Origin of the sequence: Ferdinandcohnia sp. QZ13, assembly GCF_031324165.1 — a bacterium.
GTDB lineage: Bacteria > Bacillota > Bacilli > Bacillales > Bacillaceae_L > Ferdinandcohnia.
In genome coordinates, this window is the sequence record NZ_JAVIVW010000001.1 from 1 (window position 1) to 57,671 (window position 57,671).

Consider the following 57,671-nt stretch of genomic DNA (forward strand, 5'->3'; position numbering starts at 1 on the left):
TTCAGCGCCGATGGTAGTTGGGACTTTGTCCCTGTGAGAGTAGGACGTCGCTAGGCACACACGAGATCAGCCGATATGGTTGGTCTTTTTTTGTATTGTTTTTTGAGCGGAATTGTTTGGTGATTATGGTTTGTAGAACGTTTTCCGTTAATAAAATGACAATCAAAAAAAAGCTTGTGTATGAGTTAACGTACCACCCAATCGAAAAACGAATAATGATATACCGCAAACAGCATCATTTGTGCATGTTGTATTAAATCTAACAACCTAAGCCACTTCCTTAAAGAACTTCCATTTATTAAACGAGCAAATACTCTCATTTGGCTTTAATATTTTCCATTTTTTATAAAAAAAACATCCTGCCTATACAACAGGATGATTGAATTTAAGGTAAAGTATATCGTTTATTTGAAAAAACCTTCTTGAATTTCGAACCCAGTGTCAAGAAAATAATGCAGGTTCCTCTTTTAAGATATGAGTGAGCAATTCTGTCATTTTTACAGTATCACAAACTCTTACAGTAGCATCGCCAAAATGGCCTTTGTACATCACCTGATTATTTAGAAAAACGTCGTCTACTCGTTCGTATTTTTCAGAGGTGTGACCAATATGCCTTCTTTGAGGTATGGCAATTTCAGTATTATCCGGTAATACGGTGTAAAGTTGTTCATGATGATTGGTCAAACGATCGGGTATATCAAGCCATTCCTCAACTCCATGAATATATGTACATCTTCGTAAATCAACCCCGATTAATAAAATCCTGGCCTTTTTATCGAGTAATTTTCCCCAGCTCGATTCCCTTGCACAAGGCGTGTCAAATTTTTCATTTCCCTCAACAAATTCACGAGCACCTTTACCCAATGCTGCTACAGAATGAGTAGGATGCCATGAGCGAACAACACCGGGACGTTTGCGGAATAGTTCTGTTAATAGACCAACACAAGAAGGGGACTCATCTACATAAAACCGAGGATTCTCAGCATTTATATATGACCAAGTATGGGTTGGAAAAACTAAAAGGCCATTTTTCATGTATTCCGACAAAGCATCAAGGACGGTATCTGCGCCACCCTCAACTTGACCAATACTCTTCATCGATGAATGAACAAGTAAGGTTCCATTTTCATCAATATTTAATTTTCTCAGATGATCTAATAAGTCTTGTTTTGTGTACATCACATTCTACCTTTCTATCATTATAGCAATAGAATACCACATATACTTGGTAAGTCTAATGAAAGGGTAGGCACGATTGTAATTTATAATTTCTCCAATTTTTAAAGGACCACAACGTACCAGTAGTAACGGAAAGTATGGACAGTTTCAATGATCCAATTGGGTCAATGAAACTGTCCCCTTGCCTTAGACTCCTGGAAACCAGCCAGGTGTGTGAATGATTGCGTTCCATAGTGGGTCTGGAATCACTAACTCTATTTGTTTGGTTTTGTCAATTTTTGTGACGATTTCGTTTTCTTTGCCTTCTGCTACTTTTTGTACCCAATCTGGGTCAATGATTAATTCTCTACCTAATGCAAGTAAAGGGACACCGGTTTTAAAGGCATTCCGAGCATCTTCTGCTGTATAAATAGATCCAACTCCAATTAATGGAACACGGTTATCAATTGTTTCGAGCAAGTACTCAATACGAGTTTTGGTAGTATCCTCAACACCTCTTCTGGCAGTTGAAAAGAAATCTGCTAAAGACACATGAAGATAATCTAGACCTTTATCAGCTAGAGTATCAACCAGTTTGAGTGTATCACCCATTGTAATTCCAGGTGTTTCAGGTTCTTCTGGTGAAAACCGGTATCCAACAATAAACTCAGGAGTCGCATGTTCTTTTACAACTCTTTGCACTTCATCCACAATTGCGAGAGGGAAGGTCATGCGTTTTTCTAGACTACCCCCGAACCGATTCTCACGACGGTTTGAGTGTGGGGAGAAGAATTGTTGAATTAAATAGCCGTTTGCCCCATGTATTTCAACTCCATCATAACCTGCTTCAATTGCACGACGAGTGGTTTCGCCAAATGCTTTTATGATTTCTTCGACTTCATGTTCTGTTAATGCTCTTGGTTTTACATCAGGCTCCTCTGTTGATCTACCGCCTCTTTCTGCAGGCACATCACTAGCGCTGACGATTTCTCCATTTGGAACTAATTCAGGAGGGCACATTCTTCCACCATGAAAGATTTGTAAGATTGCTTTTGCCCCATTTTCTTTAATGGCTGCTGCTAATCGCGTTAAGCTTGGTATCATCTCATCTTTGTCACCAGCAAATTCACCGTGGAATCCTTTTCCATTTGGAGTAACATAGGTACAAGCTGTGATCACCATACTTACACCACTAGCACGGCGTGCATAGTAGCTCACCTCAGCATCTGAAACGGTTCCATCTGGGTTAGAAGAGAAGTTTGTCATAGGTGCCATGACGAGTCTGTTTTTTAATTCAACCCTGTTAGGGAGATTAAAAGGTGTTAACATTAATTGATTGTCTGAATTCATTGTTTGTAACCTCCATAAACGTTTGATTTTTATATGAAAAAACCAGTACCATTTTATACTTAGAAAATCAGTGGTACATTATTAGCGTGCAAAAATAATGATACTTGGAATCAGAAACGATAGGAAGTATTCTGCTTATTCATGGGTGGAAGCAGAAGGAGCGAACTTTGGGTGTGGATATGTGTTCAGAAGATTCTATAAAAAAGCGAGTTGACCCAAAAAGTCAACTCGCTTTATAAATGCCCCTGCCAAGGAATTTTATTTTACCACAAAATGCGGTGCAGTGTGTATGGGGAACATTGTCACAAACGTACCTTATTTAAAAATCTTATCAATCGCCTGAATTTCATCTGGTGTTAAAGCTACATCTAATGTTTTTAAGTTGTCTAAAACTTGTTCAGCTCGCTTTGCACCTGGGATGACAGCATCAATCTCATCTCGTGTTAAATACCAAGCTAATACGAGGTGGGCGACTTCCACTTGTTTGTCATTTGCAATGTCTCGAAGCTGTTCCACTTTTTCTAAGTTTTGATGGAATGCTTCGCCTTGTAAATGAGGCATCCTAGTTCGCAGGTCATTGAAGGTGGTGTTTTTATTGTATTTTCCGGCTAACAAACCAGATGCAAGAGGGAAGTAAGGAACAAATGAAATCTTATGTTCAGCAACATACGGTAACATTGCTTCTTCTGCGGAACGATCAATCAAGTTATAACCACCTTGGTAGACATCCACATACCCATCTTTATTGGCTTCTTTTATTTGATCCACAGAAAAATTAGATATACCAATTGCACGAATGATACCTTCTTCTTTTAAACGTTGTAATGCACCAACCGCTTCATCTTTTGGTGTTTTTTCGTCAGGAAAATGGATATAGAATAAATCGATATAATCTGTTTGAAGTCGTTTCAAGCTTTCTTCAACAGCTTGGCGTAAGAATGTAGGTGAATTATCAAGTACAGTTTCACCACCATTTTCTCGATGTGCAGCTTTTGTAGCAAGAATGACATCGCCACGCTTTCCAGATTCTTTAACGACTTCGCCAATTAATTCCTCAGAACGACCATTTCCATATCGATAAGCAGAGTCGATGAAGTTAATTCCGTTATTAATGGCAACACGAACTAACTCTTTTCCTGCTTCTTCATCTAGATTAGGGTATAGATTATGTCCTCCAACTGCATTTGTACCAAGACCAATTGGGTTTATGTATAGTTCTGTTTTACCAAGTTGTACCTTTTGAGTCATTTACAATTCCTCCTTTATTTGTTTTTTATTTTACCATTTCCTTTATAAAATTCTGAATGATTTGTCTTGCGCTGAATAGATTAGGCATTTCTAACTAGTGAAACTCTACATTAGCGTAAACAGGGATTGAAAGATAATTGTTGGATAATTTACCATCAAAAGATACTATACTATTTTTTATGGTATATCCCACCGAATTTACTTGCTTCTAGTCAAATGGGGCATCTTTTTTATGTAAAATTAGGTTATCAAGATGTAACAAAAAATGTGAATGTTTAAGAAGCATCTCAAGTGTTAAAGGATTAGAGTATAAATTTCTGGCTTTACAAACCCACATCTTAACGGGAGGTAGAAAAATGGGATCAAGAAGAGTTGTTTTAGATTTAGCAGTTAGTTTAGATGGATTTATTGAGGGACCAAGAGGGGAGGTTGACTGGTGTGTAATGGACTCAGATATGGGGTTTTTAGATTTCTTAAATAATATCGATACTATTTTTTACGGAAGAAAAAGTTACGATTTATGGGGTCAATATACTCCTAAAACGGAAGACCCAGATACGGAAAAGGAAATGTGGACTACTGTCCATAGTAAAGAAAAATATGTGTTTTCTAGAACGCAAAAAGGTACTGATCATCATGTGAAATACATAAACGATGATATTTACGAAGAAGTAAATAAATTAAAGAAAAAGCCCGGTAAAGACATATGGCTGTACGGAGGAGCGAGTCTGATCACCACTTTTATAAATGTAGGACTTGTTGATGAATATAGATTGTCTGTTCATCCTGTTGTATTGGGAGAAGGAAAACCTTTATTTAGCGACATAAAGCAGAGGATGAATTTGAAATTGGTTCAAACAAATAGATTTTCATCCGGCGTTGTTCAATTGATCTATCATTTAAACTAGTTACATTGACCGTTGGGACAATGAACCTGTCCCTCTATCCCAGTATCTGTTTCCTCTCGTAATCTTATATGATAAGATGTACAAGCCGCTACATAAAGTACGTAATTAATAAAAAAGGAGATGAAGATGAGTGAAACAAGAATTTATTGAAGTTGTTAATGGTAGAGAGAACAATTTGAAGAATGTGCATGTACAGGTTCCAAAGGGGAAAATCACGATTTTCACAGGGGTCTCTGGTTCAGGTAAGTCATCGATTGTTTTTGATACGATTGCACAGGAAGCAGGTCGCCAGTTGAATGAGACTTTCAGTAGTTTTGCTCGGCAGTTTTTGCCGAAATACAGCCGGCCTGAAGCTGATGAAATTAATAACTTATCTACTGCGATCATTGTTGATCAAAAACGACTTGGTGGAAACGCGAGATCCACACTCGGTACGGTTACTGATATTCATCCGCTGTTCAGACTGCTCTTTTCACGCTTTGCCCAACCAAGTATTGGTTGGAGTAATGCCTATTCCTTTAATGATCCGATCGGGATGTGCTCCCAATGTGAAGGGATTGGAAGAACGATTACGTTAAATCTTGATGCTGCACTAGATAAAGAGAAGTCTTTAAATGAAGGAGCGATTTTACTTCCAGGGTTTGGGCCGGGTACATGGCAATGGAAAGCATATGCTGAATCAGGTTTCTTCGACAAGGATAAAAAGATCAAGGATTATACAAAAGAAGAATTTGATAAGTTCGTGTATGCCGAAGAGGAAAAAGTCGCAATTAGTTATATGAATGGTGAAATCAATACAACTTATGTTGGTCTGGCTGTAAGATTTATGCGTCAAAATGTGAATCGTGACAAAGATACATCGAAAGCTGCCGAAAAGAAGCTCAAGGAATTTGCCACAACTGGTACATGTCCTAGCTGTCATGGAACTCGTTACAATGAGAAGGTTATGTCTTCTAAAATCAAGGGCTATTCCATTTATGACCTGACATCTATGCAATTGGATGAGTTAATTGAGGTTCTACCACAGTTTGACGAACCAAGTGCGAAGCCAATGGTGGATGGAATTTTAGAGCGGGTTAAGAATCTTTGTGATATTGGATTAAGCTATTTAACCTTAACACGTGAAACGCCGACCTTATCTGGCGGTGAGTCTCAACGGGTTAAAATGGTGAAATACTTATATAGTAACTTAACAGGATTAATGTACATATTTGATGAACCAAGCACTGGACTTCATCCTCGTGATGTCTATCGATTAAATGATTTACTTGTCAAATTACGTGATAAAGGAAATACCGTATTAGTCGTGGAGCATGACCCGGACGTTATACAGATTGCAGACCATGTCATCGATGTGGGTCCAAATGCTGGTACTAACGGTGGCAACATTATGTATAGTGGAAGTTACAAGGGATTATTGTCTTCTGATACACTTACTGCTCAGTACTTAAACGAGAAGATGGAAATCAAAGAAAACCCAAAACCAGTTAATGAATTTTTAGAAAGTAAAGAAAGTAGCCTTCATAATTTAAAAAACGTCAGCCTTCGTGTCCCTGTTGGTGTATTTACAGCTGTTACTGGTGTAGCGGGTTCTGGGAAAAGTACACTTGTAAACGAGGTGTTTGCAAAAGATTTTCCAGAGTCCATCCGTATTGACCAAAGCCAGGTCCATGGTAACATCCGTTCTAATCCGGCAACCTTTTCAGGTATTATGAATTCGATTCGAAAAACTTTTTCTGAAGCGAATAATGTGGAGAGTGGGTTATTTAGCTATAACTCTAAAGGTGCCTGCGAAACATGTGGTGGAACTGGAACGGTAGAGCTTAATCTTTCTTTCATGGATAAAATGGAAATGGAATGCAGCGAATGCCATGGTGATCGTTACAAACAGGAAGTCCTTCAATATATCTATAAAGGAAAAAATATTGTAGACGTTATGGAGATGACTGTCGCGGAGGCCGTAGAATTTTTTGATGCAAAAGACATCCAGCGACAGCTAAAAAGCATGGAAACAGTTGGACTAGGCTATCTCTCATTAGGACAACCCTTAAACACATTGTCCGGTGGTGAGAGTCAACGATTGAAACTTGCAAAAGAGCTAAATAAGAAGGGCAACATCTATATTCTAGATGAACCAACAACCGGGTTACACCTATCAGACGTTTCAAATATTCTACGGATTATTGAAAAATTAGTTGAAAAGGGCAATACAGTGATTGTGATTGAACATAACCTGGACGTCATTCGAAATAGTGATTGGATTATAGACCTAGGTCCTGATGGCGGGACCGGTGGTGGAGAAATACTATACGAAGGTCCACCAGCAGGACTTAAGAATTGTGAGCGGTCGATAACTGCGAAATACATTTAAAAGTATAGGTGACTGTTCTGGTGTGTGAAAGTACTTCCCGGCAAAGAGATTGTTTTCGATAGTAGCCCTAGTTAATTAGGGCTACTTTTTGTGTTCGCCCAGCATGGGCGAACTCTAACGGGTGAAAGTCCCGAGTGCGACCTTGTAGCGGTAAGCACATAGCTAAAAGCAAGGGTGTCCATGGAGACGTGGAATCTGAAGGAAGCTCGCGGCAAACCTCCGGTCTGACGAACAGAAACCATATAGGAGGCAACGTATGAGGATAAGACTGCACAAGAAGTTAAAGTCCAATAGCTACAGTAATCATACGGTGTAAATATGGCAGATAGATGGAGGGAAAGAGTTCGTACCTTAACTGGGGAGGTCTCACTAAGCTATACCAAAATCTTATAGAGATATAAGACTGGATGGTGAGAAGTCAGCAGAAGCCGTAGTAGTGAAGATGTCTAATGAAAGTTAGAAGGAGCGAAGGGCTGAACAATTTTATCGTTATAGAAATCTCAATTGGAAGAGGAAATAGACCACTGGCACATCGCGACAAAGTGGATACCGCCTTCACGAGACAGAAAGGAAATAACAAGCATGTATGAAGGAAAACTACTTGATAAAATCCTAAACAGGGATAATCTTAACCTGGCATTCAAGCAGGTGGAAAAGAATAAGGGTGCAGCTGGTATAGATGGAATGACTGTAGATGAATTGGGGGCATATATGGCATTAAATAAGGATGAAATCATCTTACAAATTCGCCAAAGAAAATATCAACCCTCTCCCGTATTAAGAGTGGAGATTCCTAAACCAAATGGCGGAGTTAGACTTTTAGGAATACCAACGGTCAAAGACAGGGTCATTCAACAAGCAATTGCACAAGTACTTACACCTATATTTGATAGGCAATTTAGTGAATATAGTTATGGATTCAGACCAAGACGGTATGCAGAGATGGCTATATTACAAGCTCTAGAATTTCTAAATGAGGGTCATGATTGGATTGTAGATATTGACCTAGAACGTTTCTTCGACACGGTCAATCACGATAGACTAATGAATCTTGTATCAAAAACAGTAGATGATGGTGACGTCATTTCTCTCATTCGTAAGTTTTTAGTGAGTGGGGTACAAATAGATGAAGATTATGAAGAAACAGTTATAGGAACTCCGCAAGGAGGAAACTTATCACCCTTACTCAGCAATATCATGCTTAATGAATTGGATATGGAACTTGAAAGACGAGGTCTCCGTTTCGTCAGATATGCGGACGACTGCATTATTATGGTCAAAAGCGAGATGGCTGCGAGACGAGTGATGAGGTCAGTGACAAGGTTTATAGAAGAGAAGCTAGGCTTGATTGTTAATGCCAGTAAAACGAAAGTAACAAGGCCAAATGACCCCTCCATGAAATTTCTAGGATTCGGTTTCTTCAAAGATTATCAAATGGATTTGTACAAAGCAAAACCACATCAAAAGTCAGTAGAAAACTTCAAGTTTAAGTTGAAACAATTAACACGGAAAAACTGGAGTGTTGATACGAAGTATCAGGTTGAAAGAGTCAACCAAGTAATACGAGGATGGATAAACTATTTCAAAATTGGTTATATGAAAAAGCTGTTGGGAACAATAGATTCCCACACAAGAGTTAGACTACGGATGTGTATTTGGAAGAAATGGAAAACAGCCAAAAACCGTAGAAAGAATTTAATTAAACTGGGAATGAACAAATATAATGCTTATAAATATAGCCACACCAGTAAAGGAATAGTACGTATCGCTTACTCATGGGTACTTACCACAACAATAACGAATAAGAGATTAGCCCAATTTGGACTAATCTCATGCGTGGAACATTATAACAAAGTACATGCTTAGTATAAAATTGAACCGCCGTATACGGAACCGTACGTACGGTGGTGTGAGAGGACGGCACGAAAGTGCCTCCTACTAGATCATTTCATATAAAAATGCGAAACTAAATCTAGCTTCAATCGTAAATAAATGTAAGTAAAAAATGTGATCAAATATACATGATATTTGTTGAACGGAAGTGCAGTTGAGCAATTTAAATCAACATAATTGCTTACTCATCAAAAATTAGATCGAATAACTTATATAAAATATAACTATCCGGCATTTTATGATTTCTAATTATCTTAAAGGGGGTGCTACGTTGGGAAAACACGCAGATGAATTATTAGCCACTATAAAAAAGTTCAAGAGCGGCGTTAGCAAAGAAAGTTGTAAAAAACTTAATTTAAATAAATGTGAACGAGTGGTTCAAAGGCTTGCTTCGTTTTCTGAAGACTGTGCGGATTGTCAGCGATATTTGCTTGAAATGAAGAATCATTTTATTCAACTAGAAGCGAATATAGACCGGATTGATATGATTCTAAACCATCATAAAAAACTGATTAATGACATTGTGTCTCATCTTCAGAAGAAGCATAAGTTGGTACCTGAGGGGATGTACTTAACATTATATATGTCAATAGGGATGAGTTTGGGTATTGTGTTTGGATTAACGATATTTGAAAATATTGGGTTAGGAATACCGATTGGAATGAGTCTAGGCATCGCAATAGGTGCTGGTTTGGATGCAGATGCTAAGAAAAAGGGAAATACCATTTAGTCTTATGGGTATCTCGCGGTTATGTTTATAACATGGTGAACAGGAAGGGTAAAAAAGGAGAGACCAGTCAATCTCTCCTTTTTTTGTTTACTTATTTGAACCTTTTGCCAACGATTTTCTATCAATTGCTTCTGGTTGTTTTTCTAACCATCCGTGTTTCACCATGATATTGTAAGAAAATGCACCTGCCTCCATGGCATGGGTAAAGACTTTAGAATAGTTAAGGATGATATCCGACCTAAAGCTGGAGCCTAATGATGCCCCGTAGTAAGAAAGAGCGGCATTGACTAAAAAGCCTGCGTGAAACATAATCAATTTGTCAGAAAATGGACTGATTGTTGAGTCGGTAACCTCAGCATCCCATTTCTCAGGGATTGGTAAGTGATCCTGTTGCAAGATTAGATCAAAACTTTCGGCATCTTTTCCTGCTAATTTAACGTTTTTCACCATAAACGCTCGTACTTCCTCTGACTTAGCTACCTGACTAAAAGCTAAACTTAATGATTTGATAAATCCAGTTTTCGTTGAATTAAAGAAAAGGGTGCTAATTTCCGAACTATTAAGTGGCCGTTTGTCACCAATTAAATTTGAAACAAATCCTGGTGATTCGAAAAACTCGGTCTTTTTTGGTGAAGGAATGGTTGGAACACTTGTGAATTTTGGCTCGTTCTTAGCTAATTCCACTATATTTTGAAACAGTTCCTTAGAAGATTCCGTGCACTCAAAGAAGTGATTTTGAATGTCTTCTCGTTCCGTGTTTGTGATCGCCAAACTATAAGCGGTTAATCCATGGATCGTCATAATATAGGAATAAAATAGTAAAAATTGATCTGAGAACAGTCGAGGTGCGTTAACATTTACGTCACTCTTAGTAAATCCAATTGGAAGTTTGAAATTAGCACTTTTTAAGAATTTGCTGATTTTCGTAATATGGCTTTCAGCTAACTGTAAGGAACGTTCTAAAATAGGTTTAATCTCTTTGTTATCAACAATGTTAAGAAAATATTTGTATACACATATAGCCATACTATCACCCATATACTGAAGCCACAGTGCGGATACTTCGGCAGCGGTTAAACTGTTGGTCTTGTTTTTACTTTCCTTAAAGATACCCAAAAAATATACCTCCGATTTTATCAATTAATATACTTGTGTTATTTTATGGAATGTAGCTAGGAATTAAACACTGATAACCGAATTACTATTTTAAGAAGGTTTAAACTCAAGTATAAAGAGAGTGATGTTATGAATAGAGATAACCCGAAAAAAGTGGAGAACAATCAAACGGTGGATTCTACATACATTCAGCAGCATCTTGCGAATGAACGAACATTTTTAGCATGGGTAAGAACGGCAATTGCGATTATTGGGGTTGGCTTCCTTGTAACGAATTTGCATTTTACAATGAAAACCAACCTTTCTCCATTGAGGGATCTATTAGCTAATGTTATTGGTCTATTTTCAGTGGGGATCGGCATTCTGACAATTATTATGGCTATGATTGCCTATATGAGAAAAATTAATGCGATTAATAACCAGACATTCCGTACACCCAAAACCACGGTGCTTACCCTTGGGATTTTTGTCATAACGATTGCAGTCGTCTTTGGAATTTACTTTGTGATTTTGTAAGGACTAACTAGGTATAACAAACTTTTCTAAAGTACCTCTGTTCTCGGTCTCTATGCTATAATTTGGAGGGAAATCATAATTAGGAGTGACCATTCTTGGCAATACATGTTGTACTTTATCAACCAGATATTCCGGCTAATACCGGAAATATTGCACGTACTTGTGCGGCAACGGATACAGCCTTACATTTAATCCGACCACTTGGCTTTTCAACAGATGAAGAAATGATAAAACGAGCGGGATTCGATTTCTGGCATTCTGTAAATATCACGTACTATGATTCATTAGATGACTTTTTTTCGAGAAATCAAGGTGAGTTTTACTATATTGAAACGTTTGGCGAAAAAACACATTCAGCCTTTGATTTCAGCGATGTTTCAAAAGAACATTATTTTATGTTTGGAAAAGAAACCACTGGATTACCAAAAGATTTACTAGAAAAACATAAAAATCACTTTTTGAGAATTCCTATGAATCAACATGTTCGATCCCTTAACCTTTCAAATACAGCTGCGATATTGGTATATGAGGCATTAAGACAACAAGGATATCCGAATTTGAAATAAGAAATCTTCCGTCTAGGAGTATTTTTTGTTTGCTTGCACATAGAAAGGCTGGTAATCTTTCAAGCATTTGCTTATTTTCACTGGCTATGTTTAACTAATAGATAGTAACTTAATAATCTAACAATTCGACTAGGGGAGCATGTATTTGCTGAGAGATAGAAATATCGACCCTTTGAACCTGATCTAGGTAACACTAGCGTAGGGAAGTGGAGTTGGTATTTGTCGTGTTTACGATGATATATTGCCGAACCCATTCCTAGTCACTAGTGATGGGTTTTGTTTTTTTATCTCCCCTAATGTCAAAAGTAGAGAGGGGAAATGAAAATGAGTCATTTATTTACAGATCGTTTATGGAATCGAGTAGAACCGATATGGAATTCGTATTTGGAACATCCTTTTGTCAAAGGGATAGGCGAGGGCTGGTTGGAAAAGGAAAAATTTAAGCATTATATGAAACAAGATTATGTGTATTTAATTGAGTATAGCCGTCTATTTGCGATAGGAAGTGCAAAAGCTCCCGATTTAAAAACAATGTCCATTTTTGCAAATCTTTTACATGGTACGCTTGAGGTGGAGATGGATCTTCATCGTCAATATGCTGCGAAATTTGGTATCTCTCATGAAGAACTTGAGGACACCAAGCCCGCAGCAACTACCACTTCCTACACAAGCTACATGCTGAACGTCGCCCATCTTGGGGGTGTTGAAAATGTTGTCGCAGCGGTCCTTACTTGTGCATGGAGTTATAATTTTATCGGAAAAGAGCTCGTAAAATGGCCAGGAGCCATCGAACATGAATTTTATGGAGAATGGGTTAAAATGTATGCATCCGATGAATTTACGAAGTTATCCGATGATTGTAAAACCCTTCTCAATGAAATGGCTAGTGAAAAATCTGAACGAGAACTAGCAACACTTGAAGAAATTGTGGTCAAAACAAGCATGTACGAATACATGTTTTGGGATATGGCGGAAGATTTAGAGGAGTGGCCTATTAATCTATAAGTGTTAAATCTTGAAACTCGATAGAGAGATATGTTTTCGAAATAATCCAATATTTCTGTTGACAAGCTTTTGTCCATTCATGTAAGGTAGTAAATAATAAATTCCTAACTTAAATACGATTTTCTCTTATCAAGAGTCGGGGGAGGAACCTGGTCCGTTGATCCCGCAGCAACCGTTACGATTTGTATCAAGGTGCTAATTCCAGCAAGCAAATGCTTGAAAGATGAGTGTGGACGTACAAAAAGCCTCTTCCTCATCGGAAGAGGCTTTTTTGAATTTTATATGTTTCACTTAACGAACATTAGGTATCCACATTATACAAAACTAAGTAAGTTGATGTGAAAAATCGTATTTTAATTGTGGAAAATACCCAATACCCAAGGGAGAGATGCAAAATGACAGTAACAAAATCAGATAGCTTGTACAAAAAGGAATACTTCGGAAGACTTCCAGAATTGAAACAATATGCTCCAGAGATCTTTCAATCTTTCATCAAATTTGATAGCCAAGCTTTAGCAGCGGGTCGACTTTCAGTGAAACAAAAAGAACTGATAGCCGTGGCGGTCGCACATATCACAGGTTGTCCATATTGCATTGAGTTACATGTTGGTAATGCCAAAAAGAATGACTCAACGAAAGAGGAAGTGGCAGAAGCTATTTTTGTTGCGACTGCATTAAAGGCTGGTTCATCTTTAGCCCATGGAGTGAATGCACTCAACGCTTATGATGGAAATGGCGATGAAGAGCTGTATAAGGCATCCTATTTTGCTAGACTGAAAGAATTTGCGGCCTTGAGTGGAGAGGCATTTAAAGCATTTATAGATTTTGACAGTAAGTCGCTCAAAGCGCAAAACTTAACAGAAAAGGACAAAGAGTTGATTGCAGTTGCTTGTGCACATACGACAGGTTGTCCTTACTGCATCGACCTTCATACGAAGAATGCTAAAAAAGCAGGAGCCGATTTGGAAGAAATTTCAGAAGCCATCTTCGTTGCCATTGCATTAAAAGCAGGATCTGCGCTGGCGCACAGTGTGAACGCACTTAACGCGTATGACGAGAAGTAATTAAGAGAAAAATAATAAGTGAAAAAAACGATTGACAAAAAAATAAAATAAATTTACACTTAAAACAACTATTTTGTATAACAAGATAGTTGTTTTTTATAACTACTATCTTGTTAAACCAACTACCAAAGAATAACTTTATTTTTTTGTTCACTACCTTGTATAACAAACTAGAGGAGGGAGTAAGATGAAATGTCAATAAGAAGCCAATTGTTAAAGGGAGTATTGGATGGATGTGTGTTGGCTGTCATTGAAAAAGAGACAGTCTACGGGTATGAGCTTTCACAAAAACTGTTGAATATTGGGTTAGCTGATGTAAGTGAAGGAACCATTTATCCCATTTTATTGAGACTCCAGAAGAATGGACTTATCCGGGGAGAAATGCGCCCTTCCGAATCAGGACCAAATCGGAAATATTATTTTTTGACAGAAAAGGGGCATGAGGCTTTAGAAGTTATTATCGAAGAATGGGAGCAAATTACAAAACCAGTAAACCATTTACTGAAAGGGAGGTAAGGATATGCTATCAACAAAAAGTGAGGCATTTATCGACAATCTCAGAATGTACTTAATGATGTCAGGAAAAAACGATCAAGAAATAAATGAATTAATTGAAGAATTAAAGGATCATCTTATTGAAGTCGAAAAGAGTGGCAGAAGCTTAAATGATATTATTGATCAAACACCAGAACAATATATGGCTTCATTAAAACAAGAAATGAAGACAGATTATAAAAGTCTATTAAAATTCCTTCCACTCTTTTTTCTCGGGGTTATTGCTTATTTCCTTATAGGACCCGCGATAAGAGGAGAATTCGCACTAAACATTGTACAAGTCATTGGGATGCCCATATTAGCTGTGTTAATGCTAGCGGTTTACGTTTATTTTTTACAGAATGCTGGTCGGAAGCAATACTCCAAGAAGAAGTTTTTTATTGGGAGCGTAATTGCCAGTATGATTGTCACAACCTTAGCAATTCTCTTAATCGTGGTGAGTACTCTATTTGTGGATCCTTTTTTTGTAGGCAGTACAACTGCAGATATAGTTGTGATCGTGATTTGCAGTAGTATTTTTGTAGGAACAGCGATTTGGAGTAAGATGTGGTTTCCCATTTGGATACCAGCTTTTCTGATTATTCCTGATATTTTCACCCGTTTTACAGACTGGAGTGTTGAAACAATCCTTATAATTAGCATGGCATCATTTGTATTGATGTTTGCGGTTATCATTTTGAATATCTTGATTCAAGAAAAAAGGAAAAAAAGGTTTGTCTGATCAAGTATAGAAATGAAACGAATATATTAGCCTATGGAAATTTTATGACAAGATGATATTTTACGTTATTTTAATGCGCGTAACATAAATCCATTATAAATGCTATATTTCTTAAAGCGATTTTAACAGCCCCTTAATATTCACTTACTACAATGGTAAAAAGGAAAGTGAATAGTAAGGGGCTTTACATGTTTCCTTGTGATTGAGATGAGATCTTATTATGGCAAACAAAAGGTGAAATGCTAAAAAGGAGGAGACCAATTTGGATACTGCTACGCATGTTATGACAGGAGTGGGTTTAGCGGGTTTGTCCTTTTTAGACCCAACTATGGCTAATCATCCAGAACTACTTTCATCTATGTTGTTTTGTACAATTGTAGGCTCTAATGCTCCTGATATAGATATCATTCATAAGTGGAAAGGGAATGACATTTATGTTCAAAAGCATCGAGGCTTTAGTCATTCGATCCCTGCTCAAGCGATGCTGATTTTTTGTATCGCAGGTAGTGCCACCATGGTCAATGGTGGATTATACTTTTCTACCTTTTTGCTTTGGACCTGTTTAGCAGTACTTCTCCATGTGATATCGGACATTTTTAACATTTATGGAACACAAGCACTTCGACCTTTATGTAATACCTGGATTGCCTTAAATATCCTGCCAATCTTTGATCCGTTTATTATGTCACTGCATCTACTTGGTACTTTTTTATGGTTAAGTGGTTTATCACCCGGCATTGTATTTTCTTATATGTATATTCTTATTCTTATCTATGTTTTGCTCCGATATGTCATACAACGCATGATAAAAAGAAAGCTGCTATCCAAACGAGATTCAGGAGTAACCTACACGTTAATCCCAATGTTCCGCATCGATCACTGGGGAATTATTGCCAGTTTAAATGATCGATATAAACTTGGAAAATATGAAAATGGTCGAATCTCTTGGTCAAAAGACATAATGAAAGCAGATGAAAAAAGCAACATTATCCGAGCTTCAAAGAAAAATACCTTTGTGCATTTTATAAAAAAACAATCGGATTGCATACATGCCAAGATCATCGAAAAAATGGACGGTTATGAGGTGCATTGGTATGATCTTCGCTATCAATCTAGAATCGATGAACCGTATGTGGCCATTATTAAATTAGATCAAAAGCTTAATTTTGTTCATAGTGAAATAAAACGTGGTTTCATTAAACCCACAGAAAGTGCGGAACAAGGAATGAAGTGACTACAGTTCACTCTTCACATCTATGAATATACTTTTCAATGCACCGCAATATGTGGTGCTTTTGTATATAAAAATCCCGAGCAATATTTTGTGTTTATGCAAATAATTTTATTTCCCTGAATGTCTTATTCCTTTTTTATATTCGTCAAATTCTCCCCAAGACAAATAGCATAATCCAGCTAATAAAGAGAGTAAACTCAAGGTACTGATGGTGTTTCCAACTGGTGCACCGCCAATCGCTTTGCTTAAATACTTAACTGCAATTAAAATCGTTGAAATCGCGATAAATGATATGCCCACGCTTCTTTTAATCAAACTAATTCCCCCAGTGAAATGGTTTTAAACGATCTAATTGATTGTTCATTATTTTATCCATATTTTAACATATACAACCAGAAAATACTGTAGAATTCAAATTGCATTTTATGGTTGTCCTAAAGATGTGTATACAACCAGACAAATTTGGAGTTCCACACGGATGTCGAGTGATTGGGAGCATACGTACATCTAAACGAGGATGTTTGCCTATCCTCCAAGTCAGCAGCCCAGAACATACATAATCCCAAAATATCCTGAAATATCCAAAAATATGAGATTTGAGCAATTATTCTAAAAAGATATACAATTTTATTATGTCTTTTGTCTTTTCGTTTAGAGTTCAAAAAAGCATCAACAATTAGTAAGTTTGCTAGTTTAAAAAACTTATGGGGGTATGTAAATTAATGAAGAAACGATTATCCATTTTATTTTTAGTACTAGTCTTGGGAATCATGACAGCTTGTGGCACAGGAGAGGGAACGGGTGGTACGACTAAGGGGGCCACATCAGGAGGATCTAGTCTAGATGAGTTGAAAGAAAAAGGTACCGTTACGATTGGCTTTGCGAATGAAGCGCCATATGCCTATCAAGATCCTAAAACAGGTGAATTAAAAGGGGCAGCCGTGGAGATTGCGACAAAGGTTTTTCAAAATATGGGAATTGAAAATGTAGAAGGCCAAATTGCCGAGTGGAATCAGTTGATTCCAGGGGTAAAAGCGGGCAAATTCGATGTCATTACAGCAGGAATGGCGATTTTACCAGAACGTGCTGAACAAGTGGCATTTGGTGAACCGGAAATTCAATATGGTGAAGGATTAATTGTTGAAAAAGGAAATCCCTTAGATCTTCACAGCTACACAGATATTGCAGACAATCCGGATGTGATAGTAGCTGTCATGTCTGGTGCAACAGAGATCGAGTTCTTGAAAGAAATGGGTGTGAGCGAAGACCAAATCCTTGAAGTTGCTGATATTCCAGCGACATTCTCTGCTGTCCAATCAGGTCGAGCTCAAGCAACAACTGGTACTGAAATGACAGTGAAAATGGCTTTAGAATCTTCTGATCAAAATGCACTAGAATTTGTTGACGATTTTGAGCAACCAGATATCAAAGGTGTACCAAGCTATGGTGCAGCAGCATTTGCGAAAGGAAACGAAGAATTGAGGGAAGCGTATAACGCAGAACTTCAGAAACTTAAAGATAATGGAGAGATTCTTGATCTCATTACCCCATCTGGATTTGGTGAAGGAAACCTTGTTCCAAATGATTTAACGACGGAACAAGTAGTGGAAAGTTTAAAATAACACGGGGAAAAGATGGATAGGTCTCCCAGTTTGGGAGACCATTTTTCATAACAAATGAGGTGAGTCCAATTAGTCAAATAGGTGAAATCTTTTCAATATTACTTCAAGGTCTTAATATTACGATTCTAATTTTAGTTACGTCTGCATTTTTCTCTTTTTTAATTGCTTTTTTAGCTGGATTTGGTCGCTTGTCAAAGAATTTTTTTATTCGAAAATTCACAGGGTTTTTCGTAGAAATTTTTCGCGGAACCTCGTTAATCATTCAGTTGTTTTGGTTCTTCTACGCACTTCCGATTTTGTTTGGAATTGATTTGGGCTCCGAATTTTGGGCATGTGTGATTGCGATTTCCATGAATTATGGAGCCTATATGTCGGAAACGGTTCGTGGTTCAATCCTCTCTGTTTCACACGGACAAACGGAAGCAGCCATTGCTCTCAATATGTCACGCTTTCAACGCATGAAAATTGTTATTTTGCCACAGGCAGTGCGGATGATGCTACCGGAATTCGGCAATTATCTTATTCAAATGTTGAAGGCAACCTCACTCATATCACTCGTGGGCTTGGCTGATATTGTGTATAAAGGTCAACTTTATACAAATACCAATCTTTCTTCGACGCCTACTGTATACTTATTTATTCTTATCTTTTACTTTATCATCGCCTTACCGTTAATCGGTTTAACAAAGTGGGCGGAAAAACAATCATCGAAGGGAGTGGCTAGCGAATAATGTGGGATTGGAATATGTTTTTTGGATCACTTCCGATGATTTTCAAAGGGATGTGGGTGACCCTCGGGGTGACCATTGCTTGCTATCTTTTTGCGATGGTATTTGGTTTTGTTTGGGTAATAGTAAAACGGATTCCATTTAAACCTTTTCAGTGGTTGGTTTCATTTGTTCTTGAGTTTATTCGATCGACACCACCACTCGTCCAATTATTTTTCTTGTTTTTTGGGTTGCCAATGGTTCCATATATTGGAGTGAGCTTAAGTCCATTCACGGTTGCTGTACTGGGGCTTGGTGTTCACTTTAGCACATATATATCTGAAATATATCGTTCAGGAATTGAATCAGTAGATAAAGGACAATGGGAAGCCTCTATTGCATTGAACATGTCTATTAAAGATAGATGGACAAAAATAATCCTTCCCCAAGCGATTCCTCCGACGATCCCAATGCTTGGGAATTATTTGATCATCATGTTCAAGGAAGTACCTTTGACGTCAACAGTTGGTGTTGCAGGTATGCTCCTCATGGCTGATAAATTTGGTGCGAGAAATTGGGCTTATTTAGAACCATATACATTAGTGGCTCTTTTCTTCCTCCTATTAAGTTATCCATCAGCCGTTTTAATTAAAAAGTTAGAAAATAAACTGAATCGACGTTTTGATAAGAAAGATCCAACGGGAACGAAAAGTATAAAGAAGGGAGTGGCAATCGATGGCTGAGCCAATTGTAACCTATAAAAATGTGACAAAGTCTTTCGGTGAAGTGGATGTCTTAAAAGGGATTAACTTAGATATCGCACCTGCTGAAAAGATTGCGTTGATCGGACCAAGTGGGTCTGGGAAAACGACGATTATTCGTTTATTAATGACATTGGAGGAACCTACTTCAGGGGTCATCGAGGTGGATGGTCAAAATCTTTGGCAGATGGAGAAAAAAGGGGAATTAGTAAGAGCCAATGAAAAGCATTTGAGGCAAATAAGAGGGGATATCGGGATGGTTTTCCAACACTTTAATTTGTTCCCACATATGACCATTCTAGAAAACTGTATGACAGGTCCAATTCATGTGAAAGGTCATTCCAAGGAAGAGGCCAGGGAAAATGCAATTGAAATACTAGAAAAGGTTGGGCTGGGTGATAAATTAGATAACTATCCCAATCAGCTTTCCGGTGGTCAAAAGCAACGGGTAGCGATGGCACGTGCTCTCGTGATGCGTCCGAAAGTAATGCTGTTTGATGAGGTAACCTCTGCCCTTGATCCAGAGCTTGTTGGTGAAGTTTTAGAGGTCATCCGTGAAATTGCCAAAGAAGGGGAAATGGCGATGGTCCTTGTGACACATGAAATGGACTTTGCACGAGATGTCGCTGATCGGGTCATCTTCTTGGAGAATGGTGTTATTGCTGAACAAGGCACACCTGAAGAGGTATTAGAAAATACGGAAAGCGAACGACTGCAGCAGTTTCTTAGTCGTTTTCGGTCTTGAAAATCTGGGGAAAACCAAATACCAATTAAATCATTTGTGGAAAAGGTGAGACATCGTAAGGTCTCACCTTCTCTTTTGGACTACAAGAATTTAAAGGATAAACGAAAAAACCGTTCTGTGATCTGAACGGTGAAAGTGTATAAGGTTTATATTCCAGTTTTAACGCCAAAACCTATTAAGATGATGCCAGTTGATTTTTGGAAAACTTTTTGGAATTTGGAGTTATTTAACCATTTTTTTGCGAAATCAATTACATAAACAAGGGTAAGAAACCATAATACAGCGAGAAAGGTAAGGATGAATGCTAACAAAAACAATTGCTGGTTTACATTTCCGCTCAAATCAATAAATTGAGGCATGATTGTGATATAAACCAAAACAGTCTTTGGATTAAGAACATTACTAAGTAAAGCTTGCATAAAGGACTCTTTATTATGCAGGAGTTTAGAATTGCTTGGAGCATTTGCTTGTTCTTGAATTTCTTTTAAAGAAAACACACTTTTAGTGAAAAAACTTTTTATGCCCAAATAAATTAAGTATGCAGCTCCTAAATATTTGATTGTACTGAAAAGAATGACAGACTTTGCAATGACAACTGATAATCCAAGAATAGCAATAAGCGTCCAAAAAGAAAGTCCTGTTGCCATTCCGAGAACGGTATAACGTCCAGCTTTTGATCCATAGCTGAGTGTATTCTTTACTAAGAGCATTGTATCTGCACCGGGAATAACAACCATCATTGCAGCAATTGATATGTATGTTAGTAAACTATCCATCTAGTTTCTCCTTCCAATTACAATAGTGACTACGTAGGTAACTACTTAAAAAGTATATCAGATGGACTTGGAAATAATCAACAGAATTTGTTAGTATATTAGTTACAATGGTAGCGACTAAGGTTGTGTTGGAGGGTTTATGAAAGAAAACATTTTAGAAACGTTAAAAAACCTAAATTTTACTGAATATGAAGCGAAAGCATATCTTACCTTATTGGAAGACTCACCCTTAACTGGCTATGCAGTAGCAAAAAACTCTGGTGTTCCACGTTCAAAAATCTATGAAGTTTTGGATAGTCTCACTTTAAGAGGGGATATCCTGATTAGTCCTGGAAATACAGCACAGTATATTCCTGTTCCTGCAAAGGAGCTAATAAAAAACCGCCGAATCAAAGCAGAAGAGAATTTTGAAAGAGCAGACCAATCATTAGCGGAATTTGAACGTTCTACAAATGACCGTGAAAATATATGGAATATCATGGGACGAAATGAAATACTTGATAAGGTGAAAGATTGTATAGGATCAGCCAACAAACGAATTCTTTTGGAGGTTTGGAAAGAGGAATTTGTAGAACTAGAGTCTGAACTAAGACAAGCGGCAAAACGAGGAGTCAACGTAACAATTATTGCATATGGCGAAATTATCTCCGATTTCGCGAATGTCTACCTCCATTATATGGGGGATAAAATTACGGAAGAGTATGGTGGACGATGGCTTGTTATGAGTGGAGATGATTCTGAAGTAGTAGCAGGTATTGTATCGCTGGACAAAGATAGCCGTGCAGCTTGGTCAAGGCATGTAGGTTTAGTGATGCCAATTACAGAAGTCATGATTCATGATCTATATATCATGGAAATGATGGAGGAACATAGAGACGTTTTAGAGGAAAGCTTTGGGAAAAACCTCATTAATTTACGTCGCAAATTTTCCATTCATCCAGATTTTAAAAAGCATTATATGAAATAGAGTTTGCATTTTTAGAAACCTATAACACTCACGAATGTTGATTATTCAATGTTTGTGGGTGTTTTTAATTTTAGTAAGGTTATAAATGAAAATCATAGATTGTGGTGTCTAAATATAGCTTTCATATTACCAACTCCTAACAACAACTATTATCTTGTATATTTTTAAAATAGTTAGAATATAATCAATTGACATATAAACAAGGGGAGTGTGAAAATGGGAGTTGTAACTAGATTTTTTGTCCGACTCGTTCAGCGTTTTCTACCAGATGCCTTTATCTTTGCGATCATTCTTACTTTCTTAGTGTTTGTACTGGGGATCTTGTTTACGGAAAGTGGACCCGTTCAGATGGTTTCGCATTGGGGGACAGGATTTTGGGATTTACTTGCTTTTACTATGCAAATGTCTTTGGTCGTCGTTACAGGATATGTATTAGCCAACGCACCAGTCATTAAGAATTTCTTAGCCCGATTGAGTAAATTGGCTAAAACGCCTGCACAGGCAGTCATGCTAGTAACGTTTGTGGCGGCAATCGCTTGTTTAATTAACTATGGATTTGGACTAGTTGTTGGAGCGCTGTTTGCGATTCATGTGGCCAGGCAAGTACCATCTGCAGATTTTCGTATTTTAGTAGCAGGGGCATATAGTGGATTTTTAGTTTGGCATGGTGGGTTTTCAGCTTCCATTCCATTGACAGTCGCAACTTCTGGTCATTTTTTAGAAGAAAAAATGGGAGTCATTCCGGTAAGTGAAACTCTTTTTAGTCCATCTAATCTATTTATTGTGGCAGTTCTTGTACTAACACTGCCAATATTTAATAGGTTTTTGATGAAAAGTGGTAATACACTATACCAAGATCGCTCCGGTTGGATGATCCCAGAAGAAACGGTTCCAAAAGAAGTGAAAACCCCATCCACACCAGCGGAAAAAATTGAAAACAGTGTGATCGTTTCGATGTTAATCGGGATCATGGGACTGGGTTTTATCGTCTATCATTTTGTAACAAAAGGCTTCGATTTAAATATTAATATCGTAAACTTTATTTTCTTATTCTTAGGAATCCTGTTGCATAAAACACCGAAACAGTTTTTGGACACAGTCACGAATGGAGTCAAAAATGCTGGGGGAATTATCATTCAATTCCCGTTCTATGCTGGGATTATGGGGATGGTTACATTATCAGGACTTTCTCAAGAAATGGCTTTATGGTTTGTCTCATTTGCTAATGCGCACACGCTTCCATTCTTTTCGTTTCTCAGCGGCGGGTTGATCAACGTGTTTGTACCATCCGGTGGGGGGCAATGGGCCGTGCAAGGTCCAATTATGATCGAAGCAGCATCGGCAATTAATGCGGATCTAGCGAAAACGGCTGTTGGTGTTGCATGGGGAGATGCCTGGACCAATATGATTCAACCATTCTGGGCCTTACCTGCCTTAGCCATTGCAGGGTTGCATATTCGCGATATTATGGGGTTCTGTGTCATGATCCTGCTTTATAGCTTTATTCCGATTACGATTGGTCTTTTGCTGTTTTAAAGGTAGGGGCAAGCGGGTAAGCCGTTTGCCTTTCTTTCTGAAAAAAATCTTAACTTCAAAACACCTGAAAATTATGGAGGGAACTTTTTATGACAAAAGTAGTTGGTAAGTTATTTTTAACAATTACATTTGTTTTACTTTTAACTGGATGTACGTCAAACAAAACCCCACCTTTAAAAGGAGCTTATCAAAGTGAACATGTGGAGGGGTATTTTGTTCAGATGTCATTTCAACCAGAGGAGCAAAGTTTTGTCGAATACATTGATAACAGGGAAGTCGATAAAGGAACATATAAAGAATTGGAAAATGATGTGTACAAAATTTACAGTGACATCCAAGAATTTGAAATAAAATTAAATAAGGATAACTCTTTTGATTTGATCGTAAAAAAGATTAATGAGGGTAAACCAATCAAATTGAAAAATATCGATGTCACCCCAATATATTTTGGTACAGAATTCGATGATGTCGATGAATACAAGGCTTTAATAGAATGAAGATTCGCCAAAAGCCCTTTTCCTTTACTATTTCAATAAAAATAGGATGAGAAAAAGGGCTAATTCTAATTGGAACTGCAGGACTACACCCTAAATTCCTTTTGCAAGTTTTTGGGAGATAGATTATATTCCTTTTTAAAGAGCCGATAAAAACTTGAATAATCTTGAAACCCACATTTGGTGGCAATTTCCTCGATAGAGAACTCATTTTGTTTAATTAAGGCAACCGCGGTTGCAAGTCGTTTTAATAATACATATCGATAAAAGGGGACTTTCATGTGGTTCTTGAAATAATGAGAAAAATAATATTTGTTTAAATGAAAATGACTGGATATGTTGTCTAAATTCATTTGTGGATCGGTCAAATGTTTTTCAATGTATTCGATAATAGAATGCAAACGTTGGTCGGCATCACTGCTTAGACTACTTGTTGGCTTACTACTGGCTGGATGTAAGATCATTTCAATTGCACGAAATAATAGGTAATGTAAGGCAAAGGAATAAGGGTCACGCTTGCTTTTAATACCATTACTTATTTCTTGGAAGAGCGAGAGAATTTCCTTTAAATTTTCCGTGTGGAGATGAACAACATAAGAACCAAGAGTTTTATGATAAATAATGCTATCACTCATCGAGGGAGAAATCGATAAAAATTCAGCCAATAAGGATTCACTAATGGTCGTTACAATTCTCTCATAGTTGTCAAAATCGCTTACTTCTGTCTTATGTACTGCATAAGGGGGAATGATGACAACATCCCCTCTGGTTAGGGAATATATTTGTCCTTCACAAAAAAATTCACATTCCCCTCCTAAAAACACGAGAACCTCCATCGCGTCGTGACTATGCAAGCGGAATAATGGCTCGATTTCAGAATAATTCTCTGAAGTTTTGTCAGGCTTTCTGCCCCATTCATGTGATTGATAGTGTTTGCTCCAATAATAAACCTCAAAATTCTCATTCAATACGGGCATAAATGTAGATTCTTTCATAAAATGCTCCTTTTAAGAAAGGTAAAAAAGTATAAACTTCTCGTTTTTTGCGTCTAGCACCACTCAGCACGGAGTCGCAATGGCTATTCGATGTTTCTTAGTAAGGATTTTGCGTTCTTTGAACAGCAAGATATACAATGTTTCAAGCAAAAATAACAATTTATTTCATAAAATTCATTGATATTATATCATTATAATCTTAGTGAAATAAAGACTCAGAGGTTATGAAAACTCTATCTTGAGGCAAGGTATGAAAATGAAAGCCTTGTCTTTTGCATATATAGTAGATTTACTTTACATCTAGTTTGTAGATTTCTAGCAATATCAATGGTTTAAACACTAAAGAAATTGAAATAATAATCCTTTAGGAGGAACTAACATGCAAAAACAACCTGATTTACAAGTTAGAACGAAAAAGCTGATTGAACAGGATGGTTTGAAATTTAAAGATTTAAATAATAATGGGAAGCTTGATCCTTATGAAGATTGGCGCTTAAGCCCAGAAGAACGTGCGAAAAATCTGGTTTCCTTGATGAACATCGATGAAAAAATTGGAATGATGCTAATTAATTCAAGGAAAATGGGACTTGCCCAAGAAGATAAGAGCAAGACAAGCCATGAAGGCGTCTTAGATGAAAGTATTATCGAAAAAGGCGAAACGATTTTTGCTACTAGCAAAGTATATGGAACCACTCATACGATAGCAAACAGACACCTACGACATTTCATTCTAAGAGATAACTTTACTCCTGGTGAAATGGCGGAATGGGTTAACGCGATGAATGAAGTAGCTGAAGGAACACGCTTAGGGATTCCCGTTATCATTGCATCGAACTCCAGAAATGAAAATGGCGAAGCTGTCTTCGGTATGAATGATGCCATAGGTATTTTCTCCACATGGCCAGGAACTTTAGGATTGGCAGCAGCGGCAAAAGGGGATATCCAAAATGGCGGCGATGCCTCTCTTATTAGTGAGTTCGCAAGCATTGCCCGTAAAGAATGGAATGCGACTGGTTTAAGAAAAGGGTATATGTATATGGCAGATGTGGTAACAGACCCGAGATGGCAGCGTACGTATGGAACATTCGGTGAAGACCCAGAGTTTATTGCTGACGTAATTGGTCGTATCATTGACGAATTCCAAGGAGAAACCTTAGGAAAAGATAGCATTGCAATGACAACGAAACATTTCCCAGGTGGGGGAGCAAGAGAAAATGGCTTTGACCCTCACTATGAAGAAGGAAAATGGAACCTATACCCAACTCCAGGTAGCTTAGAAAAATACCATCTACCACCATTTAGAGCAGCAGCTGAACATGGAACATCTTCCATTATGCCGTACTACTCGATTCCAAGTATTAAGAAAAGTGTGGTTCAGGAGTTTGAAGGAGAAGAGATTCCATTTGAAGAGGTTGGATTTACATTTAATCATTATTTCATCAACCATATTCTTCGTGGAAAGCTTGGTTTCAAGGGCTATGTAAATAGTGATAGTGGAATCGTAAATAACATGAGCTGGGGAATGGAAAATAGTAGTGAAGCAGAACGCTTTGCTAAAGCAATCAATGCGGGCACTGATTTAGTTGCCGATACGAATGATATTGAAAATCTAAAATTAGCTATTAGTAAAGGCTGGATCAGCGAAAAACGGATTGATGAGTCCAATGTACGACTCTTAACTGAAATGTTCGCTTTAGGTCTATTTGATGAGCGTACGTACAATGATCCGGAAAAGGCAACTGAGATTGTCAGCACAAAATCGCATTGGGAAGCAGCATACGAAGCGCACAAAAAATCAGTGACAGTACTGAAAAATTCAAACGAAACCCTTCCACTCACAGCGGACAAGCTGGATGGAAAAAAGGTCTATATTGAAGTATTCCATAAGGAACAAGAAAGAGCAGCTTCTTATACGGAAAAGGCAAGAATTGAAGCGAAAGAACTCGGACTGTTTACGCTAACTGATAACTATGAAGAAGCCGATGCAACGATTCTATTCCTACATCCAAAATCTGGTTCTTACTTTAATGCCACACCAGGCTTACTCGAGCTTGAAATATGTGAGGATAAAGTAAATTCCGCAATAGATGGGTCATTGTATCAAGAGACCACATTAAGTGGACTAGACCATCTAAAAGAAATCGCGGACAGCGTTCATAACCGCGGTGGTAAAGTTGTAATGAGTGTAAATATTATCCTTCCATGGATTTTAGGAAATGTAGAACCAATGGCAGACGCTTTAATTGCGGGTTACGATACATTCCACAATGCACAGCTTGAAGTGATTGCAGGGAATCATCAGCCAACTGGTGTCTTACCAATAACTTTACCGGCAAGTGAAGAAGTAATTGCTGTTTACCAAAATGGAGATTGTGTGTCCCCTAATGACGTGCCGGGTTATGATAAAGACAAATACATGCCTGCAGGAATGAGTTATGCCTATAAAGACAGTGATGGCAATGTTTATAAACTTGGCCATGGATTGAAGTATTAATTTCCCTTAAAGAATGGAAATAAAAATCACAGGTGAAAAGCCTGTGATTTTTTGGCTTAAATTTAGGGTTACCACTACGTACGAGAATAATGGAAAGTCCATCGACAGATAATAGTTGTGACTGGTGGACAAAAGTTGATTTTTACAAGAGTTGTTAATATTTTCTTATAAAACTGGAGGAATACATAATGGGTAAATTAGACGGTAAAGTAGCAATCATTACAGGTGCAGCACAGGGTATGGGGGCTATGCATGCTCGTAAATTTGTGGAAGAAGGAGCAAAAGTAGCAATTACTGACCTTAACATGGAGGGTGCCCAAAAACTAGCAGATGAATTAGGAGAAAACGCAATCGCTCTTAAATTAGATGTTGCTAGTGAAGAGAATTGGATAGAAGTTGTAGCAAAAACAGAAGAAACATTTGGACCTATCAATGTTTTAGTAAACAACGCAGGGATTGGGATCTTCAAAACATTAGAAGAACTAACTGTAAAAGACTTTGAATTAACGTTTAAAGTAGATGAGCTTGGAGTATTCTTAGGAATGCAAAAAGTAGTACCTTCCATGAAAAAAGCTGGTGTAGGCTCCATTGTTAATATTTCATCTGTAGATGGTTTGGTAAGTGCACCAACGGCTATTGCTTATAGTGCTTCTAAACATGCTGTAACTGGTATGACAAAAGGTGCAGCTGCTGAACTTGGACAATATAACATCCGTGTAAATTCTGTGCATCCAGGAATTATCAAAACACCTATGGCTGATCAACCAGATGTGGAAGAATATCTAAAGCAACTTGAGCAAGATATTCCTCTAAGAAGAAGAGCAGAAGTGGAAGAAGTATCTAATTTAGTTATCTACCTTGCTTCGGATGATTCAAGCTATTCAACAGGAGCTCAATTTGTCGTAGATGGTGGAATGATTTCTGACCTATAAATTGTTTAGAGAAAAATCACAGGTAAATGAGACCTGTGATTTTTTTTGTGGAAGGGATTAGTTCACTATGGTGTGGATTATCGAAGGAAAGGATGACCAAAACCAACATGGAACTGTCCCTCTGGCCCAATAATTGAATCGATTCTTGAATCTTTTGTGACAACATCAAAATTATGATCTACTTTTAGGACTAGGTATTATATTTGTAACTATTCATTTGATATCCGGTCGTTACAATAAGCTTGAACGATAATAAAAATAATGAAATGGGGTATTCTTTTGAACTTTCCACAATTAAAAATAGGCCATATGGAGCCCAAGGTTCCAATTTTGCAAGGTGGTATGGGAGTAGGTATTTCTTTAAGCGGACTTGCTTCTGCTGTTGCAAATGCTGGAGGGATTGGTATTATTTCAGGCACTGGAATTAGTTTTGATGAATTGCGATATCACATAAGAAAGGCGAAAGAATCCATTCAGGATAGTGGATATATAGGAGTGAATGTTCTTTTTGCGATGAATGATTTTGCCGAAAAAATGAAAGTAGCTATTGAGGAAAAAGTTGATTTCATTATTTCAGGTGCTGGCATATCAAGAGATATGTATAGTTGGGGCAGAGAAGCTGGAATACCGGTTATCTCAATTGTGTCTTCAGCAAGGCTTGCGAAAATATCTGAACGTTTGGGAGCTTCTGCTGTTGTTGTAGAAGGCAATGAAGCCGGTGGGCACCTAGGTACCGAAAGACCATTGTTCGATATTTTGCCAGAAGTGGTGGAAGCCGTTAAGATTCCCGTAATTGCTGCTGGAGGAATTATGACTGGAGAAGACCTCGCTCGTGCTATTCAAGTAGGGGCTTCCGGGGTACAAATGGGAACAAGATTTGTTGCTAGTAACGAATGTGATGCACCATTAACGTTTAAAGAAAAATATGTGCAAGCGAAGAAAGAAGATACAGTTATGGTAAAAACAACGGTGGGATTAGAAGGTCGTGCAATAAAGAATCATTTTACTGAACTTATATCTGATGATAAAAAAGTAAAAATCAAGAAGTGTATTGATTGTCTGAAAGATTGCTCTTATCGCTTTTGTACAATGGATTCTATGATTACATCAATGAAAGGGGATTGTGAGAATGGTCTTGTATTTGCAGGAGTAAGAGTGTATGAAATCAATGAAATCCTTCCTGTCAGAACTATCATCCACAATATTATGACTGAATACAAAGCCTGTATCTAAGGACCTTATCCTAAAAAAGAGTAATGGTAGTTTATGATAAGAGCGGTCAAGGTATTTTTAGCATATGGAAACTCTTACTTCCTAGGGGTGAAAAATTCTAAAGTAGTCCTGTTGGTGAATCGGGACTGCTTTTTTGTCGTTCCTTTGAATGTATTTTCCGTACTACCATCCCGTCATAAATCTTTCACATTTACAGATGCCCCCTTTTCTGAACTCCTTTCTATAACAAAGACAAGAGGGGAGTTCCAACTGGGACTAGGAACCGGTCCTGAACATAGTGACAACAGACTTTTCCCATTCTTTGGACCATTTGGGTTATTTAGGTTCCCTTTCTTTGGGATAAGTAGATTCGGACCATTTTTCCCATTCTTTATTTAAAAAAGGATACAAAAAGGCTTGTAGTTGATATGTCCATACAGGCCTTTTCTATTTTTTAGATGTGAGTATCAACTATTTAGTACATAAAAATACCCTATAGCCCAAAGTACCTTGATATTTTAGCATTATATTATAATGCTGATGTAGAACATGATAAAGTTCAGGTTCAATTGACTTTGAATACTGGAATTTAGGCATTGAATGGTTTTGAAGAATAGATTGTGTTCCCATTAAAGTTTTTATATCTTTAAAACCGGTCATTTCAAATAAGGTAATCCAATCTTTTTCCATGAGGAGAGAATCTAACCCATAAAATTGTTTAATTTCCTCTTCAAAATTTGTCCAAAGCCTCCTATTAACGGTAAGTTCATTTGCAATAAACCGACCGCCATGTTTTAGTAAACGAATTATTTCCTTAAGTGCTCTTGGCTTGTTTACAAAAGAAAGAACCGATTCGGAAATAATAAAGTCATAATTGCTGTCTTCTAATGGACACTTTTCTATTGAGCCATGAATAATTTCTACTGGTAATTGGTATTTCGCCATTCTAATTTTGGCCTTTTTTATCATGATAGGGTTAATATCCAAACCTGTTACTTTTGCGCCATAACGGGCAGCTAAATAAGCAGATGTTTCGCCGGTACCACAACCTACATCTAATATGCGAGAAGATTTGTTAATCATTTCATTCTCGAGTATTTTCTTTGTTAGTTCAATACCACCAGGATGTGCACCACTAACACCAAATTTGGACAAAAAATCTAAATATATTGAAGTCCCAATGATAACCACCTTCTCCGTTTAACGTATTTGTATAATATGATTATAAAAATATGATGGTTCCTCCCAAGGACAGATGATTATCAAAGAAAACTATTCCTTTCAAAGTTAAAGAGTACCGTACCAAAAAGAATCCATTTGCCATTGTATATTTACCATTAATGCTTAAACGAAATGCTTATGAAGAAACACGGTTTAAATGAACGAAAGTATGGCATATTAAGGAAAAGAACCATTTGGAAGGGAGAATTTTAGTGGATTATCTATCTCGTGAACAAATTATGAATGAACTACAGCAATCGTTTCAACCATATATACAAAAGTATGGAATTGAAAATATCGGAATTTTTGAAGAAGAAGGACAAGATGATCGTTACTATCTTGGATATACAACTCGAAAAGATGGAAAAACTCATCATATTCATCTGCCTTTTCAAAAAAATAATGATGGCGGGTTAGCCCCAATTGATAGTAAGTGGACAGTAGAATCAGACAATCCCCAGGAAAAAGATCTAAAAGAATTTGAAGATCTAGATCATGTATTCCGCGAAATATACTAAAAATTATTTAGATTACATTTGTGAAAGGCATAGAAAAAAAGACAAACCAGATTAACCAAAAAAAGAAGCTGTTTTGAATTTTAGGAGGTTACTATGGAAAAGGGTCAATATGATGATGATACCAATTTAAAAAGAAAAGAAAATGAAACATTAGAAATAAGTTTAACAGGATATGGGTTAGAATCTGTTCGGAAAGAAAATGAAGAAGAATACAAACTGGAACAAAAGAAATAGCCATTAAACATCGGCAAGACGAGAACTGATTCTTAATGGGAAAACAAAAACTACATTAAAAGCCAATATTTAAAAAAACAACCCTTAAACGAATAAGAGTTGTTTTTTTATTTTAAGTTTTTTTGAAACGAAATAACTAAAAAAAGGCTTTTAAATGCGGTCATCTTCCCATGCTCTATCATAATCTCTTACAATTTGACTTTCTGTTGAAGTATCTTCTTCTAGCTGAATCTGTTTGAACTCAACAAACTCTTGGTTTGCCTTAATTCCTTTTGCTGTGTTTATTTTTATGTACTTCATTTAGGCTCCTCCTTCCGTCTATTCCTTACCTTTCTCATTTAGATATAGTGTTTTAATACCTATTTCTTGATTAGGCAAATCAAAATGGGGAGCGGGATTTGATGAGTAGGTTTTGGTAAGGTATTTATTATTCTTTTGTCGTTTATTTTTCATTTGGTCCTCCTAGAATGATTGAATGATGTTTTTAATGATTCAATTTTACAATGTGAGTTTAAAGCTATTTTTATTCCCATGACGAAGATCATTTTATTGAAAATGTCATGTTCAAAAAAGATTATCTAAAATTACCTTACTTTTTTTCTTTTCGTAAAAAATATCTTAATCAATAAAGGGTTTTTAACTAATTTCTATCGTTTAGGAAAAGATATGAATGCTGATTACAGGAGGTGTGTTCATGAACAGTGATGTGTATCGGGATAAAATTGTTGTTTTGGATGAAAATGGGGTTGAAAAAGAGTTTTCGATTGAAGCCTTATTTGATATGAAGGACAAAACATATGCATTGTTACGCTCTGAACAGGATCAAAACTACACATTTGTCATGCAAGTGGAGAATACAGAGGATGGTCAGTTTTTAACAGGAATTAACGATTCCTCCGAACGTGAAATGGTACTAGATGCGTATGAAATAGCTGTTGATGCTAATCCAGCGGAGTAAGATATCATGATGGAAAAAAAGATTGTTGACGTTATCGATCCTCAAATGAGGAAACAAATAAAGGAAGAAATTGCAGGTTTGACCTTTACCAAAAATTTTCGATCTCCTTCTGCAGAGGAATGGTATGTTTTTTTGCCGAGCTATCAAGATCCGATTACCGGAGGTGCGGCTGGAAAGGTGATTATTCATTATAACCTATTTGATACAAAGGAAATATTCATAAATACAACCATCATATTTGATGACCCTGCTTTACATCATTCGTCACTTCATCACCTTGTTTATGCGATTGCTGATGAGCTTGTAAACCGATTGGTTGGATATGCGGATACTCTTCTTTCTGTTCATTCGGGTGAGAATTCGTATAATGCAGAATATAAGAACTGAGGAGTTCATATGGTTGATAAAATGATACAAGCGATACAACAACATTCTATTCCAATTAGAAATCCTAAGGAGGACCTAGAACAACTTGTTATTTCTATTAAAAATGAGAAATACATTTTGTTGGGGGAATCCTCACATGGAACGTCTGAATTCTATAAAAATCGCAAAGAACTTACTAAAAAATTAATTGTTGAAAAAGATTTTACCTTTATCGCTGTGGAAGGTGATTGGCCTGCATGCCAAGAGGTGAATCGTTATATTAAAGGGTATTCATCTAAATACAACAATGCCCGTGATGTCCTTATGCAATTTAAACGTTGGCCAACGTGGATGTGGGCAAATGAAGAAATCATTGACCTGATCGAATGGTTAAAAGAATATAATCAAGGAAAACCGAGTGAAAAAATGGTTGGCTTTTATGGGATTGATATCTATAGTTTATGGGAATCCATGGATGAAATTATAAAGTATTTGGAAAAACGCAACTCACCAGATCTCGAGGTCGCGAGACAAGCGTTTGCTTGTTTTGAACCCTTTAATCGTGAAGCAGAAAAGTATGCATTGTCGTCTGCGTTTTATTCCGAAGGCTGTCATGAAGAAGTCACAAAACTCCTAACGGGGATAAGTGTTAACAAACATATATACCATGATTCAGAGGAAAGTAGTTTAAACGTAGAGGTAAACGCACTTATCGCTGCTAATGCTGAAAACTACTATACAACAATGATAACGAATGATAATGAATCATGGAATATCAGAGACCGCCACATGGTTGAGGTCATCCATAAAATAGATTCCTTTTATAACCATCAATCCAAAGGAATCATCTGGGAGCACAACACACATGTTGGGGATGCACGTGCTACAGATATGGCGAATGAAGGAATTGTAAATGTCGGACAACTCTTGAGGGAGCAAGCAGGTTCTGAAAATGTGTATATTGTAGGTTTCGGTACACATCATGGTACGGTTATCGCAGCTAGTGAGTGGGGTGAAAACTTTGAAAAAATGAAGACACCTCCCGCAACTACAGGAAGTTGGGAAGATCTACTATATAAAGCGGGGAATTATGATAAACTCCTACTTTTTACTGATAAAAACAGACATTTATTTGCTAACTCAATTGGCCATCGTGCGATTGGCGTTATCTATCACCCACAATATGAACATTATGGAAACTATGTTCCGTCTGTCATTTCTGAACGTTATGATGCATTTATATTTGTAAATCACACAAATGCTTTAACTCCACTTGAAGTAAGGGGTGTGTTGATTTAACTTTTTCAACGCGATATCAATACTGATGGGATGATTGAAAAAAGGTATACAATTTAGATGGAATACAATCAAATTCGATCAAAGTAAGCTAAAGTTACCGAAAATTCTTCCATGCCTGACACCTAGTATTGTTGGAAGCCTTAAATACTAGGGGCAGGCTCTTATTCGGCTCATCTTACCCACTGACCTGCCCCTAAACACTTTCACAAATCATCAAAAAACTGTGATAAGAGCACAGATACTGGGAATTATTTTGGGTATTCTTAAAAAGGGGAGAGCGTAATTTTGCATTTAATTGGTATTTTGTAAAAAGCTGTTGAATATAAAATCTTTTTCTACTATTATAAGTTAGTACTAAAGTAATACATATAGTTAATAAGCATTACATCGATAAAAGCAAACTTATCAAAAGATAGGGACGCAAAGCCACGAGCCTAACGCAATCATGCTATGGTAGTCGGGTTACCGAAATGATGGAGAGAAAAGGAAACTCCCGTTTTTCGGTGAAGTTTCTTTTTTTATTTACTGGCAATTTAATTAAATCTAAATGTATAGAACAGCTTCGCGCTGAGTAAAGACTGAAACTAATGAAAATAGATATAACATACATCACTAGATTTTCCTGGGGGAGGAAAAGAATGAAATTATTAGATCGACTCCGAAAAAAACACCATGAGGTTGATTTAAAGAGAAAAAAGGGTATTGATGCTTATTTTGAGAGTCTTTCAAGTAGTAATATGGAAACATTTGTAGAGGACATCGCAACCACATTTAATAATAGTGAAAAGCTCGATTATTATCGGTTAATATCGAACCACTTAGGTTTGGCCTTATTTACTATTGATCTTAAAAACAAAGAAATAATCTATGTTTCTAGAAAAATTGAAGAAATTTTGGAAATTTCCAAAGAGAAATTAACAATCGAGTATTGGAAATCACTTTGGTATAAAGGGGGCACTATCGATTTTTCAGCAATTTATGCGAGATTAACCAATGAAGGTAAAAATTCACATACTTATCGGATTATAACCCCAAGTGGTGCTGTTAAATGGATAAATGAAACCACAGTTGCCGTTAAAGATGAGATGGGGAATATCGGAAAAATTGTTGGAGTAATAGAAGATTGCACCAATGCTTTACATCTAGAACAGAAAATAAATTTTATCACCACTCACGACGAACTGACGAATCTTCCAAACTTTTTAAACGGAAGTGAACATATACAAGAGGTCATCGAAAGCTATAAAACTACAAGAGAAAGATTTGCTTTGTTTTGTGTGAATTTAGACGGGTTTAGCCGCATTAATAATACATTAGGATTTAAAATAGCGGACGAAGCGTTTAAGCAATTATCCATTAAACTTGAAAAATACCTAAATAAAGGAGTTTTCCTTTTCCGTTCTCAAGGAGATGAATGGTACGCTGTTGTAGAATGCTCCATGAAGAATGAAGAGTATATGAGTCATGCGAAAGAGATTATTGATATTATTCAAGCTCCACTCCAAATTCAGGATTATTCAATTCGAATCACGGCTAGCATTGGAATTAGTGTTTATCCGGATGACGGAGAAAATAAGGTTGAACTTATAAAAAATGCAAACACTGCATTAAAACGGGCAAAAAAGCATGGTGTAGCAAACTATCAATTATATGCTGCAAATATGAATATTGAATCCTTTAAAACCTTTCAATTAGAGACAGATTTACAGAGTGCCATTAAGAATGGTGAATTGTATATCGAATACCAGCCAAAAGTGGATGTGAAGTCGCAAAAAGCAACAAGTGCAGAGGCACTAATCCGTTGGAAACACCCACTATGGGGAGAAGTTTCACCATTGGAATTTATCACGATTGCAGAAGAAAGTAATTTTCACCGTGAAATCTCAGAGTTTGTCATCGATACGGTATGTAGGCAAGTGGGCCAATGGGAAGAACAAGGTATTCAATTTAACACGGTTTCATTTAATTTATCAGCTAAGGACTTTTTAAAAAGCTCCTTAATTAGTATATTAGAAACGACAATTAATAGGTATCAGATCAATCCAAAGCATCTGGAAATTGAGCTCACGGAAGGTACCTTGTTACAAGAAACAAGTGTTGTTCAGGATCAAATTGAGCAAATAAAAGCGATGGGCATTTCACTATCGTTGGATGATTTCGGGACGGGATATTCGTCCATCCATTATTTGAAGAAACTTCCTTCTGATATCATAAAAATCGATCGTTCCTTTATTCAACACATTCATAAAAATGTAGAGGATAAAATAATCGTAAAATCGATTATTGAGCTTACAAAAGGATTAAATAAAACGGTCGTAGCAGAAGGGGTAGAAAATGAGGAACAATTTAGTATCCTGCAATCATTGGGATGTGACTTAATCCAGGGGTACTATTACAGCAAATCGGTTTCTTCGAAAAGGATGACTGAACTTTTTAAAATGGATCAGATAGAGCCTGCGAGCAGTAAGTCCGGGGCTCCAATGAATCGTCGTAAATATTATCGAGTCAGTTTTCCTTTCTTTCCGTTACATACCGAAATGACAATCGTATCCTTTAACGGAAAGGCTGTTACCCTTGGAACAACGGATGTGATGGTTTTAGACATTGGATTGGGTGGGTTACGGTTTGTAAGCCATTTAAAACTTAAGCCACATACCGATATTTTGTATAACTTTAGGACCACCCTTTTAGATAAAGAAATGATTTTTAACGGAACGATCGTTCGGTATAATGAGAAAGAACAAGACATATTTGAATATGGTGTAGAGTTTCAAATGGAAGAATCTGATCGAGATGAATTTGCATCAATTTTAAATAAAGTCTCATTACAAATGAAGCAAAATCCACTGTTTAATGATGGGGATTTTATTGACGAAAATCCGAGTAGCTATCTTTCAAAAATACAAAGGCGCTAACCATGTTGAATTTGCGAAAATGAACAAACGATACCAACAAAATGGAGATGACGAATGCAGGAACTACAAAATCAATTTTTACATCGAGTCATAATGGAAGGTATTAAAGAACCATTGTTTATTCTAAAAGTCGGGGATGATACAGAGTTCTATTATGAATGCCTGAATCATATAGCCATGGAGAAAACAGGTTTAAATGAAGAAATAATTGGAAAATCCATCTCTGAAGTTTATCCGAAAGAAAGAGCGGATTTCCTTAATGAACAATATAGACTAGCCGTTTCAAAGACGGAAAGTATAAAATATACAGATTCATATAACTCGTTACTTGGGGAGAAGTATTATTCCGAAACGACCGTAACTCCACTACTAGATAGGGTTACTAATCAATGTACCCATGTTATTGCACATGTTCATGATATAACAGAGAAGAAGTGGGGAGAATTCGAACTACGGGAATATTGGAAAAAGGTAAATGAGAGCAATCAGAAGTACAGTTCCCTTTATAAGAATAATTCGGATGCGATTATCACATTTAATATCGATGGTGACATCATAGAAGGCAATAATAAGGTTGAAGCCCTAACCGGTTATAGCATGGATGAGATTGCATTTTCTGATTTATCTGCTTTATTCGATCGGAAAAATGTTGAGTTATTGCAAGCGAACTTTAAGAAAGCTATAGAAGGTGAGCTATTAGATTTTTCATTAATCATGAACAAGAAAACGGGAGAGCAAATCGAGCTTGTTGTGAAATTCACCCCGATTATTGTAAATAACCAAGTCGTTGGGATTTTTTCCATGATGAAGGATATCACAAACCTCATCCACATCACACGAAAATATATGGATACAAAACAACGTCTTAAGATTATTACCGAAAAATCACAAGACTTGATCACAATTCTGGATCCACACGGATTCATCGTTGATGCTTCACCGTCTCATAAACATATATTAGGCTATGAGCAAGAGGAATTAATAGGTAAACATTTTACTTATAATATTCATTCTGAAGATAAATCTCTTTTAGAGGAAACGATTTTACATGCGATTCATATGGACAAGTCTGGAAGAATTCATATCAGAAAAAAGCATGCGGTTAACGGGTGGATGTGGTTTGATATGAAGGCAACTCCTGTTTTTAATGAAGATAATGAATTCATTTATACAGTTTGTGTATCTAGTGATATTCAATCACAAATGGATTATGAATCAGAACTGAAGCATCTTGCATTCCATGATTCGATGACGAATTTGCCAAATCGAAGGTATTTAAAAGATTTCTTAAGAAAATCAGTAGATGATTTCGTAAATAACAAGATAAATGGACTTGTCGTTGGAATGATGGATCTTGATTATTTTAAAACAATAAATGATGAAATGGGACATGATGCTGGAGATGCTGTCATCATTGAATTTGGGAATAGAATCAGAAAAAATCTGAGGAATATCGATTTTATTGCACGTCTGGGTGGCGATGAATTTGTCATTGTCTTACCTGATACCCATGAAGACGAAATAGGGAATATACTTGAAAATATTCAGAAGGCTATACATGAACCTTGGTCCATCGGTGATAAGACGTTCTATTTAACAACAAGCATTGGGATTGGAATCGTATCTAAAGATGAAATCTCCATTTCCTCCATATTAAAAACGGCTGACATTGCTCTATATGAAGCAAAAGAAGCGGGGAGAGACACCTATAAAATAAAAACGATGGGGACATAGGTACAGGGTACTATCCCTGAACGAAAAAACCTAAACGCAAATTTGTGTTTAGGTTTTTTGTTGGAATGATTAAGGATTTGTCGACCAAAGTCCTGCGTGTTTTAACACAACACGTGGATGAAGCTTTAGTTGAGCAACCATTAATTCTGCTAAATCTTCTGGTTGCATCACTTTTTCTGGATTGCCGTCTGTTAAATTTAGCTCAACCGCCATATCGGTAGCAACCGTACTTGGTGTTAACGTTGTGACCCGAATATTTTTCTTGCGCACTTCAAGCATTAAGGACTCACTTAGTCCGATAACAGCAGCCTTTGAAGCCGAGTATGCACTTGTAACGGGTGCACCTTTTTGCCCAGCTGTTGATGAAATATTAATAATGTCCCCAGTGTTGCGTTCTAACATTTCTGGTAAAACTGCACGGGTTGTGTAGTACACACCTTTTACATTGACATCGATGATATTGGTCCATTCTTCAGGGGTTAAGTCCATGAAGCTACCGAATTTTGAAATGCCGGCATTGTTTACTAAAATATCGATTGCACCAAGTTCTCCACGAATGGATTCAACCGCTTGTGTAATCGAATCTAAATCCGCTACATTTGCTGCAGCGAATGCTACCTTCACATCATATTGTTTAAGGTCTTCTGCTACTTTTTGTACGTTTTCAAGCGTACGACCCACAAGACCTACGTGAATACCTTCTTGTGCAAAAGCGATTGCTGTTGCTCGTCCAATTCCACGGCCTGCTCCTGTAATTAATGCCACTTTTCCTGCGATGGTTTGCATGTTTTTCGCTCCTTTAGATGAGATAGTTTTATTTTAGACGAAACAACGTGTATTAAACTAGACCAATTAATATTTAAGTAAGGTCAGTAGGACCAATTGTTCTAGTGTATGATTAATACCGTTTTTTTCAAAAAATGTTTTCGCCAAAAATAATTATGATTTGTCTTCTTTAAGACTACCTTCATTCTACATATGGTTTTAAAAAATGTGAAGAATGCGCTATTGTGTGCGGAGGTACCCAAAAAAATATTTAATAAAGATGGGGAGCCTTATTTCGTCTGACCCATTACTTGGAGATAGATAGCATCAATAAAAAAATATGAAACTATTATAGAGTATAATCGTAAATGAATAGAGGTGAAAAAATGATTGAACTAATGTTACTATTTGTTTTGTTGTTACTAACAGCACTTGCTCGTTATATAGTGTTTGATGCATTTGAACCACTAATGTTTGCAATGATTTTTCTACTTCCTGTCGCATCACTTGTTATTTTTTTGATAAGTAAACGACTCGCAGATAATGAGCGTTCTTTTCAACCTAAAGATATTGACGAATGGTCATTTTATAATGCACAAAAGTCATTATTGATTAAAAAACCACTTTTTAAAGGGAAAGAGAAAAGAGGGTATGTAAAACGTTATTTTCCACACAAATGGGAATATGCTTTAAGTGATATTTTTGGTTTTAGCTGGTACTTATGTTTAGAAAATTCAAATTGAACATGAAATTTATACTGTACATTGGTTTCGTGATAAATGGTTCTCCCAGCAAGATCAGTGGAAGATATATAAAAACGGAGAACAAATTGGTAAAGCGAGTACACAAATTAATTTTAAAAATACTACTAAATTAAAAGAAGCCATTCAGTTTAGTTTTCATGACAAAACGTATATATCTTCTGCAACGACGATCACATCAAACATAACATTAACCCTTGATGAAGAGATAATCGGTATAATGAAGCGAAACCATATTTTTAGTAATGTGCATGTAATCGACGTACAAGGAAATCAACCAGAAAGTATCGTCGCATTACTTATTCATTCATATTTTTTCAAAAATAAATGAAAAAAACGAAAACGGAAGGCATAACAAACCTACAAAAAGTATTACTTAGTTTATCTACATACCTAATGTTTTACTTTGAGCAAATTCGTCATGATTACTTTTCGATGCTTTTACAAGAATAATCCTTGTTATTTGCAACTATGTCTATCGGAGATAATTAATGGAATCTAGGAAAGAAAACATGAATAAGCCCCATAGAATGGGGCTAATAGATATCTATAAAATACATACAATGAAAGAGATACGAGGATTTTTACTTCAGTTCTTTCGGAAACTTCCTAACCAAATTTAGACTACCTTTGAAGTAGTGCCATTATTATAGGAAAATACTAAAGAAATATATTATTATATCGTTAATGGCAAACTTTTAAAAAGGCAAGGAAACAGCTACAAGGCGGAGACGCAAGGCAGTCGGGTTACCCACGTATTTTTATGCTTCAGATGAAATATTTCTTCAGGCATTACAAACAAGATGATCATTGATCGTTTTGGAGTCTGAAAAATCTTGTATACTCAAAGCATCCAATAATAAGAAGGCGCTCTAAATTTTGATTTTCCTACTTCAAAATTCCGTGTAAGACCATCTCCATTGCTTCATCTAACACTTCCTTAGGGACTTCTTCGCCTTCCCAATAAATCCATCTCATCCCGATAAACTGACCGATGCCCATTAGATTATAAGCCAACGCTTCGTGATTTAGTGACTTAAATTCACCAGTTTTATCAGCTTCTTTTAAAACTCTAATATAACCAGATGCTAATTTCTCATAGTACCAGCGATATAAATCCTTATCAACAATAACTGCCTGGAAAACAATGCTGTATAAGTTTCGGTTTTCGCTTACCCACTCAAAAAACGCTTCAAAACCTCTCCGATGCACATCGACTAAAGGCGATTTATCAATCGCCTGTTTAATATAAAGGCGTAGATCCCGACTCATTTGTTGAACTAATTCATCATATATCGCCTTTTTCGAAGGAAAATACTTATAGATAGTCCCTTGTGCAACATTTGCTTCTTGGGTAATATCGACAATTGACGCTTCAAAATACCCCTTTGTACCAAACACCTTTTCAGCTGCCTTTAATAGTTTTCTTCGTGTGTTTAGCCCCTTTTTCGTTAATGTTTTTTCAGTTTTAAGTGACAAGTGAATCACCTCATATTTAGTTTTATGTTAAACATTCCATCCTCCGAATGGATAAACGAGATCATATCATGTGAAAACTTGAAGTAACAATTTTGGAAGTTTTCTGATTTAATCATATCGTAACTGGGAGCAAAAGTTAAGATCTCCTTATTTTCAGGACCTTGCAGGTTTAAAAAATAGTCGGAATGGAGACTTAAAAATGTGAAAGTACTTACAGAAAGTCGGGAAAATGGAGACGCTGATTCAGGGAAAAAACTTTGTTGAAAATATTAGGAAAATTTAGTATAATCAAAAATTGAAAAGTGATTCACTTTTCACAAATGGAAAAAGGACAAATTAGTTAACGAAGAAAGGGGGAAGAAACGAAAAAATTAATGGATATAACAGATGAGCTATGTGGAAAAAGGTTTTTTTGACAGGACCATCGTTTAAATTACTTTGAAGGCAGGTGTGTCGCAAGGGGGGATTTTACAATTACTTTCCAACGGAAAAGTTATTTTTGATGAATTTTTTTAAAAAGTGAGTTCCAGGTGCTGTGAAAGAAGTTTGGGGATTTAGATTAATGAAAAAAGCCGGCTACATACGTGTTTTGACTGGGTGATCCCGGCACAGTTACAAAATACAAAGGGAGTGGAAGCTGATTTGAAAGAAAAAGAATTTGTCATGACAGATGAGCCGTGTGAAACGATTGACATCAAAAAGCTCCAAAAACTGGATAGGGAAACAAGGTATATTGTTAGGTCCGAATTTCGAACCGGGTTATCATTGACCATTATTTATTTTGTCTTTATTTTTTCGGTTCCGGTGATGAACTGGTTTAAACCGGATTGGGCTTTCTCAAAGTTGTTCGGCGGAATGTCCGCCAGCTGGTTTTTAACTTCGATATTTGCCATGGTCATGGCCTTTATCATTGCTTATGTGCACACGAAGCTCTATGAGCGGTGGGAAAAGAAAGTTCAGACTATCACGCCTTCAGCCGGAAATAAAGTAGAGAAGGAGACTGTTGTATGATGCAATTACTTGACCCCAAATATCTTTTTACCATTCTACTCCTTGGAACTATTGTCTATATTACCTATCTTTCAAAAAGAAATGATAGTGCAAGTGACTTTTTCGTTGGTGGGCGTGTATTTGGATGGTTTACAAATGGTTCAGCCATCGCTGGAGACTATCTGAGTGCTGCGACATTTCTTGGGTTAGCAGGTCTCACCTTTGCTATTGGATATGACGGTGCCTTTTATACATTTAGCTTTTCAATCGGGTTAACACTTTTGGCACTATTTGTTGCTGGTCCCTTGCGACGATTGGGAGCGTATACAGTAGCCGATTTTGTTGCGTATCGCTTTCACAGCAAACGAGCCAGGATTATCGCAGTAGTTGTTGTTTTGGCTATTTCAGGTTTCTATGCAGCACCGCAGTTGCTAGGAGCAGCATCTATTTTAAGCATGTTTTTCGGGATTTCCTATGAATTTGGAATTATCTTTACAAGTGTTGTCATGATTTTCTATGTCGGGGTCGGTGGAATGAAAGGAACGACATTAAATCAGGCATTGGAGCTTTGGATCCGATTGGGGGCTTTTATCGTTATGGTTGCGGCTGCCATTTATGGCGGTTTTCACTATCAGAAGATTTTGCTGACTATCAGTGAATTCAGCGGAACCATCATAAATACAGGAGCCTTTACAGCAGACGGAAAAGATATTGTTTTTAACGGAGAAACCTGGTACAAATCCGGTGCATTTAATCCTAACTTTTGGCACAGCGTTTCCATGGTAATTGGGCTCGCACTGGGGGTAATCGGGTTGCCACATATTTTATTGCGTTTTTACACCAATCCAAATGCCAAATCTGCGCGTAAGTCTGCGGTTATGTCGATTGGCATCGCCAGTTTATTCTTTGGGCTTGCCGTGTACCTCGGTGTTGTTGGCCGAGCAATCTTTTTAGAAGGGAATGCAAGTCCGGAAGTTATGAAGAACTTACTTACCGGCGGTGATAACATGGTGATTCCGTCAATTGCGACAGCGCTTGGAGGGCAATGGCTTCTAGGATTCGTTATTGCAGGCGCTTTTGCTGCCATTTTCTCGAACTTGTCTGGACTGTTTATTGCCAGCTCGGGAGCGATCGCCCATGATTTGTATGCAAAGTTTTCAAAGAAAGAATTAACAGAAAAACAACGTGTACGTGCTGGGAAATGGGCAATTTTATTTCTCGGAGTGTTTTACGGAATTCTTGGTTTATTGGTCAAGAATGCGTCGATTGGGCATCTTGTTGCCCTTGCTTTTACCGTTGGGGCAAGCACCTTTGCACCCATTTTTATACTTGGCATATGGTGGCGGGGCATCACTGAAAAAGGAGCTATCGCTGGCTTGACGATGGGTCTTTTGGCTTCCATGTTCATGATCTTTTTCTCATCCGTTCTACCGGAAGCGTTGCAATTTAGAGTCCCTGGCATCATTACTGTTCCTATCGGCTTCTTATCCGTTTATGTCGTATCAAAACTAGATAGAAAAGTGCCAGCAGACGTTAACTCGTTCATGCGGAAGGTTCATGCAAAAGAAGAAGTCGCGTAGCCAGCATGGATATTTCGGGCCAAGCCTAAGTAGCGGGATTATTTGTAAGTATCGGCTGTTAGTAATTAGGAGTGATGTTCAATACTAGGGGGAAAACAAGATGAATCAAAGCGCTAAACGGTTTGGAAAAATATTGTCTTCCATTTTAATCGTGTTTTTACTATTTAGTGGACCAGTTAGTGCTCATTCTGTTGTTGACATTTGGGGAGAGGCTACTGAAGGAACGGGGGTCATTTTTAATACGCCCGTAGCGATGGCGAAGGACGCAAGTGGAAACATTTATGTAGCTGATATGAGTAATCATAGAATTGTAAAGATGGATCAAGACGGAAAAGTCATTAAAAAGTTCGGAAAGCTAGGTAGCGCAAACGGAGAATTTAATACGCCATTTGGTGTAGAAATTGACAATAATGGAAATATTTTAGTTGGCGATACGGGAAATAATCGAATCCAAAAGTTTGATTCTAATTTCAATTTTATTAAGGCTTGGGGGTCCCGTGGTTCAGAAAATGGACAGTTTGGTCTAGCTAGAGAAATTGCCATTGATAGTCAAAATCGCTATCATGTTACCGATGAATTTCATGATCGTATTCAGGTGTTTGATCAAAATGGAACCTATTTATATCAATACGGTATTCGAGGAACGGCAAATGGCCAATTTCGCTTACCTCAGGGAATCGCCATAAAACAAGATACAAATGGTGATAAAGTATATGTTGTCGACACTTTTAACCATCGCGTACAAATTTTAGACGTAAATGGGAATTATCTTGGACAAATTGGCGCAACTGGTCAGAGTGGAGATAGTGGAAGCCGATTTTTTTATCCTAGAGGAGTCAACTTAGATACAAATGGAGATGTCTATATTGTTGATACAACAAATCATAAAATTAAGAAATATAATAGCAATCACCAATATCAATATTCAACAGACTTAGGTATTTATAATTTAGAACCTAGTTTCCCTTCTCAAGTATTGCCGCTTGGAAATGGTTACTTTATCGTTTCTGATACAGGAAATAGTCGATTAATTAAATTTAGAGGGTATTCAACCTATGCTTCTGTTCAATCCTATTTAGGAAATTTACGGAACGCTGATGGCGTGTTTTCAGAGCCCGTAGGAATTGCGGTTGACAATAACGATCACGTTTATATTGCCGATACCTTTAACCATCGTGTGCAAAAATTTAATAATAATGGAAGCCTCTTAGGTAAATGGGGCGGCAACAACGGAAATGGTGGTCCTTCAGCTTACGGGATTAACTATTGGCAGTTTATCGCTCCAAAGCAGATAACATTTAATAAGAAGTATAAAGAGATCGTCATTGCTGATACAGGAAATTCTCGAATCCAAGTATTTAGTCAAAACGGCTCATGGTTATCTAACTTTGGTTATTATAATTTAAGCTTTCCTATGGGTGTAACAACAACAAGCGACGGCTATTATTATGTCGCTGATACCGGAAATAATCGAATCGTAATGTTTAATCCCTTTGGCTATTTTGTAAGAAGTTGGGGATCAGAAGGATTGGGAGATGGCCAGTTTAGACAGCCAACATTTATTACAGTGGATTCTCATGATAATCTTTACGTTGTCGACAGATACAATAGTCGAATCCAAAAGTTTGATCGATCAGGAAAATTTATTACTAAGTGGGGGACGAATGGTGGGAACCCACATATTGATCCGTTAGACAATTGGGGTAAAGGAAACGGAGATCTATTCCTCCCGGTTGGCATTGCAGTGGATCAAAATGATAATGTTTATGTCGCTGATTCATCAAATAATCGCGTACAAATGTTTAGTTCTGACGGAACATATTTAGATACGATTGGGCAATTTGGTGGAGAAGATCATAATTTCTTTTCTCCTCAAGGAATTGCTGTAGGGGTAAATGGTGACATTTATATTTCTGATACGCTATTGAATCGAGTTGTTAAATTTAGACCATAAAACACCCTATTGCTTCGCAAGCACTTACCTATGCTAAAAAATGTGAGTTATTTTCAGATGATTCAGTATGGTTTGATATATCCTAAAACTAGATTCATTGGAGGAGTTAACATGTACGTACCGTTACTATTGACAGATTTTTTAGATCGAGCCGTTAAGCTATATAGAGATAAGACGGCAGTCATTGATGACGAAAAGGTAGTCACTTATTTTGAACTGAATGAAAGAGTAAACAGGCTCTCCCACGGTCTGAAAGAACTGGGTATCGAAAAAGGTGACAGGGTTGCTATCTTGGCACCGAATACGTTGGAAATGCTGGAAGGATTCTACGGAGCATTTCAATTGGGAGCCGTTACTGTCCCACTAAATATTCGGTTAAAACCAAATGATTATTTGTTTATTTTAAACCATAGCGAAACGAAAGTATTATTTGTCGACTGGGAATTGTACGATCTTATCGACCCTGTCAGAGATCAGTTAAATGTTGAGCAGATTATTGTCCACGGAGGAGGCAACATTAAACTTGAAGAAGCTGATTTTGATTACGATAAGTGGATGGTCAAATTTCCGGCAAAGCCGTTTGAACGTGCAGAAATGGACGAAAGAGATATTGCCAGCCTACTTTACACAAGCGGCACAACAGGAGACCCGAAAGGCGTTATGCTAACTCACCGAAACAATTACATTCAAGCCCTTCAAGTAATGCATCATTTACGTGTAAGTGATCAGGATGTGCTGCTTCATGTGTTGCCAATGTTTCATGTCAATGGTTGGGGCTCGATATTTTATTACACAGGCAATGGCGCTACTCAGGTCATGTTAAGAAAAACCCGTCCCAATATCATCTTTGAGAAGCTGCAAAAGCATGGCGTGACGATTATGCACATGGCTCCTACTGTACTGAATTCACTATTGCAATATTACGATCAAAATAAACTAAATTTAAGTCAAAATCAAAATGTGAGGGTTGTTATTGGTGGATCCGCACCACCTATTACGTTTGTTGAAAAAGTGGAGGATGAAATGGGGTGGGAATTCATTCAGATTTATGGAATGACCGAAACGTCCCCACTGACTCTAATATCCATTATCCGGGCCCAACATTTGGATGAGCCAAAAGAAGTACAATACCGGATGAAATCAAAAGCCGGCTATCAAATGTTTTTAACAGAAGTGAAAGTGTTCAATGAAAAAGGTGAAGAAGTAGCACCTAACGGCCGGGAAATTGGAGAACTTGTCATCCGGAGCAACGGTGTAATGGAAGGCTATTGGAAAAATGAAAAGGCGACAAATGAGGTCATCAGGAATGGCTGGTTTCATACCGGGGATATGGGAGTCGTCGACAGTGACGGAAATATTGAAATTGTAGACAGGAAAAAAGATGTTATTATCAGTGGTGGAGAAAATATATCGTCCATTGAAGTGGAAAATATTTTGTACGAACATCCAGCGGTAGTGGAAGCAGCCGCAATCTCCATCCCTCACGAAAAATGGGGAGAAACCCCACATGCCGTTGTGGTTATACGCGATGGAGTAGAGGTAACAGAAGAGGAAATCATAACTTTTGCAAGGGAACGGCTCGCTCACTATAAAGCACCAACATCAGTCAGCTTTGTAAAGGAGCTGCCTAAAACAGGTTCCGGAAAAATACAAAAGGCACATTTGCGAAACGAATTTTGGAAAAACATGAGCAAAATGATTAACTAAGAAGGTAAGTGGGGCACCTAGTTGAAATACAGGTGTGTTGATTAAAGATCATAAAATTAAATAGTTTTAATTAAACAATTTGTACAGTTAAAGGTTCCAGTTATGATTGGAACCTTTTTGCATGAGTTCAATTAAGTTTGTTATAGATCCCTTTTTGTAATCCCATTTTAAAAAATTTAATCTCAAGCTAAAACATAAAAATTACCACATATAATGTTTTTGTCTCGTCCACACACTATAGTGAGGAGGGAAGCAAAATGAACTATATGCAACTACTGTCATCCTTACTTAATAGGTGGGGTGGTAAAAAATCATTGAAATTATTCAAACGAAAACAGAACAATAGAGGGTGGATTTGGATTTCTATTTTAGGAGTAGCAATCCTTAGTATATTTGGAAGTAGAAATAACCGAGTCAATCAAGAAGTTCAAAAGAGATTTCAGCAAGCAACAAATTCAATTCAAAGTTCCTCTAAAATAAGAAGAAATCCTTTTGATGTGAACTTCGATATTGCAACAGAAATAGCTAAAGAAATTAAACCTGAATTTGAAACCCAAAATCAACTACAAAAGAATAAATAATTTATCAAATGGCTGGAATCCATTTTCTCCAGCCATTTTTTACTTCATCTTCTAATTATGTATTTGTTGTTGAATCTGTTGTATAATCTGTTGCGCTTTTTCTAGTTCACTTTGGGCAAAATGACAAGCCTCAGATTCGATACTGTTCGAATTAACTTGTTTTAGATGAAAATGTGCTTGATGAATAATATCTTGGGCTTCCTGTAATTTGCTTTTAAAGTTCAAAGTAGTTCTTCCCTTCTTCAAATAGTTCTCTTTTATCATGTTGTGCTACTCTTCATTTTTTCTTTACTGTTTCAGAAGAATTAGAAGTGGCTATTGTATGACTTTTATCAGTCTTTGTGTCCCAAATACTATACTTAATCTTATTTTGTGAGTTGTTATTGTTTTTAGTCATTTTCTTTATCCTCCCATAAAAATTGTTTAGATATAAGCTACGAGTAATAGGTGTATTATTTAAAATGCAAACACATGGTTCCCAATCGTAGTTGAGACTGTACGGCTTCTTAGATAGGAGCTTGATGTTTTATCAGGGTTGTAAAAAAATAATGCTCCATTTGTTGGATCTTCTCCACTTATAGCTCGTTTGGCTGCTTCAATATGTTGAGCATTGGGAGTGGCCGTATTGATGACACCGGTTTCTGCTGGTGTAAATTGATAATAACCATTGCTTTTTTCAAACAAAACATCTTTTACGGTATTAGGGAATAAAGGACTTTTTACCCGATTCATGATAACTGCACCAACGGCAATTTGCCCTTGAAGTGATTCACCTCTTGCCTCACTATATATCATTTTTGCTAACCACTCGACATCTTCTTGGTTATAGGCTGACTGTTGTTTGGAAGCAATCGACTTTTTAGCCGGAGCCTTCGAACTACTAGAAGGAATAGCTAATTCCTGACCAACCTCTAATAAATTTGATGATAAATTGTTGGCTCTCTTAATCGCATCAACTGACGTTCCATTTCGATTCGCGATACTGTATAACGTATCTCCAGGAGCAACTTGATAAGTAGCCTCAGCAGCTGGAGCTGGGGAGGCCGTACCGCCAGAAGGGATCGTCAAAGTCTGTCCAATACTTAATATATCGGAAGACAGTTGATTGGCCTTCTTTATACCATCCACTGAAGTGCCATTCCGCTGCGCGATACTGTATAACGTATCCCCCGAAACTACTTGATAAGTGGTAGTTGAAGCTTGAGGCGGAGATGATGCAACACCAGAAGGAATCGTCAAAGTCTGTCCAATACTTAATATATCGGAAGTCAGTTGATTATTCTTCTTGATACCATCCACTGAAGTGCCATGCCGCTGCGCAATACTGTATAATGTATCACCCGAAACAACTTGATAGGTTGTAGTCGCTTGAGTAGGAGATGAAGTATTACCATAAGGAATAGTCAACGTCTGCCCAATACTTAATACATCTGTCGACAGTTGATTGACCTTCTTGATGGTATCAACTGAAGTGCCATGCCGCTGCGCAATACTGTATAAAGTATCACCGGAAACAACTTGATATGTATTGTGAGTTGGGATTGCCATTGGTATACCGCCAGAAGGAATTGATAATGTCTGCCCAACTTGTAAAAGATCTGAAGTTAAATGATTGGCCTCTTTAATGGCATTCACTGTTGTGCCATACAGTTGTGCAATACTATACAGTGTATCACCAGCGGAAACCGTATAAGATAAAGAGGCAGTATGTGAAGGTGTACTTGTCTTTTTTGCTGCAGATGCTTTATCTGCAGGTAATGCACCAATGCCTAGAACGGAAAACAAGATTCCTCCCGCCATCACTTTCACAGTTTTAATTTTTAAAGAAGGTAGTTTTCTTTTTATAAAGCTAATTGCTTCATTTTTTAAGCTTGACTCCTGAACGTTTGAAATCGACCCTAATTCTGCAGAGAATTCTGTTGTGTTTTCATTCATATATAAGACTATTTCAATTCCATGTTCTGTTTCATTGATTTTATAATGAGTAAAAGTCTCCATGTCATTCACCCTCCATTTACTTTACTATCCCCAAAACGTAAACCAAATAATAAGAAAATAGTCTGCTTTTCATAATTGGGACAAAGTATTCATTTTTATAATTTTCAGTTAATTTTCTTGTTAAAAATATGGAGCCTTGATAAAATGAAACAAACCTTCCGGAACAAATGAAGGTTGCCAACCACACCTAGATTGGGCAGAAGGGAATAAAGGTAATTAGTTTTGAAAATTGATTTGAAGGAGGAAACCCATCGTGAAAAATCAAGTCAAATTATTACCGTTTACCATTCAGTCAGTTGTGGATCAAAAAAATGAAACACCAGAGGGAGTTCAATTGGTACAGGCGCCTTCAATATGGGAAGAAAGCAGTCAAGGTGAAGGCATTGTCATTGCAGTCATTGACACCGGAATTGACACGTCTCATCCAGATTTAAAAGATCGAATTATAGCGGGAAGGAATTTTACCACGGATTATCAGGGGAAAACAGACATATTTGAAGACAATAACGGACATGGTACTCACGTATCTGGTACAATCGCGGCAAGTCTTAATAATGAGGGAGTTGTCGGTGTTGCACCGAGGGCTCAAATATTGAGTTTAAAAGCGTTAACGGGGGAAGGGTCAGGGAACTATGAATGGATTATCGATGCCATTCACTATGCATTGGAGTGGCGAGGTCCAGACAATGAAAGAGTTCGTGTGATTTCCATGTCACTTGGTGGTCCCGAAGATGTACCTGAGTTGCATGAGGCGATTCAACAGGCGGTTAATCAAAACGTATCCGTGGTCGTTGCGGCGGGAAATGAAGGGGATTCTCAGGAGGATACATTTGAATATGCCTACCCAGGTGCGTATAACGAAGTGATTTCGGTAGGAGCTGTAAACATGGATTTAGAGCTAGCTCCATTTTCCAACACCAACACGGAAATCGATCTTGTTGCTCCTGGTGTTGATGTGGTTTCAACATACCCAGATAATAAATATGCACAACTAACAGGAACTTCGATGGCAGCTCCGCATGTCGCAGGTGCTATTGCTCTACTGATCAATGTAAGTGAGAAAGAGTTTGAACGAACACTTAGTGAAGCAGAGGTCTACGCCCAACTCGTCAGACGAACAGTACCACTAGGTAACAGAAAAAGTGCTGAAGGAAATGGATTCCTCCAGCTTGACTTAATTGAAAGATTACATGATGTGATTTTGACTTCAAGCATGAATGTTACAAATTAACTGAACAAATCGCGTTAAATCCCTACTTCACATAGGGACAGGACGCATTACGTAAAGGGGCACACTAAAAAAAGTGTGCCTTTTTGCAATGGTTCTTTTAATGGGGAATGTAAATAATATGTAAATTTATAAAATAGTACCTTGCTATGTGCAGTACTTGTTGTTATATTATTCCTAGTTGCTATATTTTTTTGTTAGGTACTGTTTATTACACGGTAGTATTGTCGTACGATAAAAATAAATAAAGAGCGAGGTGAATCCGTATGAACGTTCAATTTAAAAAGGGAGTCTTAGAGCTATGTGTGCTTGTATTACTGGATAAAAAAGATTGCTATGGATATGAACTCGTACAGGAGATTTCCGATCAAATTGAAATTTCGGAGGGAACTGTGTATCCATTGTTAAGAAGGTTAACGAAGGAAGAATATTTTACAACATATTTACAGGAATCCAGTGAAGGACCTTCAAGAAAGTATTATAGACTTACAGATAAAGGGCGGACATACTTACATCAATTAGTCGACGAGTGGAAGGAATTCTCTGAAGGAGTCAACCAATTAATTAAGGAGGGAATGTCTAATGAATAAGAAGGAATTTCTATTTGATTTGGAGCGGCAGTTACGAAAGCTTCCAAAAGATGAAAAAGAGGATATTTTACAAGATTATGAGGAATATTTTTTGATGGGTGTAGAGCAAGGTAAAACAGAAGGTCAGATAGCAGAATCACTTGGTTCCCCAAAACAACTTTCGAAAGAATTACTAGCCAATTATCATATTGAAAAAATGGAAGTAACCTCATCCACTCGACATATGTTCAGAGCCGTTTGGGCCGTGATTGGTCTTGGGTTTGTTAACTTGTTGCTTGTTCTTGGACCATTTCTTGTTATACTTGCCCTTTTAGCAGCAGGTTGGATAGCTGGAATAGCTGGGGGTATAAGTCCTTTATTAGTATTTGCTAATGCCATCGTCTATCCGGAAATTTTTGAATGGTTTGATGTGTTCTTTTCAATTGGGTTATGCGGACTTGGTCTATTTATCTCAATTGGTATGTATTATGCAACGGTTGGTGTTAAAAACGGATTCCTTCGTTATCTGAAATTCAATGTATCCATTGTGAAAGGTGGGAAACCAGTATGATTAAAAAGGTTACTATAGTAGCTTCCTTATTAGTTCTAATTGGTGTAATCGGAAGTGCGGTAACATATGCATCAGTGAATAAAGAATTTGCCATTAATGATATTAGACCGATTGAAAATGAGACTATCAATTCCATACAAGTAAATGTAGATAGTATTGATGTAGAATTCATTTCAGTTGCAAGTATGGATGAAGCAAGGGTTGAGCTAGTTGGCACAGGTGTGGGAAAAACAATGAATGACTTTTCTGTAAATGAAGACGACCAAACTCTTTCTATTGGATTGCAATCTGAAAATAAAAAATGGTTTAACTTTACCTTCTATACTACAGATTTGAATTTAAAAATATTTGCACCAGAAAAAATCTATAACAACATAAAAGTAAATGGGTTTTCTTCTGATGTATCTTTACAAAACCTTCAGTCAAAAACGATTAATCTAACAACAGTTGATGGTGATGTGAAATTAGAGAATATCAGTTCTGAGAAGATGAATATAAAAACTTTGTCTGGTGATGTGAAGATGGAAGAAGTACAAGGAGCAATTGCATTGGTTACAGAAAGTGGTGATTTGAATGTGTCAGATGCACCTGTACAATCTTTCAATGCACGTGCCTTCACTGGGGATATTAGCTTAGAAAATGTTATCGGTCCACTTACAACAAATACTGTCGATGGGGACGTTTTTATATCAATTAATGAAATTAGACATGCCATTTATGGAAAAACATTAAATGGTGATATCAAAATTGAATCGGAAAAGGAACCTAGCAATGCTCAATTTGAGGTGAAGACATTGTCAGGTGATGTAATTTTATTTGATAAATACGAAAGAAATGCCAAAATGGGTGAAGGAACTGCCTTAATACAATTAGAAACAGTAAGTGGCGATGTCACTGTAAAAAATAAATAAGCGGGACAGAGGGAAAGTGAACTATAACCCGAATAATGGACAATTCTAAAAAGGGGACATTATTCGGGTTTTCTCATTTTAATGAAATAAAAACCCGTTTATAATAAAGCTAACGATTATGGACGGAGGATATATATGAACAAAAAGGCTTTTACAAAAGAAGAATTAAGAGAATTAATGGAGAATCCTAACGTAGTTAAGGTAACTCCAAAGGCTATTACTTATTTGCCAGAGTTTAAAGTAAAAGCAGTTCTTTCTTACATTGGGGGAAATTCTCCATCTGAGATATTTAGGGAGAATGGTTTATCTCCGGATCTTGTGGGTTCAGATATACCCAGAAAGAGATTGTTTCAATGGAAGAAAGTATATGAAGAACAAGGTGAATTCGGTTTGCTTTTTAATAAAAGAGGATCAGGAAGAAAAAAATCTAATGAGACTCAAGAGTTATCGGTTGAGGAAAAATTAAAACGGGCAGAAGCTCGTATTAAGCTTTTGGAAGCCGAAAATGATTTTTTAAAAAAGCTAGAGGAACTCGAAAGGCAGGCGATGAAGAAAAAACGGTACTGACTCCCTCTCAAAAATTTGAGCTTATTAATCTTACTATCGAAAAATATGAATTAAAAAGAATGGTAAGCTATTTATGTAAGGTAGCTGGAGTCAGTAAAAGTGGGTATTATTCTTGGTTAAAGGCGTTTGATAAACGGAAAGAACGTGAAAAGAAGGATAAAGAGGATGTCCAATTAATTCGTTTTATTTTTGAACAACATAATCAAAAAACTGGTGCTCTTCAAATTAAAATGTATTTAGAGAACGATTATGATGTTGTCATGAATCATAAGAAAATAAGAAGGTTAATGCGCAAATTTTATTTAATTACGCTAGTAAGAAAGACAAGACCTTATAAAGATATAGTGAAAGCTACAAAGGAACATCGCACATTCCCTAATCTATTAGAACGTAAGTTTGACCAAAATGAACCAGGTAAAGTTTTATTAACCGATATTACTTACCTGTATTATTCTAATGGACAAAAAGCTTATTTATCTTGTGTTAAAGATGGAAGTTCAAAAGAAATAGTGGCTTATCATTTATCTACCTCATTGAAAATGGAAATAGCTTATAAAACGTTAGACGAATTAAAGCACAATATGAAAAACAAGCTTCACAAGAACGCAATTATCCATTCAGATCAAGGTGTACATTATACTAATCCGGAATTTCAAAAGAGAGTTAAGAAATTAAACCTTATCCAATCAATGTCAAGGAGAGGTAACTGTTGGGATAACGCTCCAATGGAATCCTTTTTTGGTCATTTGAAAGATGAGGTAGACTATAAATCTTGTAAGACATTTGAAGAACTGAAGCAATTAATAAACAAATATATCGAAGATTATAATACAAAAAGATATCAATGGGACTTAAAGAAGATGACCCCAGTTCAATACCGGAATCATCTCTTAGTTTCCTGAGTCCCTTTTTATAACTGTCTAAAATTGGGGGCATAGTTCAAAGGTCCACTGTCCCAGAGGAAAAAGCCTAGATGCAAGTTCTACTTGTACCTAGGCTTTTTCCTATTAATCTTTCGGTAATATGTAATTTTTTTCAAAAAATAATAGAAAAATAACCTTTCAGGGTATAAAATAAAAAAGCAAATTCTTTCAGAAGAAGTTTGTAAGAGTTTACATCCATTTTGAAAAACAGGAGGGACCAAAGAAAACGAATAAATCACTGCTTTCTGTTTTAGATCAATCCATTTGTTTTTAAAATTTAAACGTTTAAAGAGGTTGATGAAAGTTGACAATGGATGCTACAGATTTACCAATTAAAGAGCCAACTATTTTTAGTCATCTTTGCAATAAAATTATAACAGAAGATCGTGAAATAAAAATTATTGCTAGATTGGAAGAGCCACTAATCGTCATTTTAGGAAATGTGTTAAGTGATGAAGAATGTGATGAATTAATTAGATTGTCTAAAGATCGAATGCATCGTTCAAAAATTGCGAATGCCCATGTAGATAACATGAGAACGAGCAGTAGTACATTTTTAGACGGAAGTGAAAATGTCATTATTACGAGAATTGAAAAGAGAATCTCACAGATAATGAATATACCAACTGAATATGGAGAAGGTCTTCAAATTCTAAATTATAAGATTGGGCAGGAATATAAGGCTCATTTTGACTTTTTCAATTCTTCCAATAAGGCAAACAACAACCCTAGAATTAGTACACTTGTCATGTATTTAAGCGATGTAGAGCAGGGTGGGGAAACGTATTTTCCAAAGCTTCATTTTTCAGTATCTCCACAAAAGGGCATGGCCGTGTATTTTGAATACTTTTATAATGACCAAGCTTTAAATGACCTTACCTTACATGGTGGTGCCCCCGTAATAGTTGGGGATAAGTGGGCTGCCACACAATGGATGAGAAGGAAAAAAGTGAAATAGAACAAAACTAAAACATCTTCCAAGTCGGAAGATGTTTTAGTTTGAATTGCTGATGTATCATACACTCACCATTTAGTTATTCGCTAGTTGAGCCTTCTTGTTTTCAACCGATTTAAGGTCAAAGCGATCTGCATTCATCACCTTTACCCAGGCTCCAATAAAGTCACGCACAAACTTCTCTTTGTTATCCACTTGAGCGTAAACCTCTGCAAGGGAACGAAGAACAGAGTTTGAACCGAAAACGAGGTCTACTCTAGTTGCTGTACGTACTACTTCACCTGTTTTACGATCACGACCTTCGTATACGTTTTCTCCTACAGGTTTCCACTGTACTCCCATATCAAGCAGGTTCACAAAGAAGTCATTTGTGAGTTGGCCAACACGATCTGTGAATACGCCGTGCTGTGTGTCACCATAATTAGTACCTAGAACACGCATACCACCAATCAGGACAGTCATTTCCGGTGCAGTTAAACCAAGAAGTTGAGCTTTATCAATGAGGAGCTCCTCAGGGCTTACACTATACTGTTCCTTTTGATAATTACGGAAACCATCAGCGATAGGTTCTAAGACTTCAAAGCTTTCTACATCTGTTTGCTCAAGTGTCGCATCACCACGTCCCGGAGCAAATGGAACTGTAACATCAAAGCCTGCATCTTGTGCGGCTTTTTCAATTGCAGCACTTCCTCCTAATACAATTAAGTCAGCCAAGCTGATTTCGATATCCAAATCCTTTTGTATGCCTTCTAATACTTGAAGCACCTGTGCTAGTTGTTCCGGTTGGTTCACTTCCCAATCCTTCTGTGGAGCTAGGCGGATGCGTGCCCCATTTGCTCCACCTCGATGGTCGGAGCCACGGTACGTACTTGCAGATGCCCAAGCTGTTGTTACAAGCGTACTGACTGTGAGACCGGAGTCTAGGATTTTAGCCTTAATCTCAGCGATTTCAGCATCCGATAAATCATAATTACCAGCTGGTACAGGGTCTTGCCAGATGAAATCTTCTTCAGGAACTTCTGGACCAAGATATCTTGCCTTAGGACCCATGTCACGGTGAAGTAGCTTGAACCATGCACGAGCAAATACGTCTGCAAATTCATCTGGATTCTGGTGGAAACGACGAGAAATTTTTTCATATTCTGGGTCATGACGTAGTGCCATATCCGCAGTCGTCATCATCGTTGGAACTTTAATAGATGGATCCTCTA

General features: G+C 37.1%; 55 protein-coding genes and 3 riboswitches (1 of these 58 running past the window's edge). Of the genes, 40 read left to right on the forward strand and 15 right to left on the reverse strand.

The annotated features are described in order from the left end of the window. Nucleotides 1–441 precede the first annotated feature (441 nt). The 3 genes from RGU12_RS00005 to RGU12_RS00015 form a co-directional block, all read right to left on the reverse strand. Entirely contained in the window at nt 442–1,179 is a 738-nt protein-coding gene (locus RGU12_RS00005) for an AAC(3) family N-acetyltransferase (RefSeq protein ID WP_309534220.1), read from the reverse strand. Nucleotides 1,180–1,365: 186 nt separating this feature from the next. Further along, complete coding sequence (locus RGU12_RS00010; protein ID WP_309534221.1) at nt 1,366–2,508, reverse strand: NADH-dependent flavin oxidoreductase; 1,143 nt, start codon at nt 2,506–2,508, stop codon at nt 1,366–1,368. Nucleotides 2,509–2,823: 315 nt separating this feature from the next. Then, nucleotides 2,824–3,756, reverse strand: a complete 933-nt coding sequence (locus RGU12_RS00015; protein WP_309534222.1) for an aldo/keto reductase — start codon at nt 3,754–3,756, stop codon at nt 2,824–2,826. A gap of 356 nt (nt 3,757–4,112) precedes the next feature. Here RGU12_RS00015 and RGU12_RS00020 point away from each other — a divergent pair, with 356 nt between their 5' ends. The 4 genes from RGU12_RS00020 (at nt 4,113) to RGU12_RS00035 (ending at nt 9,658) form a co-directional block, all read left to right on the forward strand. Next, nucleotides 4,113–4,664, forward strand: coding sequence for a dihydrofolate reductase family protein (locus RGU12_RS00020; protein ID WP_309534223.1), 552 nt, complete (start codon nt 4,113–4,115; stop codon nt 4,662–4,664). A 130-nt stretch (nt 4,665–4,794) separates the two neighbouring features. Continuing rightward, a complete protein-coding gene (locus RGU12_RS00025) occupies nt 4,795–7,035 on the forward strand; it encodes an ATP-binding cassette domain-containing protein (RefSeq protein WP_309534224.1) in 2,241 nt (746 codons plus the stop codon). Between the two features lie 582 nt (nt 7,036–7,617). After that, on the forward strand, nt 7,618–8,901 hold the full coding sequence (gene ltrA, locus RGU12_RS00030; protein WP_309534225.1) for a group II intron reverse transcriptase/maturase: 1,284 nt from the start codon (nt 7,618–7,620) through the stop codon (nt 8,899–8,901). A gap of 298 nt (nt 8,902–9,199) precedes the next feature. Beyond that, nucleotides 9,200–9,658, forward strand: coding sequence for a glycine zipper domain-containing protein (locus RGU12_RS00035; protein ID WP_309534226.1), 459 nt, complete (start codon nt 9,200–9,202; stop codon nt 9,656–9,658). An 87-nt stretch (nt 9,659–9,745) separates the two neighbouring features. On the opposite strand, the gene RGU12_RS00040 is transcribed toward RGU12_RS00035, so the two are convergent. Continuing rightward, nucleotides 9,746–10,774 (reverse strand): DUF3231 family protein, encoded by a 1,029-nt coding sequence (locus RGU12_RS00040; RefSeq protein WP_309534227.1) that lies wholly within the window; start codon nt 10,772–10,774, stop codon nt 9,746–9,748. Between the two features lie 129 nt (nt 10,775–10,903). On the opposite strand from RGU12_RS00040, the gene RGU12_RS00045 reads away from it, so the two are divergent. The 7 genes from RGU12_RS00045 to RGU12_RS00075 all read left to right on the forward strand — a co-directional run bounded on the left by RGU12_RS00045 (nt 10,904) and on the right by RGU12_RS00075 (nt 16,435). Continuing rightward, entirely contained in the window at nt 10,904–11,290 is a 387-nt protein-coding gene (locus RGU12_RS00045) for a YidH family protein (protein WP_309534228.1), read from the forward strand. Nucleotides 11,291–11,385: 95 nt separating this feature from the next. After that, nucleotides 11,386–11,856, forward strand: coding sequence for a tRNA (uridine(34)/cytosine(34)/5-carboxymethylaminomethyluridine(34)-2'-O)-methyltransferase TrmL (gene trmL, locus RGU12_RS00050; protein WP_309534229.1), 471 nt, complete (start codon nt 11,386–11,388; stop codon nt 11,854–11,856). A 121-nt stretch (nt 11,857–11,977) separates the two neighbouring features. Continuing rightward, nucleotides 11,978–12,078: riboswitch (TPP riboswitch) on the forward strand. Nucleotides 12,079–12,180: 102 nt separating this feature from the next. After that, nucleotides 12,181–12,861: a thiaminase II gene (gene tenA, locus RGU12_RS00055; protein ID WP_309534230.1), complete on the forward strand. Its 681-nt coding sequence runs from the start codon at nt 12,181–12,183 to the stop codon at nt 12,859–12,861. Nucleotides 12,862–12,984: 123 nt separating this feature from the next. Then, a riboswitch (SAM riboswitch) is annotated at nt 12,985–13,091 on the forward strand. A 165-nt stretch (nt 13,092–13,256) separates the two neighbouring features. Next, on the forward strand, nt 13,257–13,925 hold the full coding sequence (locus RGU12_RS00060; RefSeq protein ID WP_309534231.1) for a carboxymuconolactone decarboxylase family protein: 669 nt from the start codon (nt 13,257–13,259) through the stop codon (nt 13,923–13,925). A gap of 192 nt (nt 13,926–14,117) precedes the next feature. Then, the gene (locus RGU12_RS00065) at nt 14,118–14,441 is read left to right on the forward strand and encodes a PadR family transcriptional regulator (RefSeq protein WP_309534232.1); all 324 of its coding nucleotides are present in this window, start codon (nt 14,118–14,120) and stop codon (nt 14,439–14,441) included. A 4-nt stretch (nt 14,442–14,445) separates the two neighbouring features. Further along, on the forward strand, nt 14,446–15,201 hold the full coding sequence (locus RGU12_RS00070; protein ID WP_309534233.1) for an HAAS domain-containing protein: 756 nt from the start codon (nt 14,446–14,448) through the stop codon (nt 15,199–15,201). Between the two features lie 262 nt (nt 15,202–15,463). Then, entirely contained in the window at nt 15,464–16,435 is a 972-nt protein-coding gene (locus RGU12_RS00075; protein ID WP_309534234.1) for a metal-dependent hydrolase, read from the forward strand. 108 nt (nt 16,436–16,543) lie between these two features. Here RGU12_RS00075 and RGU12_RS00080 read toward each other — a convergent pair whose 3' ends face one another. Next, the gene (locus tag RGU12_RS00080) at nt 16,544–16,750 is read right to left on the reverse strand and encodes a hypothetical protein (protein ID WP_309534235.1); all 207 of its coding nucleotides are present in this window, start codon (nt 16,748–16,750) and stop codon (nt 16,544–16,546) included. 407 nt (nt 16,751–17,157) lie between these two features. Here RGU12_RS00080 and ehuB point away from each other — a divergent pair, with 407 nt between their 5' ends. The 4 genes from ehuB to ehuA all read left to right on the forward strand — a co-directional run bounded on the left by ehuB (nt 17,158) and on the right by ehuA (nt 20,270). Next, nucleotides 17,158–18,057, forward strand: a complete 900-nt coding sequence (gene ehuB, locus RGU12_RS00085; protein WP_309534236.1) for an ectoine/hydroxyectoine ABC transporter substrate-binding protein EhuB — start codon at nt 17,158–17,160, stop codon at nt 18,055–18,057. Between the two features lie 68 nt (nt 18,058–18,125). Then, nucleotides 18,126–18,788: an amino acid ABC transporter permease gene (locus RGU12_RS00090; protein WP_309536238.1), complete on the forward strand. Its 663-nt coding sequence runs from the start codon at nt 18,126–18,128 to the stop codon at nt 18,786–18,788. Nucleotides 18,789–18,802: 14 nt separating this feature from the next. Then, complete coding sequence (gene ehuD, locus RGU12_RS00095) at nt 18,803–19,507, forward strand: ectoine/hydroxyectoine ABC transporter permease subunit EhuD (protein WP_309534237.1); 705 nt, start codon at nt 18,803–18,805, stop codon at nt 19,505–19,507. Further along, nucleotides 19,500–20,270: an ectoine/hydroxyectoine ABC transporter ATP-binding protein EhuA gene (gene ehuA, locus RGU12_RS00100; protein ID WP_309534238.1), complete on the forward strand. Its 771-nt coding sequence runs from the start codon at nt 19,500–19,502 to the stop codon at nt 20,268–20,270. Before ehuD ends, ehuA begins: the two co-directional genes overlap by 8 nt. A 146-nt stretch (nt 20,271–20,416) precedes the next feature. Here ehuA and RGU12_RS00105 read toward each other — a convergent pair whose 3' ends face one another. Next, nucleotides 20,417–21,046, reverse strand: coding sequence for a homoserine/threonine efflux transporter (locus RGU12_RS00105; RefSeq protein ID WP_309534239.1), 630 nt, complete (start codon nt 21,044–21,046; stop codon nt 20,417–20,419). A gap of 139 nt (nt 21,047–21,185) precedes the next feature. On the opposite strand from RGU12_RS00105, the gene RGU12_RS00110 reads away from it, so the two are divergent. The 3 genes from RGU12_RS00110 to RGU12_RS00120 all read left to right on the forward strand — a co-directional run bounded on the left by RGU12_RS00110 (nt 21,186) and on the right by RGU12_RS00120 (nt 24,046). Beyond that, nucleotides 21,186–22,013, forward strand: a complete 828-nt coding sequence (locus RGU12_RS00110; protein WP_309534240.1) for a TrmB family transcriptional regulator — start codon at nt 21,186–21,188, stop codon at nt 22,011–22,013. Between the two features lie 216 nt (nt 22,014–22,229). Next, nucleotides 22,230–23,549 carry a short-chain fatty acid transporter gene (locus RGU12_RS00115; protein WP_309534241.1) on the forward strand — a complete coding sequence of 440 codons (1,320 nt, stop codon included), beginning with the start codon at nt 22,230–22,232 and terminating at the stop codon, nt 23,547–23,549. 89 nt (nt 23,550–23,638) lie between these two features. After that, nucleotides 23,639–24,046, forward strand: a complete 408-nt coding sequence (locus RGU12_RS00120) for a hypothetical protein (protein WP_309534242.1) — start codon at nt 23,639–23,641, stop codon at nt 24,044–24,046. Between the two features lie 83 nt (nt 24,047–24,129). On the opposite strand, the gene RGU12_RS00125 is transcribed toward RGU12_RS00120, so the two are convergent. Beyond that, nucleotides 24,130–25,038: an AraC family transcriptional regulator gene (locus RGU12_RS00125; RefSeq protein ID WP_309534243.1), complete on the reverse strand. Its 909-nt coding sequence runs from the start codon at nt 25,036–25,038 to the stop codon at nt 24,130–24,132. A 379-nt stretch (nt 25,039–25,417) separates the two neighbouring features. Here RGU12_RS00125 and RGU12_RS00130 point away from each other — a divergent pair, with 379 nt between their 5' ends. The 3 genes from RGU12_RS00130 to RGU12_RS00140 all read left to right on the forward strand — a co-directional run bounded on the left by RGU12_RS00130 (nt 25,418) and on the right by RGU12_RS00140 (nt 29,697). Beyond that, on the forward strand, nt 25,418–27,532 hold the full coding sequence (locus RGU12_RS00130; RefSeq protein ID WP_309534244.1) for a glycoside hydrolase family 3 protein: 2,115 nt from the start codon (nt 25,418–25,420) through the stop codon (nt 27,530–27,532). A 188-nt stretch (nt 27,533–27,720) separates the two neighbouring features. After that, nucleotides 27,721–28,464: an SDR family NAD(P)-dependent oxidoreductase gene (locus tag RGU12_RS00135; RefSeq protein ID WP_309534245.1), complete on the forward strand. Its 744-nt coding sequence runs from the start codon at nt 27,721–27,723 to the stop codon at nt 28,462–28,464. Between the two features lie 261 nt (nt 28,465–28,725). Next, nucleotides 28,726–29,697, forward strand: a complete 972-nt coding sequence (locus tag RGU12_RS00140; RefSeq protein ID WP_309534246.1) for an NAD(P)H-dependent flavin oxidoreductase — start codon at nt 28,726–28,728, stop codon at nt 29,695–29,697. A gap of 450 nt (nt 29,698–30,147) precedes the next feature. Here RGU12_RS00140 and RGU12_RS00145 read toward each other — a convergent pair whose 3' ends face one another. Beyond that, on the reverse strand, nt 30,148–30,867 hold the full coding sequence (locus RGU12_RS00145; RefSeq protein WP_309534247.1) for a class I SAM-dependent methyltransferase: 720 nt from the start codon (nt 30,865–30,867) through the stop codon (nt 30,148–30,150). Nucleotides 30,868–31,109: 242 nt separating this feature from the next. Between RGU12_RS00145 and RGU12_RS00150 the strand changes: the two genes are divergently transcribed. Together RGU12_RS00150 and RGU12_RS00155 are read left to right on the forward strand one after the other, a co-directional pair. Continuing rightward, entirely contained in the window at nt 31,110–31,415 is a 306-nt protein-coding gene (locus RGU12_RS00150; RefSeq protein ID WP_309534248.1) for a DUF5634 family protein, read from the forward strand. A gap of 93 nt (nt 31,416–31,508) precedes the next feature. Then, nucleotides 31,509–31,649, forward strand: coding sequence for a hypothetical protein (locus RGU12_RS00155; protein ID WP_309534249.1), 141 nt, complete (start codon nt 31,509–31,511; stop codon nt 31,647–31,649). Between the two features lie 150 nt (nt 31,650–31,799). On the opposite strand, the gene RGU12_RS00160 is transcribed toward RGU12_RS00155, so the two are convergent. Beyond that, complete coding sequence (locus tag RGU12_RS00160; protein WP_309534250.1) at nt 31,800–31,949, reverse strand: hypothetical protein; 150 nt, start codon at nt 31,947–31,949, stop codon at nt 31,800–31,802. A gap of 18 nt (nt 31,950–31,967) precedes the next feature. Then, complete coding sequence (locus RGU12_RS00165; protein ID WP_309534251.1) at nt 31,968–32,102, reverse strand: hypothetical protein; 135 nt, start codon at nt 32,100–32,102, stop codon at nt 31,968–31,970. A gap of 241 nt (nt 32,103–32,343) precedes the next feature. Here RGU12_RS00165 and RGU12_RS00170 point away from each other — a divergent pair, with 241 nt between their 5' ends. The 5 genes from RGU12_RS00170 to RGU12_RS00190 all read left to right on the forward strand — a co-directional run bounded on the left by RGU12_RS00170 (nt 32,344) and on the right by RGU12_RS00190 (nt 38,921). Further along, nucleotides 32,344–32,607, forward strand: coding sequence for a DUF1292 domain-containing protein (locus RGU12_RS00170; protein ID WP_309534252.1), 264 nt, complete (start codon nt 32,344–32,346; stop codon nt 32,605–32,607). Nucleotides 32,608–32,616: 9 nt separating this feature from the next. Continuing rightward, a complete protein-coding gene (locus RGU12_RS00175; RefSeq protein WP_309536239.1) occupies nt 32,617–32,994 on the forward strand; it encodes a hypothetical protein in 378 nt (125 codons plus the stop codon). Nucleotides 32,995–33,003: 9 nt separating this feature from the next. Further along, entirely contained in the window at nt 33,004–34,272 is a 1,269-nt protein-coding gene (locus RGU12_RS00180; RefSeq protein ID WP_309534253.1) for an erythromycin esterase family protein, read from the forward strand. Between the two features lie 385 nt (nt 34,273–34,657). After that, nucleotides 34,658–34,742: riboswitch (cyclic di-GMP riboswitch) on the forward strand. A gap of 168 nt (nt 34,743–34,910) precedes the next feature. After that, complete coding sequence (locus tag RGU12_RS00185) at nt 34,911–37,187, forward strand: EAL domain-containing protein (RefSeq protein ID WP_309534254.1); 2,277 nt, start codon at nt 34,911–34,913, stop codon at nt 37,185–37,187. A gap of 54 nt (nt 37,188–37,241) precedes the next feature. Further along, the gene (locus RGU12_RS00190) at nt 37,242–38,921 is read left to right on the forward strand and encodes a diguanylate cyclase domain-containing protein (RefSeq protein ID WP_309534255.1); all 1,680 of its coding nucleotides are present in this window, start codon (nt 37,242–37,244) and stop codon (nt 38,919–38,921) included. A 69-nt stretch (nt 38,922–38,990) separates the two neighbouring features. Here RGU12_RS00190 and RGU12_RS00195 read toward each other — a convergent pair whose 3' ends face one another. Next, complete coding sequence (locus RGU12_RS00195) at nt 38,991–39,707, reverse strand: 3-ketoacyl-ACP reductase (RefSeq protein WP_309534256.1); 717 nt, start codon at nt 39,705–39,707, stop codon at nt 38,991–38,993. Nucleotides 39,708–40,072: 365 nt separating this feature from the next. Here RGU12_RS00195 and RGU12_RS00200 point away from each other — a divergent pair, with 365 nt between their 5' ends. Beyond that, nucleotides 40,073–40,429 (forward strand): hypothetical protein, encoded by a 357-nt coding sequence (locus RGU12_RS00200; RefSeq protein ID WP_309534257.1) that lies wholly within the window; start codon nt 40,073–40,075, stop codon nt 40,427–40,429. Nucleotides 40,430–41,335: 906 nt separating this feature from the next. Here the strand turns inward: RGU12_RS00200 and RGU12_RS00205 are convergent. After that, a complete protein-coding gene (locus RGU12_RS00205; RefSeq protein WP_309534258.1) occupies nt 41,336–41,935 on the reverse strand; it encodes a TetR/AcrR family transcriptional regulator in 600 nt (199 codons plus the stop codon). A 633-nt stretch (nt 41,936–42,568) separates the two neighbouring features. On the opposite strand from RGU12_RS00205, the gene RGU12_RS00210 reads away from it, so the two are divergent. From RGU12_RS00210 to RGU12_RS00230, 5 genes are all read left to right on the forward strand, one after another. Beyond that, nucleotides 42,569–42,937 (forward strand): DUF485 domain-containing protein, encoded by a 369-nt coding sequence (locus RGU12_RS00210; RefSeq protein WP_309534259.1) that lies wholly within the window; start codon nt 42,569–42,571, stop codon nt 42,935–42,937. After that, nucleotides 42,937–44,496 carry a sodium/solute symporter gene (locus RGU12_RS00215; RefSeq protein ID WP_396232331.1) on the forward strand — a complete coding sequence of 520 codons (1,560 nt, stop codon included), beginning with the start codon at nt 42,937–42,939 and terminating at the stop codon, nt 44,494–44,496. The genes RGU12_RS00210 and RGU12_RS00215 overlap by 1 nt, the downstream gene beginning before the upstream one ends. Before the next feature lie 100 nt (nt 44,497–44,596). Further along, nucleotides 44,597–46,450 (forward strand): NHL repeat-containing protein, encoded by a 1,854-nt coding sequence (locus RGU12_RS00220; RefSeq protein WP_309534261.1) that lies wholly within the window; start codon nt 44,597–44,599, stop codon nt 46,448–46,450. 111 nt (nt 46,451–46,561) lie between these two features. Beyond that, nucleotides 46,562–48,157: a long-chain-fatty-acid--CoA ligase gene (locus RGU12_RS00225; protein ID WP_309534262.1), complete on the forward strand. Its 1,596-nt coding sequence runs from the start codon at nt 46,562–46,564 to the stop codon at nt 48,155–48,157. A 257-nt stretch (nt 48,158–48,414) separates the two neighbouring features. Next, nucleotides 48,415–48,738 carry a hypothetical protein gene (locus RGU12_RS00230; protein WP_309534263.1) on the forward strand — a complete coding sequence of 108 codons (324 nt, stop codon included), beginning with the start codon at nt 48,415–48,417 and terminating at the stop codon, nt 48,736–48,738. A gap of 51 nt (nt 48,739–48,789) precedes the next feature. Here RGU12_RS00230 and RGU12_RS00235 read toward each other — a convergent pair whose 3' ends face one another. After that, nucleotides 48,790–49,002 (reverse strand): hypothetical protein, encoded by a 213-nt coding sequence (locus tag RGU12_RS00235; protein ID WP_309534264.1) that lies wholly within the window; start codon nt 49,000–49,002, stop codon nt 48,790–48,792. A 192-nt stretch (nt 49,003–49,194) separates the two neighbouring features. Next, nucleotides 49,195–50,736, reverse strand: coding sequence for a LysM peptidoglycan-binding domain-containing protein (locus RGU12_RS00240; protein ID WP_309534265.1), 1,542 nt, complete (start codon nt 50,734–50,736; stop codon nt 49,195–49,197). Between the two features lie 253 nt (nt 50,737–50,989). On the opposite strand from RGU12_RS00240, the gene RGU12_RS00245 reads away from it, so the two are divergent. From RGU12_RS00245 to RGU12_RS00270, 6 genes are all read left to right on the forward strand, one after another. After that, nucleotides 50,990–51,967 (forward strand): S8 family peptidase, encoded by a 978-nt coding sequence (locus RGU12_RS00245; protein WP_396232286.1) that lies wholly within the window; start codon nt 50,990–50,992, stop codon nt 51,965–51,967. A gap of 263 nt (nt 51,968–52,230) precedes the next feature. Then, a complete protein-coding gene (locus RGU12_RS00250) occupies nt 52,231–52,554 on the forward strand; it encodes a PadR family transcriptional regulator (RefSeq protein ID WP_309534266.1) in 324 nt (107 codons plus the stop codon). Then, complete coding sequence (locus tag RGU12_RS00255; RefSeq protein ID WP_309534267.1) at nt 52,547–53,104, forward strand: HAAS signaling domain-containing protein; 558 nt, start codon at nt 52,547–52,549, stop codon at nt 53,102–53,104. Before RGU12_RS00250 ends, RGU12_RS00255 begins: the two co-directional genes overlap by 8 nt. After that, the gene (locus tag RGU12_RS00260) at nt 53,101–54,015 is read left to right on the forward strand and encodes a DUF4097 family beta strand repeat-containing protein (RefSeq protein ID WP_309534268.1); all 915 of its coding nucleotides are present in this window, start codon (nt 53,101–53,103) and stop codon (nt 54,013–54,015) included. Before RGU12_RS00255 ends, RGU12_RS00260 begins: the two co-directional genes overlap by 4 nt. 135 nt (nt 54,016–54,150) lie before the next feature. Continuing rightward, nucleotides 54,151–55,484 (forward strand): IS3 family transposase gene (locus RGU12_RS00265; protein ID WP_309534269.1). Its coding sequence is split into 2 segments (ribosomal slippage): nt 54,151–54,537 and nt 54,540–55,484, totalling 1,332 coding nucleotides; the frame shifts between segments, so codons are not numbered across the junction. A gap of 331 nt (nt 55,485–55,815) precedes the next feature. Next, on the forward strand, nt 55,816–56,463 hold the full coding sequence (locus tag RGU12_RS00270) for a 2OG-Fe(II) oxygenase (protein ID WP_309536241.1): 648 nt from the start codon (nt 55,816–55,818) through the stop codon (nt 56,461–56,463). Nucleotides 56,464–56,535: 72 nt separating this feature from the next. On the opposite strand, the gene katG is transcribed toward RGU12_RS00270, so the two are convergent. Next, nucleotides 56,536–57,671 carry the 3' portion of a catalase/peroxidase HPI gene (katG, locus tag RGU12_RS00275; RefSeq protein ID WP_309534270.1) on the reverse strand. The gene runs 1,081 nt beyond the window's last position, so only the last 1,136 of its 2,217 coding nucleotides appear in the window; its start codon lies off the right edge, out of view; its stop codon occupies nt 56,536–56,538.

Bases quoted from the DNA above. Each gene is read 5' to 3' on its own strand.
- RGU12_RS00215 (WP_396232331.1), top strand. From the start codon at position 42,937: ATGCAATTACTTGACCCCAAATATCTTTTTACCATTCTACTCCTTGGA.
- RGU12_RS00270 (WP_309536241.1), top strand. From the start codon at position 55,816: ATGGATGCTACAGATTTACCAATTAAAGAGCCAACTATTTTTAGTCAT.
- RGU12_RS00165 (WP_309534251.1), bottom strand. From the start codon at position 32,102: ATGAAAAATAAACGACAAAAGAATAATAAATACCTTACCAAAACCTAC.
- RGU12_RS00060 (WP_309534231.1), top strand. From the start codon at position 13,257: ATGACAGTAACAAAATCAGATAGCTTGTACAAAAAGGAATACTTCGGA.
- ehuB (WP_309534236.1), top strand. From the start codon at position 17,158: ATGAAGAAACGATTATCCATTTTATTTTTAGTACTAGTCTTGGGAATC.
- RGU12_RS00195 (WP_309534256.1), bottom strand. From the start codon at position 39,707: ATGCAAACCATCGCAGGAAAAGTGGCATTAATTACAGGAGCAGGCCGT.
- RGU12_RS00015 (WP_309534222.1), bottom strand. From the start codon at position 3,756: ATGACTCAAAAGGTACAACTTGGTAAAACAGAACTATACATAAACCCA.
- RGU12_RS00250 (WP_309534266.1), top strand. From the start codon at position 52,231: ATGAACGTTCAATTTAAAAAGGGAGTCTTAGAGCTATGTGTGCTTGTA.
- RGU12_RS00220 (WP_309534261.1), top strand. From the start codon at position 44,597: ATGAATCAAAGCGCTAAACGGTTTGGAAAAATATTGTCTTCCATTTTA.
- RGU12_RS00190 (WP_309534255.1), top strand. From the start codon at position 37,242: ATGCAGGAACTACAAAATCAATTTTTACATCGAGTCATAATGGAAGGT.
- RGU12_RS00125 (WP_309534243.1), bottom strand. From the start codon at position 25,038: ATGAAAGAATCTACATTTATGCCCGTATTGAATGAGAATTTTGAGGTT.
- tenA (WP_309534230.1), top strand. From the start codon at position 12,181: ATGAGTCATTTATTTACAGATCGTTTATGGAATCGAGTAGAACCGATA.
- RGU12_RS00170 (WP_309534252.1), top strand. From the start codon at position 32,344: ATGAACAGTGATGTGTATCGGGATAAAATTGTTGTTTTGGATGAAAAT.
- RGU12_RS00020 (WP_309534223.1), top strand. From the start codon at position 4,113: ATGGGATCAAGAAGAGTTGTTTTAGATTTAGCAGTTAGTTTAGATGGA.
- RGU12_RS00005 (WP_309534220.1), bottom strand. From the start codon at position 1,179: ATGTACACAAAACAAGACTTATTAGATCATCTGAGAAAATTAAATATT.
- ehuA (WP_309534238.1), top strand. From the start codon at position 19,500: ATGGCTGAGCCAATTGTAACCTATAAAAATGTGACAAAGTCTTTCGGT.
- RGU12_RS00185 (WP_309534254.1), top strand. From the start codon at position 34,911: ATGAAATTATTAGATCGACTCCGAAAAAAACACCATGAGGTTGATTTA.
- RGU12_RS00260 (WP_309534268.1), top strand. From the start codon at position 53,101: ATGATTAAAAAGGTTACTATAGTAGCTTCCTTATTAGTTCTAATTGGT.
- ehuD (WP_309534237.1), top strand. From the start codon at position 18,803: ATGTTTTTTGGATCACTTCCGATGATTTTCAAAGGGATGTGGGTGACC.
- RGU12_RS00235 (WP_309534264.1), bottom strand. From the start codon at position 49,002: ATGATAAAAGAGAACTATTTGAAGAAGGGAAGAACTACTTTGAACTTT.
- RGU12_RS00105 (WP_309534239.1), bottom strand. From the start codon at position 21,046: ATGGATAGTTTACTAACATACATATCAATTGCTGCAATGATGGTTGTT.
- RGU12_RS00140 (WP_309534246.1), top strand. From the start codon at position 28,726: ATGAAATGGGGTATTCTTTTGAACTTTCCACAATTAAAAATAGGCCAT.
- RGU12_RS00160 (WP_309534250.1), bottom strand. From the start codon at position 31,949: ATGAAGTACATAAAAATAAACACAGCAAAAGGAATTAAGGCAAACCAA.
- RGU12_RS00230 (WP_309534263.1), top strand. From the start codon at position 48,415: ATGAACTATATGCAACTACTGTCATCCTTACTTAATAGGTGGGGTGGT.
- RGU12_RS00155 (WP_309534249.1), top strand. From the start codon at position 31,509: ATGGAAAAGGGTCAATATGATGATGATACCAATTTAAAAAGAAAAGAA.
- RGU12_RS00010 (WP_309534221.1), bottom strand. From the start codon at position 2,508: ATGAATTCAGACAATCAATTAATGTTAACACCTTTTAATCTCCCTAAC.
- RGU12_RS00065 (WP_309534232.1), top strand. From the start codon at position 14,118: ATGTCAATAAGAAGCCAATTGTTAAAGGGAGTATTGGATGGATGTGTG.
- RGU12_RS00115 (WP_309534241.1), top strand. From the start codon at position 22,230: ATGGGAGTTGTAACTAGATTTTTTGTCCGACTCGTTCAGCGTTTTCTA.
- RGU12_RS00135 (WP_309534245.1), top strand. From the start codon at position 27,721: ATGGGTAAATTAGACGGTAAAGTAGCAATCATTACAGGTGCAGCACAG.
- RGU12_RS00240 (WP_309534265.1), bottom strand. From the start codon at position 50,736: ATGGAGACTTTTACTCATTATAAAATCAATGAAACAGAACATGGAATT.
- RGU12_RS00200 (WP_309534257.1), top strand. From the start codon at position 40,073: ATGATTGAACTAATGTTACTATTTGTTTTGTTGTTACTAACAGCACTT.
- RGU12_RS00110 (WP_309534240.1), top strand. From the start codon at position 21,186: ATGAAAGAAAACATTTTAGAAACGTTAAAAAACCTAAATTTTACTGAA.
- ltrA (WP_309534225.1), top strand. From the start codon at position 7,618: ATGTATGAAGGAAAACTACTTGATAAAATCCTAAACAGGGATAATCTT.
- RGU12_RS00255 (WP_309534267.1), top strand. From the start codon at position 52,547: ATGAATAAGAAGGAATTTCTATTTGATTTGGAGCGGCAGTTACGAAAG.
- RGU12_RS00070 (WP_309534233.1), top strand. From the start codon at position 14,446: ATGCTATCAACAAAAAGTGAGGCATTTATCGACAATCTCAGAATGTAC.
- RGU12_RS00180 (WP_309534253.1), top strand. From the start codon at position 33,004: ATGGTTGATAAAATGATACAAGCGATACAACAACATTCTATTCCAATT.
- RGU12_RS00120 (WP_309534242.1), top strand. From the start codon at position 23,639: ATGACAAAAGTAGTTGGTAAGTTATTTTTAACAATTACATTTGTTTTA.
- RGU12_RS00175 (WP_309536239.1), top strand. From the start codon at position 32,617: ATGGAAAAAAAGATTGTTGACGTTATCGATCCTCAAATGAGGAAACAA.
- RGU12_RS00130 (WP_309534244.1), top strand. From the start codon at position 25,418: ATGCAAAAACAACCTGATTTACAAGTTAGAACGAAAAAGCTGATTGAA.
- RGU12_RS00045 (WP_309534228.1), top strand. From the start codon at position 10,904: ATGAATAGAGATAACCCGAAAAAAGTGGAGAACAATCAAACGGTGGAT.
- RGU12_RS00225 (WP_309534262.1), top strand. From the start codon at position 46,562: ATGTACGTACCGTTACTATTGACAGATTTTTTAGATCGAGCCGTTAAG.